Below are 57,671 nucleotides of genomic sequence, written 5' to 3' on the forward strand. Positions count from 1 at the left end.
TCGGCGACCTCGCGCCGTTCGGTCAGGCGGTCGATGACGAAGGCGTACACGCCGTCCACGTCGGGGACGGCCACGTGGATGAGGAAGTCGTGGGCTCCCGAGGTGACGAACAGGCCGATCACCTCGGGCAGCCGTGCCGCCCACTCCCGGAACCCCTCGATGACGGGGCGGGCCGGTGGCCGGATCCGCACCGAGATGAGCGCCTGGACGGGGCGGCCGACGGCGTCGAGGTCCACGGCGGCGTGATAGCCGGTGACCACACCGGCCTGGCGCAGCAGCCGGACCCGTTCCAGCGAAGTGGAGGGTGAGACGCCGGTCCTGGCCGCCAGAGCGCGGTTGGTCTGCCGTGCGTCGTTCTGCAGCTCCCGCAGGAGGGCCAGGTCCAGCGCATCAAGTTCCATGAAGCGCACTGTAGGCCAAATGAAGTGCGGCCAACGGTGAGCTGAGCCGGAGTTCTGCCTGGACTCGCCGGTCATGGAGATACGAACGAGCAGTCCGGACTTCGGCGCGGGACTGGTACTGGCGGCGACGATCCTGTGGGGCACGGTCGGCCCCGCCCAAGTGCTGGCGTCCAGCGCCATGGCACCGACGGCCCTCGGCGCCTTGCGGCTGCTCGCGGGCGGCCTGATCCTCGTGGTGCTCACCGTCCGCCTCAGGACCGTGCGGGCCCTCGCCTCGCGCACGTCCTGCGCTCGCCGCTGTGCTGCGCGTTCACGACCGGGCTCTTCCAGGGCATGCTCCTGCTGGACGAACACCTGTCGCCGTCGGCATGGGCCGGCTGCGCCCTCATGCTCGCCGGAATGGTCGCCACGTGCCTGCTTCCGTCGGCGCCCGACGCGTCCTCCGTACAAGTGACGGATGCTTCGCGACCGCACCGCAGGACGTTCGTCGAGCGCCCCGAACCGAGCCCCTCCGGCGCACGAAGTACGCGGACCCCGATGCGGTAGGGCACATCTGCCTAACCTTTTGCCCTCCATCCGAACGAATGCAGGAGAGCGCATGTCCGTGGTGAACGTCCCCAGTGAGACGACGGTGGGATTCGCCCCCGAAGAAATCGATTTCAGCCTGTCCACCCGTCAGGCACGCTTGAAGTGGGTCGTGGTGGTCGACGCCGAGCTGCCTCCCGGCCGAGCCGCCAACGCCGCCGTCTGCGCCGCCGCACCCACGGTGACCGCGGTACCCGGCCTGCTGGGCGCCGCCGCGACCGACCAGGAAGGCGCCGTGCACCCAGGACTGCCCTGGGCGGGCTGCTCGGTGCTCGCCGCCGACTCCGCCACGCTGCGTACGATCCGGGCCAAGGCGGCGGCCCGCCCCGACGTCTTCGTGGCCGACGTACCGGCCGCGGCCCAGAGCACCCGCGTCTACAGCGACTTCATCGCCGCCGTGGGCGACACCAGGACCGAGGACATCGACTACTGCGCGCTCAGCATCGTCGGTCCGCGCAACCCCGTCGACAAGATCGTCGGCAAGCTCCCCCTCATGTCCTGAGCCTCGGCCTGATCCAAACGAAAGGCCCTAGCGTTCCGCCCGCTCCGGGGCGGTCGGCTGCCGGGTCGTGCCGCTCGACGCCACCACCCGGCCCGCGCGCGGGCCCGCGAGCGCCGCGACGGCGACCGCGGCGAGCGCGAGCGCCACGCCCGCGACCGTCGCCGCCGTGACCTCCGTGTCGCCGTGCGGCAGCAGCAGGTCGAGGGCGAGGGAGCCGACCAACTGGCCGGTGATCGTGCACAGTCCGAGCACGAGGACGCCGAGCTTCTGCACCGCGGCGACCGCGATGGTGATGAAGGAGATGCCGACCAGACCGCCGAGATAGACGTACGGCTCGGTCGGCAGCCGGTCGGGAAGTCCCTTCGCCGCCGCGTGCACGAGGAAGATCACGGTCAGCGCGGCGGTACCGGCGACGAAGTTGAAGAACGTGCCCGCGTACGCGGATCCCGCGGCGTTCTTCACATGGCCGTTGACCGCCTGCTGCCAGCTCACGCAGACGCCCGCCACCAGCGGGAGCAGCAGCATCGCGTACGGGAATCCGCCGCCCAGCTTGTCCGCCATCGACAGGCCCACGGCCACGAGGACGAGCGCGGCGCCGACGACCCGGCGCCGCGAGGGCCGCTGCGGTCCCGCGGGCCCGAGCCCCATCCGGTCGAAGAGCAGCCCGCCGCTGACCTGGCCCGCGACGATCGCGACGGTGAACAGCGCGACCCCGAGCGCCCCCACGGTCAGCCCCTGCGCGAGCAGGAAGGCCGCGCCCCCGAAACCGCCGAGCACCTGCCACCACTTGAGCCGCCCGCCGCGTACGTCCGCGAGCACCCGACCCGCACCGCGGCGCGGCCCGCGCAGGACGAGGAGCCCGAGCGTCAGCAGTACGAACCCCGAGCCGAACGAGATCACGGCGGCCGCGAACCCGTCCCCGCCGAGGCCCGCGGCCAGCTCGCCGGTGATGCGGGCCTGGAGGGATATCAGGGTGCCGGAGAAGACGGCGAGGAGCAGCCAGGGTGCTGCGGCGGCAGGCATGTGCGGTCGACCTCTGTACGTGGGGGTGGCGGGCGTGTGGCGGCGGCGCGGGGTCGCCTATCTCCACCTTTCTAACTGATCGGGGTCCGCGCCGTCTTCCTCCTCGTGGGAGTACCGCTTGCCGGACCGGACGTCGCCGACGCGGTGGTAGCCGCGCTCCTCCCAGAAGCCGGGCCGGTCCTCGGTCAGGTACTCGATGCTTCTGAGCCACTTGGGGCCCTTGTAGCCGTACAGGTGGGGGACCACGAGGCGGAGCGGGAAGCCGTGTTCGGCGGTGAGCGGCTCGCCGTTGTGGTGGGTGGCGAGGATCGTCGTGTCGGCGGTGAGGTCGGCCATCCGGAGGTTCGCGCCGTAGCCGTACTCGGCCCAGGCCATCGCGTGGGTGGCCTCGGGTGCCGGGGGAGCGAGGGCCAGGAGCGCGGCCGCGGGAACGCCGAACCACTCGTGGCCCGTCGACGTGGTGCCCGTCGCGCAGTGCAGGTCGGCGACGACCGTCGTACGGGGCAGGTCGCCCAGCTCGTCGTAGGTCCAGGCGTAGGACCCGGCCGTCCCGGTGGCGCCGAATATCCGCAGGTCCCAGCGTTCGGGCCGGAACCGGGGGACGGGCCCGTAGTGCGAGACCGGCCAGCCCGCCACACGGCGCTGTCCCGGCGGCAGGCCGTCGGATTCCCGGCCGGTTCCGTCCTCGGCGCTCACGGCCACAGCAGATGCCCCTCTCCCCGTCCCGCCCCTGTCGGTCACGACCCTACTGACCGGCCCATCGTCGGTGCGTCCCGTGGTGCCGGAGTCCCGTGATGCGGATGTCGCATTCTCACTCTTGGGGGAAGTCTGAAGAACGTGGAGAATTCGTGACCGTCATGGCACGTCACTCATGCAACTCCCGTGAGGAGAAGCCTTGCGCCCGATCAAGTTGGGTCTGTCACTCGGTGCCGCCGCGCTGCTGCTGGCCGCCGGCGCCGTGGGCCCCGCCGCAGCCGCGCCGGACGCCCCGGCCAACAACGGAAAGGCGATGACCTGGACGCTGCTCGCCGACGGCCCGGCCGGCACGGTCCGGGTGGGCGGTGGCCCGCTGAGCAACGCGTACACCGGGGACACGGACACCACGTCGATCCTTCCCGTGCTGTGCCTGAAGGTCGACAACAGCCCGGTGCCCGCGGGCATCACCCCTGATTTCTACGCCGGCTGGGCCCGCGGCACCGTCGCGGCCAGCAACCCGATCCGCGGCAACCGCCTGACCAGCCGCGCCGCCGCCGACGGCGTCTGCGCCAACACCTTCGGCGCGGGCTGGCGGATGGCCGAGTTCCACGACGGGCGGTACGGCCCGAACCTGGAGAGCTCGGGCGGCTGGAGCTACTGGGCCAAGGGCGACGTGCCGGTGGGCACCCGCTTCTGGACGGCGATCAACGACCAGCCCGCCAACCCCTGGAACTGACCGCTCTCTGAGGCCTCTTCGGCCCCTCGCACCCCCCTCCGGGAAAGCTCCGGCCCGCCGCCCCCAGTAGCGGGCCGGAGCACTCCGTTCGCTGGCCCGTGTCCCTCTGTGTGCACCGAGCCGGGCGAACGCCGGAAGTCCGGCGAAGAGCTGCCCTACGCTCGGCACATGGAACTGGCAGGCATCGGCCTACGGGTCGCGTCGAGCGCCGTGGCGCCGCTGGTGCGCAAGCTGTTTCGGCAGGACGATCCCGGCGCCGGCCTCGTGGACGAACCGGTCAGGCTCTCCGCGCTCGTCTCGTTCAGAGGCGAGCGGCGCACCCTCACCGAACAGGAACTGCGCAAGCTGGCCCGCGAGTTGGTGCGCAGGGCGGTGCGGTCGGCCGGACCGCACGACTCCCTGCCCGAAGACGAACAGGCCGCCGTCGCCGCGGAACTCGCGCGCAGCCTGCACGGACTCGGCGACCTGGACATGGATGACGCACAGGCGGTGCGCCTCGGGCACGAGGGGCTGGCGGACGCACTCCCTCGGTGCGACCAAGGGCTTTCCCAGGACGCCCAGTTGCTCCACGAGCGGCTTGTGCTGCTCGCCTGCCTGCACATCGTGGAGTTCTTCACCAAGAGATCCTCCTTCGTCGCCCGCACCCTGCTGGAGCAGACGCGGCAGATCGACCGGATCGTGACCACGCTCGACCTCCTGGTGGAGCGCGTGCCCGCACAGTCCGTCGAGGACGCGGGATTCGAGGAGCGATACCGGCAGTACCTCGTCCGCCGCCACGGGCAACTCACCATCTACGGAGCCGACTTCGACGACGAGTGGCCGCTCGACGTCGCCTACTTCAGCCTGGAGATCACGGAGCGGGCGGAGCGACGCACGGAGAACGGGGAGCAGCCGCTGCCCTCCCCGCCCCGGCGGGCCGAACGCGTGCTGGCCGAGTGCAGGCGGGTGCTGCTGCGCGGAGGAACGGGGGCGGGCAAGACGACACTGGTGCAGTGGCTCGCCGTCGCCTCGGAGCAGCAGGTCAGCGAGGGGCCCGCCTATCTGATCGGGCTGGTGCCGTTCGTGCTGCGCGTGCGGCATCTGCTGGCCGGAGAAGGCAGGTTGCCCGGCCCCGAGCGCTTCCTGGAACTGGCCGACTGCCCGTACGCGCCACCGCCAGGCTGGGCCGAGCGTGTGCTCGAAGCGGGTCGCGGACTGCTCCTCATCGACGACGTGGACGAGGTGCCGCAGGCGGACCGGGAGCAGGTCCGCCGGTGGATCCGGCAGCTGCTCGCCGCCTTTCCGGGCAACCGCTGGCTGGTCACCACTCGCCCTTCGGCCGTGCCTCTGGACTGGCTCGCCGCCGAGGGCTTCACCGAGTTCCGGCTGGAGCCGATGCGGGAGGACGACATCGAGCTCTTCATCGAGCGGTGGAGCCGGGCCTCGCCCCTCGGTGAGTTCTCCGGCGGGGAACTGCGCTCGTTCCTCTCGGAGATGCGCCGTCGAGAGGATTTCGGCAAGCTCGCCACGAATCCCCTGCTGTGCACGCTCCTGTGCACCCTGCACCGCGACCGTCGCGGCTATCTGCCGGGTGGCGGCCGTACGCAGCTGTACGTCGCGGCCCTGCAGATGATGCTGACGCGCCGGGACCGGGAGCGCGGCGTCTTTCGAAGCTCGTTGCAGTACGGGCTGGACCCCGACGCGCAGCTCGCCCTGCTCGGTGAGCTCGCCTACTGGATGATCCGCAACGACTGCCGGGAGATGAGGCGTTCCGACGCCATCTGGCTGATCGGCCGGTCCCTCACGGCGATGGCGCGCGAGTTCGCGGGCGTAGGCAGTACTGAAAGCGGAGCGGATGTCTACCGCACTCTGCTGGAAGGCAGCGGACTCCTGCGCGAACAGGCCGACGGCGTCGTCGACTTCGCGCACCCCACCTTCCAGGACTACCTCGGCGCACGCGCCGCCCTGGCAGCCCGTGATCTCCCGCTGCTCGTGTCCAATGCCCACAAGGAGCAATGGGCCGACGTCGTCAGGATGGCCGTAGCCCAGGGCGATCCCGAAGACCGGGCACGGCTCCTGAACGAGCTGGTGTCCCGAGGTGACGAGGAAGAAGAACACCGGGTGCGGCTGCACCTGTTGGCCCTGTCCTGCGAGGAAGAAGCCGTGCGGGTCGACCCAGAGGTCCGACACCTGGTGGAGCAGCGGGCGGCGGCGCTGCTCCCGCCTCGCTCGTGGCAGGAGTCCGTCACACTCGCCGCCATCGGGCGTCCCGTGCTGCGACTGCTCCCCGCGCCCGCGGGGCTGACCGCGGAAGAGACGGTGGCCTGCGTGGAGACCGCTGTCCGGATCGGTGGCGCGCATGCCTGCGACTGGCTGTCGGGAGCGTTGCGTGACGGCCTCGACGGCGGCGCGAGCACGGAGGTCCACCGAGTCCTCGGCGCTGCCTGGGAACACTTCGGCACCGCCCAGTACGCGGCGAAGGTGCTCGCGCAACTGCCGCCCGACACCCCCATCACCGTCACGTCGTACGCGCAGCTCCGGCGTCTCGACGGTCCCCGTCATCTGCGGGTCGGCCACGGAGTGCCTCTGGAGGACGTGGTCGCTCATGTCGACAGGACACGGCTGCGGGTGCTGGAGGCCGCGGTCCTGGAGGACGCGGCGGCGCTGCGTGAGCTGAGTGCGCTGGAGCGGCTGAGCACCGGACGGCCGTCCACGGAGGTGCTGCGGTCCCTGTCAGCGCTCCCTTCCCTGAACGAGTGCGGCCTGACCCTCGCCGACCCCTCGCGAGAACTTCCTGAGGTGCCTTCCGGCACACGTGTGACCGCGCTGACGCTGCCCTCCGGCGCCCGTGGACTCGCCGAACTGCCCCGGTTCCCCCGGCTGGAGACGCTGACGCTCCAGGGGCCCGACACGGCCCTGACCCCCGAGGACTGGCGTCACCTCGCGGCCGCCCCGGGACTGCGGCACCTCGTCATGCCCGTGGCCGCCGTGGCTCCGCTGCACACCCACGCCGGGGTTCGCGCGCACATCAGCTCCGTGACCCTGACCGGTCAGGTGGCTCCGGCGGACCTGGAGCTCGTCGCCGCAGCGTTCCCGGGCCTGCGTACGCTCCGGTTGCGGGGGAGCGGCGCGCCGCTGGACGTGGACCTGCTGCCCCTGGCACGGCTGGCGCACCTGGCAGCGGTGCACCTGGAGAGCCCCGGGCAGGTGTTGAACGCCGAGGGGCTGCCCGGAGCCGAGGTGACCGTCGCACCTCAGCCCCGGTACTGAGCGGTGAAGAGGGGGCCGGGGCGCCCGCAGCTGCCCCGGCCCCCGGCTGTGGGGCTCCCGGTCAGGAAGCGGGCAGTTCCCCGCGCACCGTCCGGGCCGCGGTGACCAGGTTTTCCAGGGAGGCGCGGGTCTCGGGCCAGCCGCGGGTCTTCAGGCCGCAGTCCGGGTTGACCCACAGGCGCTGGGGCGGGAGGGCCTCAAGTCCCTTGCGGAGCAGGGCGGCTGCCTCGGCGGCGTCGGGGACGCGGGGCGAGTGGATGTCGTAGACGCCGGGTCCGGCCTCGCGCGGGTAGCCGTGTTCGGCCAGTTCGCCGGCGACCTGCATGTGGGAGCGGGCGGCCTCCAGGCTGATGACGTCCGCGTCGAGGTCGTCGATGGCCTGCACGATGTCGCCGAACTCGGCGTAGCACATGTGCGTGTGGATCTGGGTGTCCGGGCGGACGCCGCTGGTGGTCAGGCGGAAGGACTCCGTGGCCCAGGCCAGATAGCCGGGGTGGTCGGCGGCGCGCAGCGGCAGGGTCTCGCGCAGCGCGGGTTCGTCGACCTGGATGACCGAAGTGCCCGCCGCCTCAAGGTCGTTGACCTCGTCGCGCAGGGCGAGGGCGACCTGACGCGCGGTGTCGCCGAGGGGCTGGTCGTCGCGGACGAAGGACCAGGCGAGCATCGTGACGGGGCCGGTGAGCATGCCCTTGACGGGGCGGTCGGTGAGGGAGTTGGCGTAGGACGTCCAGCGGACCGTCATGGGCTCGGGCCGCGAGATGTCGCCCGCGAGAACCGGCGGGCGCACGTAGCGGGTGCCGTAGGACTGGACCCAGCCGTGCTGGGTGGCGAGGTAGCCGGTGAGCTGCTCGGCGAAGTACTGCACCATGTCGTTGCGTTCGGGCTCGCCGTGCACCAGGACGTCGATGCCGGTCTTCTCCTGGAAGGAGATGACCTCGCGGATCTCGTCCTTGATGCGCTCCTCGTAGCCCGCCGTGTCGAGGCGGCCCGCGCGCAGGTCGGCGCGGGCGGTGCGCAGCTCGGTGGTCTGCGGGAAGGAGCCGATCGTGGTGGTCGGCAACAGCGGCAGCTTGAGGTGCGAGCGCTGGGCGGCGGTCCGCTCGGTGTAGGGCTGCGAGCGGCGTCCGTCGGCGTCGGTGACGGCTGCGGCACGGGCCCGTACGGCCGGGTCGTGGGTGATCGACGAGCCGGTGCGCGAGGCCAGGTCGGCCCGGTTGGCGGCGAGTTCGGCGGCGATGGTGTCGGTGCCCTGGGCCAGCCCCTTGGCCAGGGCGACGATCTCGGTGGTCTTCTGCCGGGCGAAGGCGAGCCAGCGCAGGATCTGCGGGTCGATGTCGCGCTCGGCGGCGGCGTCGATCGGGACGTGCAGGAGCGAGCAGGACGCGGCGACGTCGACGCGGTCGGCCAGGCCGAGCAGGGTGCCGAGCGTGGCCAGGGACTTCTCGAGGTCGTTGATCCAGATGTTGCGGCCGTTGACCACGCCGGCGACCAGGCGCTTGCCGGGGAGTCCGCCGACGGCGGCGAGCGCGTCGAGGTTGGCGGCAGCCGCGTCGGTGAAGTCGAGGGCGAGACCGTCGACGGGAGCCTTGGCCAGGACGGGCAGGGCGTCGCCGAGGCGGTCGAAGTAGGACGCGACGAGGAGCTTGGGCCGGTCGGTGAGGGTGCCGAGCTCCCGGTAGGCGCGGGCGGCGGCGTTGAGCTCGGCCGGGGTGCGGTCCTGCACCAGGGCGGGCTCGTCGAGCTGCACCCACTCGGCACCGGCCGCACGCAGGTCCGCGAGCACCTCCGCGTAGACGGGAAGCAGCCGGTCGAGCAGGGTGAGCGGCTCGAAGTCGGCGGCGACGCCCGGCGCGGGCTTGGCGAGCAGCAGATACGTGACGGGGCCGACGAGGACCGGGCGGGCCGGGAGGCCGAGCGCGAGGGCCTCCTTGAGCTCGGCGACCTGCTTGGCGGAGTCGGTGGCGAAGACGGTGTCGGGGCCCAACTCCGGAACCAGGTAGTGGTAGTTGGTGTCGAACCACTTGGTCATCTCAAGGGGTGCCACGTCCTGCGTGCCGCGGGCCATCGCGAAGTACCCGTCCAGGGCGTCGGCCTCGACGGCCGCGCGGTGCCGTGCGGGGACGGCACCGACCATGACGCTGGTGTCCAGGACGTGGTCGTAGTACGAGAAGTCGCCGGTCGGCACCTCGTGGACGCCGGCATCCGCCAGCTGCCGCCAGGTGGTGCGGCGCAGCTCCGCGGCGGTCTCCCGGAGGGCGTCGGCGGTGACGCGGCCCTTCCAGTACCCCTCGACGGCCTTCTTCAGTTCACGGTTCGCGCCCTGGCGGGGGTAGCCGTACACGGTGGCCCGTGCTGCCGCGGCTGCGGACTTCGCTGTCACGGAAATCTCCTTCGCGAGATGACTCCTGAGCACCCCGGGGACGGGACGCGGACGCGAAGGGATGACGGACCGCCCGGACCGGACGGCGTCGATGACGCGGTCCTCCGAACGGTATGCACGCCGACCCGCCCACGAGGTCACCGGGATGTCCGCACGCGATCGGTCACGTGCGGGCAACGGGCAGGTCTTCGGACTCGCGGGCACATCCGCCGAGGCGGACTCCTACTGGCCGTCGCTTCCCGGATCCACCGGATCCAGTGCGTATGACGGCGGTCGTTCCCACTCACCGCTGCGGGGCAGTCCCGGATTCCCACCGGGTTCCCTCTTGCGACGCGCCTGCCTGGCGGACAGGGCGAACCAGCTGCACGGGTCACCTTAGAGGGTGCGGGCCGTCTTGGGCAGCACTGATCGCATCTCGGACGAATCCAAGCCATGGCTATGGGTTCGATGAGGAAACCCGAGGATTGACTTGGTTGTCGGGGGAGCGGGAGGATTCATCCGGGCCCAGGGCGGCAACCCGGCCGGGCCCCGACACCGATCCGGACGGTGCCGGGGCCCGCCCGGGTGCCGACCCCCTTGTCGTCGTATGTCGTCGTGCTCGGCGTTGCGCTTCTTGACGTACCGGTCGCCCGGTTCGGCCGGAATTCGTTCCACGCTGGCCGGAAAGGGGCCGATCCCATGGACATGGCCGCGGAACCCGACCGAGCCGCTCACCGGTTCCTGCGCGACCTCGGCGCCGCTACCGTCGAACACCCCGGCGGCACCCTCCTCGACCACCTCGAACGCGTACGGCAACGGCTCGCCGACTGGGACGCGCGCCCCGCGCTCCGGCTGGCCGGGCTCTGTCACGCGCTCTACGGCACCGACGGTTTCGCCCCCGTCCTGCTGCCGCTCGACCGGCGCGAGCGCGCCACCGCCGTGATCGGCGGCGAGGCCGAGTCGCTCGTGTACCTCTATGCGAGCTGCGACCGCGCGGTGGGCCATCCGGCGCTCACGGGCCGGACCGGCGACGGGACTCCCGTCCGGCGGGATCGGAGTCCGCTGTTCCGTGACCGGTTCACCGGCCGCGCCTTCGCGCCGACGCGCCGTCAGCAGGCGGACTTCGCCGAGCTCACGGTGGCCAACGAGCTCGACATCGCGGGCGTCGACGGCGAGTTCCTCGCCCGCTGCGGTCCTGGCCTCGCGGAGCTGTTCGCCGGGCTGCGCCCCCTGCTGACCCCCGGTGCCCGGCGGGCCTGCGCGATCCTGCCGGGGTGGACTTACTAGGACGTCCAACTATATGGTCCTCGACAAGGCCCGCGGTGTCAGGGAAGCCGGTGTGAATCCGGCGCGGTCCCGCCACTGTGACCGGGGAGTGCGTTCTCGCAACACAACGCGCCACCGAGGGACGTCGTGTCCGTCGGGAAGGCGGGGGAGCGTGCGCTGATCCGGGAGTCAGGATACCGGCCGCGGGGTGTTCCGTGTTGTCCACGAGGATGGAGCAGACACGCATGGCACCGGTCCGTACCCATGACCCAGGTGATCCGGCGGAGCAGTCGAGAGAGCGCGCGGATCTGTAGCGCACAGACGGTGCGCACGGATCTCTGACGCGCCGACGGTGCGCACGGATCCGCGACGCGCCGAAGGCGTACGCCGATCTCCAACGCGCCGACGGTGCGCGCGGATCTCTGGTGCGCCGACGGTGTGCGTCGACTTCCCGCGCTTCGACGGTGTGCGTCGCGATCCCGCGCACCGATGGCATACGCCGACCCCGGTACGACGACGGCGTACGTCAACTCGCAGTCCACCGAAGGATCTTCCGCCCACGCGTCCCGCGGCCCCGGCCCGAGCGCGCCCCACAGGGTGCCGTTCGCCGGTGTGCCGTGCCATCCCCGGATCCCCACCTGACGAGAGCAGGCTCACCGTGGTCCGTGAACTCACCCATTTCATCGGCGGCAAGCACACCGCCGGCACGTCGGGCCTCTTCGGCGACGTGTACGACCCCAACACCGGTTCCGTGCAGGCCCGCGTGCCGCTCGCGGGGCGGGCCGACACCGAGGCGGCGATCGCCGACGCGGCCGCCGCCCAGCGCGTGTGGGGCGAGTGGAACCCGCAGCGCAGGGCCCGCGTCCTGCTGCGGTTCCTCCAACTCGTTGAGCAGGACCGTGAATCGCTGGCCCGGCTGCTCTCCTCGGAGCACGGCAAGACCGTCGCCGACGCGCACGGCGACATCCAACGCGGCCTGGAGGTCGTCGAGTTCGCCGCCGGGATCCCGCACCTGCTCAAGGGCGAGTTCACGGACAACGCGGGCACCGGCATCGATGTGCACTCGCTGCGCTCCCCGATCGGTGTGGTCGCCGGGATCACCCCGTTCAACTTCCCCGCGATGATCCCGCTGTGGAAGGCCGCACCCGCCCTCGCCTGTGGCAACGCGTTCATCCTGAAGCCCTCCGAGCGCGACCCCTCCGTACCGCTGCGCCTTGCCGAACTCTTCCTTGAGGCCGGGCTTCCGCCGGGCGTCCTGAACGTCGTCAACGGCGGCAAGGAAGCGGTCGACACCCTCCTGGAGGACTCGCGCGTCGGCGCGCTCGGCTTCGTCGGCTCGACGCCGATCGCCGCGCACATCTACGCCACCGCCGCCGCCCACGGCAAGCGCGCCCAGTGCTTCGGCGGCGCCAAGAACCACATGATCGTGATGCCGGACGCGGATCTCGACCAGGTCGTCGACGCGCTCATCGGCGCCGGTTACGGCTCGGCGGGCGAGCGCTGCATGGCGATCTCGGTGGCCGTGCCGGTCGGCGAGGAGACCGCCGACCGGCTCGTCGCCGCCCTCAAGGAGCGCATCGGCGCCCTGCGGATCGGCCGCTCCGACGACGCGGAGGCCGACTTCGGCCCCCTGGTCAGTCAGGACGCGCTCGACCGGGTCCGCAGGTACGTGGACATCGGCGTCAACGAGGGAGCCGAACTCGTCGTGGACGGGCGGAACTTCACTCTGGAGGGACACGAGAACGGCTTCTTCGCCGGAGCCACCCTCTTCGACCGGGTGAGCCCCCGGATGCGCGTCTACCGCGAGGAGATCTTCGGCCCCGTCCTGTGCGTCGTACGGGCCGCCGACTACGAGCAGGCCCTGCGCCTGCCCAGCGAGCACCCCTACGGCAACGGCGTCGCCATCTTCACCAGGGACGGCGACACCGCGCGCGACTTCACCCGCCGCGTCAACACCGGCATGGTCGGCGTGAACGTGCCCATCCCGGTCCCGGTGGCCTACCACACCTTCGGCGGCTGGAAGAGGTCCGGCTTCGGCGACCTGAACCAGCACGGCCCGGACGCGATCCGCTTCTACACCCGTACGAAGACCGTCACTTCGCGCTGGCCCTCGGGGGCCAGGGAAGGCGCGAACTTCTCCATCCCCACCATGGGATGAGCGCGATGACGACCACCACGCTCACCGAGGACCAGCAGGCGATCGTCGAGACCACCCTCGACTTCGCCGAGGACCACCTGGCCCCGCACGCGGTGCGCTGGGACCAGGACAAGCACTTCCCGCTCGACGTGCTGCGCAAGGCCGCCGGGCTGGGGCTCGGCGGAATCTACGTACGCGAGGACGCGGGCGGCAGCGGTCTGACCCGTGCCGACGGGGTCCTCGTCTTCGAGGCCCTCGCCTCCGGCTGTCCCTCCATCGCGGGCTACCTCTCCATCCACAACATGGTCGCCTGGATGATCGACACCTACGGCGACGGGCGGCAGCGCTCCCGGTGGCTGCCCCGGCTCTGCGCCATGGAGGACCTCGGCAGCTACTGCCTGACCGAGCCCGGAGCCGGATCGGACGCCGGGGCGCTGCGCACCGCCGCGGTCCGCGACGGCGACCACTACGTCCTCACCGGCGTCAAGCAGTTCATCTCCGGCGCGGGCGCCGCGCAGGTGTACGTCGTCATGGCGCGCACCGACGGCGAAGGGCCCCAGGGCGTCTCCGCGTTCCTCGTCGAACGGGACGACCCCGGGGTCTCGTTCGGGCCCAACGAGAAGAAGATGGGCTGGAACGCCCAGCCCACCCGCCAGGTGGTGCTCGACGGGGTCAGGCTGCCCGCCGACCGGCTGCTCGGCCGCCCCGGCGACGGCTTCCGCATCGCCATGAACGGCCTGAACGGCGGCCGGCTCGGCATCGCCGCCTGCTCGCTCGGTGGCGCCCGCAGCGCCCTCGACCGGAGCCTGGCCTACCTCGCCGACCGGGAGGCGTTCGGCGCCCGGCTGCTCGACTCGCAGGCCCTGCAGTTCCGTCTCGCCGACATGGCGACGGAACTCGCCGCGGCGCGCGCCCTGGTCCACCAGGCCGCGCAGGCGCTCGACCGGCGCGACCCCGGGGCGCCGCAACTGTGCGCGATGGCCAAGCGGTTCGCCACCGACACCGGTTACTCGGTCGCCGACCGGGCGCTCCAACTGCACGGAGGGTACGGCTACTTGAACGAGTACGGCATCGAGAAGATCGTCCGCGACCTGCGCGTCCACCAGATCCTGGAAGGAACCAACGAGATCATGCGTGTCATCGTGGCCCGCGGGCTGACGGAGGCGCTCCGATGACGGGCGGGACCGGCACGGGCGCCGGTACCGGCACCGGCGCCGGTACCGGCACCGGCGCGGACTCCGGCTCGCGCTCCGACTCCGGCTCCGGCGCCGACGAGCAGGTGCTGCTCAGGACCGAGGGGCACGCGGCGTACCTGACCCTCAACCGCCCTCGGGCGCTCAACGCCCTCACGCATGCCATGGTGCGGCGGATCGACGAGGCGCTGACCGCCTGGGAGCACGATCCGGCGGTGCGGACCGTGGTCATCGCGGGCGCCGGGGAGCGGGGCCTGTGCGCGGGCGGCGACATCCGCGCCATCTACGAGGACGCACGGGTGGGGAGCGAGGGCCGTGCCCCCGGGAGCGATTCGGCTGCGGCCGCGGACAATCCCTCCGCTTCCGCCTCCGCCGACTTCTGGCGGGACGAGTACCGCCTCAACGCCCGGATCGCCAACTACCCCAAGCCGTACGTCGCCGTGATGGACGGCATCGTCATGGGCGGCGGCGTCGGCGTCTCCGCGCACGGCGACGTCCGCATCGTCACCGAACGCTCCCGGATCGCCATGCCGGAGACCGGCATCGGCTTCGTACCGGACGTGGGCGGCACCTATCTGCTCGCGCTCGCCCCCGGCGAACTGGGCACGCACCTAGCGCTGACGGGCACTCAAATCGGCGCGGCCGACGCCCTGTTGTGCGGCCTCGCCGACCACTTCGTACCGCACGACGACCTGCCCCGGCTGCTCGACGATCTCGCCACCCGGCCGGTCTGGGACGTTCTCAAGGACCACGTGGAGCAGCCGCCGCCCGGTGACCTCGCGGGCCAGCGACCCTGGATCGACGCCTGCTACGGCGCCGACACGGTGGAGGAGATCGTCGACCGGCTTCGCGGCCATGGTGCGGCCGGGGCCGACGCGGCGGCCGACACCCTCGGCGCCAAGTCGCCCACCGCTCTGAAGGTCACGCTCGCCGCACTGCGCGCGGCCCCGGCGCTCGGCCCGCTGGAGCGTGTCCTGGAACAGGAGTACCGGATCTCCTGCGCCGCGCTCGACTCGTACGACCTGGTCGAGGGGATCCGCGCGCAGGTGATCGACAAGGACCGCAGCCCCCGCTGGAAACCGGCCACCCTGGCCGAGGTCACCGGCGCGGACGTGGCACGCCACATCGGCGCGCCGCCCGCCGGAGGCGAGCTCCACCTGGCGACGACCCCACAGGAGGTGGCGTGGTGAACGGCACGCGCACGATCGGCTTCATCGGCCTCGGCCACATGGGCGGACCCATGGCCGCCAACCTGGTCAAGGCCGGGCATCAGGTCCTCGGGTACGACCTCATGCCCGAGCTGCTCGACCAGGCGGTGGGGAACGGCGTGACGGCCGCCGGATCGGCGGCGCAGGCGGTCGCGACGGCGGACGTGGTGATCACCATGCTGCCCGCGGGGCGGCACGTCCTCGGCCTCTACCGGGACGAGGGCCTGCTGGCCGCGGCCCGCCCCGGCACCTTGTTCGTCGACTGCTCGACCATCGACGTGGCCGACGCCCGCGCCGCTCACGAGGCCGCGGTGGCCGCGGGGATGCGGGCCCTGGACGCCCCGGTGTCCGGGGGAGTGGTCGGCGCCGAGGCCGGCACGCTCACCTTCATGGCAGGCGGTGGCGGCACCGAGTTCGACGAGGCGGACGCGCTCCTCGCGGTCATGGGCAAGAAGGCGGTGCACTGCGGCGGGCCCGGCGCGGGGCAGGCCGCGAAGATCTGCAACAACATGATCCTCGGCATCTCGATGATCGCGGTGAGCGAGGCGTTCGTGCTCGGCGAGAGCCTGGGCCTGTCCCACCAGGCTCTGTTCGACGTGGCTTCCACCGCGTCGGGGCAGTGCTGGGCGCTCACTGTCAACTGTCCGGTGCCGGGTCCCGTTCCCGCGAGCCCGGCCAACCGCGACTACCGCCCCGGCTTCGCGGCCCCGCTCATGGCCAAGGACCTCGGCCTCGCGGCGAGCGCCGCGAGGGCCGGGGGCGTCCCCACGGAACTCGGCCTGAAGGCCGCCGAGTTGTACGCGGCGTACGCGGAAGCGGACGGCACGGACCAGGACTTCTCGGGGATCGTCACGACGATGAGGCAGCGGACGGCGGAAGGCGGCGGCGAGGCATGACCACGGACACGAGCGAGGGTGCGGACACGGGGGCGGACACGGGGCCGGGCACCGGGTCGTACGAAACGATCCGCGTGGAGCGCAAGGGCCGTACCGCGCTGCTCACCCTCGACCGCCCCCAGGCGCTCAACGCGCTCAACCTCCAGGTGATGAACGAGGTCGTCGCGGCCACGGCGGAGCTCGACCGGGATCCGGACGTCGGCTGCATCGTCCTCACCGGATCCCCGAAGGCGTTCGCCGCCGGGGCCGACATCAAGGAGATGCGGCCGCGGAGCTACATGGACATGTATCTCAGTGACTGGTTCGCGGCCTGGGACCGGCTCGGCGAGCTGCGGACGCCGACGGTCGCGGCCGTCTCCGGGTACGCGCTCGGCGGCGGCTGCGAACTGGCCATGCTGTGCGACATCCTGCTGGCCGCGGACACCGCAGTGTTCGGTCAGCCCGAGATCAAACTCGGGGTCATCCCCGGCATCGGCGGCTCCCAGCGGCTGACCCGCGCGGTGGGCAAGGCCAAGGCCATGGAGATGTGTCTGACCGGCCGCACCATGGACGCCGCGGAGGCGGAACGGGCCGGTCTGGTCTCGCGCGTGGTACCCGCCGACGACCTCCTCGCCGAGGCGCTCGCCGTCGCCGAGACGGTCGCGGGCATGTCCCTGCCCGTCGCGATGATGGCGAAGGAAGCGGTGTCCCGCGCCTTCGAGACGACCCTCGCGGAGGGCGTCCGCTTCGAACGCCGCCTGTTCCACGCGGTGTTCGCGACGCAGGACCAGAAGGAGGGCATGGCGGCGTTCGTGGAGAAGCGGGCGCCGGGGTTCACGCATTCCTGAGGCCGCGCGACGGTGCGCGCCCCGGTTCACCGCCGGGGCGCGTGGCCTCGCCTTCAACAGCTTCAACAGCCCCACGGCGGAGCAGAGCGCTCGGGGCGGTATTCCTGGGAACTTTCGAAGCGTGACGCCAGAGGTGAAGTGCCCAGGCGTCCGGCCGACATCGTGCCACCGCAGCTTCGAGGAGAGGACCCAGCATGCCCCGATCCGACCATGGCGTAGCCGCAAGGGAGCCGACCTGCCTTCGTGTATCGGAGGAAGCCGCTGAACTGAATACGATCGATCTCGGAGCAGGGGTGTTCGGGACGGGTTCCGGTGGAGTGCCCGACGTTCCTCACGAAAAGGTCCTGCTCTGCCAGGACGAGGCGACGGGCCTGGAAGCCATCGTGTCCCTGCATTCCACGGCGCTGGGACCCGCTCTCGGCGGCACCCGTTTCCAGTCCTACGGAACCGTCGCCGACGCCGTCCTCGACTCCTTGCACCTCTCGCGCGGCATGACGTACAAGAACGCCCTCGCGGGAATTCCCTACGGCGGCGGCAAAGCGGTCGTCGTCGGCGACCCTTCGGTACGCAGGACGCGTGGGCTCCTGAAGGCCTTCGGGCGCTTCGTCGATTCCCTGCACGGCAGGTACGTGACCTCCTGTGACGTGGGCACCAACTCCGCGGACATGGACGTCATCAGCGAGGTGACGCGCCACGTCGTCGGATGCTCGCTCAAGAACGGTGGCGGCGGCGACCCTTCCGTACTCACCGCCTACGGAGTGCTGCAGGGCATGCGTGCCTGTGCCGCCGTCCGCTGGGGCTCGCCCGAACTGCGCGGGCGGCGCGTGGGCGTGAGCGGGGTGGGGAAGGTGGGACGCCATCTCGTGGACCTGCTGGTACGGGAAGGAGCGATCGTGCTCGCGGCCGATCCGCGGCCCGGCGCACTCGCCCGAACCCGCGCGGAACACCCCGACGTCTCCACCACCTCGCCCCAGGCACTCCTCCACGCCGAACTGGACGTCTTCGCCCCCTGCGCACTCGGCGGAGTCCTCGACCAGGTGACCGTGGAGCGGCTCCGTGCCGACATCGTCTGCGGCGCCGCGAACAACCAACTCGGATACGCGGGCGCCGAGGAGCGGCTGCGGCGGCGGGACATCGTGTACGCACCCGACTACGTCGTGAACGCGGGCGGCGTCATCCACGCGGCACAGGAACATCGCGGGATCTCCGCCGAACTCGGTGCCACGCGTGCGCGTGAGCAGGCCGAGGGCATCTACGACACCACGCTGTCGATCCTCACGCAGGCCGAGACGACCGGCGCGACTCCCTCCGCCGTGGCGGACGAGCTGGCGGAGCGGCGCATGGCGTCCGCGCCGCACGACGCATCCCGCACTCCCGCGGCCGATCAGCGAAGCAGGTGACCGTGACCACCGTCAGGCAGATCACCCAGGAACTCCTCCGACACCACGACATGCGCGTCATCTTCGGCAACCCGGGCAGCACCGAACTGCCCTTCCTCGCCGAGCTGCCCGAGGACTTCACCTACGTCCTCGCCCTCAACGAGGCGACCGCGACGGCGATGGCCGACGGGTACGCCCAGGCGACCGGGCGCCCCGCCCTGGTCAACCTCCACACCGCCGTGGGCCTCGGCAACGCCATGGGCTCCCTGGTCAACGCCGCCGGCGCCCGGAGCCCCGTGGTGGCCCTGGCCGGACAGCAGGTCAGGGCCGCGCTGCCGACCCCCGCCCTGCTCGTCAACCGTCACCCGGCGGCCCTGGCCCAGGGAGCCGTCAAGCACACCGCGGAGCCCGCGAGGCCCGAAGACACCCCGGAGGTGTTCGGGCAGGCGATCCTGCGGGCTGGGCAGGCCCCGGCCGGACCCGTGTGCGTATCGGTCCCGATGGACGACTGGGAGCGGCCCGTCGACGCGACAGCCGACGGGTTCCCGCTCAAGCCGCGCACCGGCGCCGCCGTGCCGGACCCGGCGGCGCTCGCCGCGCTGGCGGCCGAGCTCGCCGAAGCCGGGGCGCCCGCCCTCATCGCGGGCCCGGAAATGGACACGCAGGCGGGATACGACGCGACGGTGGCCCTCGCCGAGCGGCTGAACGCCCCCGTGTGGCTGCCCGCCTTCACGTCCCGGGCGGGTTTCCCCAGCACGCACATCGCGGCCCGCGGTCCTCTGCCCTCGTCCGCCGCAGGGGTGCGGGAGGCGCTGGCCGGGCACGATCTGGTCCTCGCGCTCGGCGCCCCCGTCTTCACCTACTACCAGTGGACGGGCGGCCCCGGCACGGCACCGGGCACGCGCCTCGCGCACATCACGTCGGACCCCGAGGAAGCGGCCCGCGCGGTCACCGGCACCTCCTGGCTCGGCTCTCCGGTCGCCGCCGCGCAGACGCTCGACCGCCTGCTGGCCGGCGCCGGAACCCGGCCGCGCGCCGTGACCGCATCGCGACCGCTCGCCGACGGGGCGAAGGAGCCGGGCTCCGACGGCGGGCGGTCCGAGGAGGCGAGCCGCGCGGCCACGAGCCCCGCCGCGGACGGCGGCCTGACGGACACCGAGATCTTCACGGTACTCGCGAAGGTGCTCGCCGAGGAGGCGATCATCGTCAACGAGACGCCCCATCAACTGCCCGCGTACTGGCAGTCGGCGGCGGGATCGCGGCCCGGCAGCTTCTACTTCACGGGAGGCGGCGGTCTCGGCTTCGGGCTCGCCGGTGCCGTCGGTGTCCAACTGGCCAGGCCGCAGCGCCCGGTGGTCGCCGTCGTCGGCGACGGATCCGTCCAGTACACGCTCCAGGCGCTGTGGACCGCCGCACGCTACCGGGTGCCGCTGACCGTCCTCGTACTGGACAACGGCGGGTACGAGATCCTCAAGAGCTGGGGCCGCACGCTGGGCGCGGGACCGCTGCCCGGAGTCGACCTGCCGGGCATCGACATCATGGGCCTGGCCACCGGATACGGCGTCACCGCCCGTCGGGCACGGACCACCGACGAGCTGACGGCGCTCCTGAGCGACGCGGTCGCCTCGCCGGAGCCGCGGCTCATCCATGTCCCGCTGGCGTCCTAGGGCGCCGGGCGCGGCCGTGTCGCAGGACTGAACTCCGGTCAGCCACCGGCCAGTTCCGTGACCGGGCCGCGGCGAGCAGGGCCGGGTCGGGCTCGAAGGCCAGCGAGGTGCCCGCCATGTCGAGCACCTCGATGTCCGAGGCGGAGTCACCGATGGCGAACGACCCGGCCCGGTCCACCGACAGGTGGGAGGTGGTCTCCAGCAGGGTGGAGCGCTTCCCTCCCGGCCGCGCGGGGGCCCGCAGGACGCGGCCGGTGCGGCGTCCTGCGGCGGAGGCCAGCCGCATCCCCCGCACATGGTCCATGGCCGGCTCCTCGGCCGCGCACACCACGGCCTCTTCCGCGCTCCCCGACAGGAGGCACGGCGAGAATCCGCGCCGCCTCAACTCGCCGGTCAGCGCGGCCGAGAAGGGGAAGGGCCGCTCGCGCGACCGCTGCCAGGCCCGGCTCCCGACGCGGCGAAGGACCACGGTCGGCAGACCACGCACGGCCCGCGCGTACGAAGGATGTGTTGAACGTGAGCTCCCCGTTCCTGTCAGGCGTCCGGGGCGCTCAGGACGGCCTTCACCGTGGCCTGTGAGCGGTAGGGCAGGAACGCCCGACGCAGCGAGCGCCCCGCACGATTGACCCTGGCGGACTGGAGCCCGGCACCGATGCGCGTGAAGGACTTCCAGTTCGCACTGGCCTCCTCGACGTGCCCGGCATGCAGGAGCAGCTGTACGCGGAGGGCACAGGTCAGGGCTTGGCCCCTGCGGTCGTCGGGGCTGCGGTGCGCCAGGGAGGCCTCCACCGCCTTGGCCGCCCCCGTCAGGTCGCCGAGGCCCCTCAGCGTCTGGGCCCGTTGGAACTCCAGGGCCGCCCGGGGGTACGTCGTGAAGGGAGAGGGGGCGTCGTCCGTGTGATCGGCGGCCTGCTCCGCGTCGTCCAGTGCGGCCAGGGCGCCGCTGCGGTCGTCGGTCCTCGCCCGCACCACCGCGAGTTGGGCGGCGACGAAGGAACGCACGGCCTGCGGCGCCTCGGGCGGCAGCGCCGCGAAGGCCCGCTCACCCTGGGACAGCGCGACGTCGTGATGGTTGAGGGTGAGCGACTGGCTGCTCAGCGCGCGCAGGGCCATGGCCCAGGTGACGGGGTCCCCTGCCTCGTTGGCGAGGAGCAGCGTGTTGGCGAAATAGCGCTGGGCCACGCCCTGCATGTCGCTGTCCTCGTACTGCCGGGCCAGCACGAAGGCCAGATGAGCGGACTCCCTGCGCAACTGTTGGCCCACCGTGCTGTTGCCCGCGTGGCGGAGCCAGGGGACCACGTCGTCGGCAAGATACGCGCACAGGGCGGAACGGGCATGGCCACCGCCGTGCCGGTCGAGGCTGGACGCGAAGGCCCGGACTGCGCTGTGCAGGGTGGCCACTTCGGTCCTGCCCACGCTCGCCGCGCGCGGCGAGGGGCGGCCCGCGCGGCGAGCGGCCGGAGCCCTCCGGGTGGGCCGCCACGACGGCAGGGAGGGATCGGCCTCGTACGGAGTCCGTTGAAGGACGGCGCGGCGCAGCGGGTCGGTGTCGGACCCGACCAGGGCCGTGAGCTGGTGGATCGCGCTCGCGCCGGCCGGAGCGACCTGGTCCTTCGCGGGGGCGGCGCCGTCCGGCGTCCTGAAGCCCGCGGACGCGGCCGTCACGGCCCGGTCGAGACGCCGGGAGAGCACTTCGGCCACGAGCTGGGGCACTTGGCGTCGGGGCTGTGTGCCGGAGAGCCAGTGGGAGACCGAGGTCCGGTCGTAGGAGAGCCGCAGTCCGATCTCGGCGCCTGCCATGTTCACCGCGCGGGCCAGTGCCGCCGAGGTCCACTCCGCCTCACCGAGCAGAGCACGCAGCCGGTCGTTGGGGTCGTGCCGGTCCGTCATCACGCTCCTGGGGTCGCGCCGGTGCCACCACTGCCTGGTGGCACCGGACTACTGAGAGCCTTCCCACGGGGGCGTGTTCATGGGAGGCGCGCGGTAGTGAGAGGGAACGCGGCGTGCTTCCGACAGCCGATTCCTCGCCCCCTCTGATGGCGGATGGCGTCCACTACGGAGTCGTGCGGGTCTCCACCGGTTCGGTGGCTACGGCGGGTGCTGCGGCGTCGGTGGCAACGGGTTGTGGGGCAGGGGGAGTCAGGGCTGACGGCGCGGTTACGGGGGAGGGTAACGGGGACTGGGCGAAGGGATCGTTCATGTGGCACATGCCTGCCCCCGGTGCCGTCGCCACGAGCGGCAAGGGCGCCGAATCACTCCGTTGGGCGGTGGTACGCGGGGGCGGTACGGGCCCGCGTCCGCCGGATGCCCCGACGCGCTTTCAACATGCTCAACAGGACCGATGAGGGCGCGGCGTTGACCGCGCGGCGCAGGTGGTCGACACACAGGGGGACCGCAGCACCGATCCGCAAGGAGGCCTCGACGTTGTCCTCATCCCGTACCCGCCGCCAGCAGAACGCGCCGCACGGCGACACCCGCGACGGCGCCGCGACGCCGACCCCGTCGGTGGCGCGCCCCGTCCGCACCTGCCCCGACTGCAGTTGCTGCGTGGACGGGCTGTGCATCCCGGGCCCCGGCTCGGGATGCCCCGACGCCCTCGAAAGCCGGTGGCCCTATCCGTGCCCCTGCACCTCCAACACGATGGACGCGCCACACCCTTGATCCGGCGCCACGCACGCTCACCCGGCCGGGACGTCCGCCATGCGGGAGGGAACGATCAAGGCGCCCTTCTCGCGGGGGACTGGGTGACCAGGTGCGCCAACTCCTCGGGCGTGCGCGGCCCTTCGTCCGTGGCGGGCAGCAGGCCCTGGCCGTGCAGCAGTTCGCGGACGGCGATGCCCCAGGGCAGCTGGAGGCCCGCCCCGGCGAGGAGTTCACGGTCGGCGAGCTGCTCGGCGACGGGTCCCGTGCGCACGCCCGACGGGGTCAGCAGCGCCGCGTCGTCGGCCCAGCGCAGCGCCAGGTCCACGTCGTGCGTCGCCATGACCACCGTCGTGCCCGCGCCGCGCAGCCGCCCGAGCGTGTCGAGGAGGCGTTCCTGACCGTCGGGATCCAGGCCCGCGGTCGGCTCGTCCAGGATCAGCACGCGGGGGCGCATCGCGACGGCGCCCGCGATGGCCGTGCGCTTGCGCTGACCGTAGGAGAGCAGATGGGTGGGGCGGTCGGCGAGGTCCGTGATGTCGAGCGCGGCGAGCGCCTCGGCGACGCGCGCGCGGACCTCCGTATCGGGCAGCCCCAGGTTCAACGGGCCGAAGGACACGTCCTGTTCGACCGAGGCGGCGAAGAGCTGGTCGTCCGGGTCCTGCACCACCAGCTGGACCGTGGTGCGCAGCCGGGTCAGGCCCTTGCGGTCGTACGACACGGGGGAGCCCTGGAGCGTCAGGCCGCCCGACGCCGGGCGCAGTCCGCCGCTGAGCAGCCGCATCAGGGTGGTCTTGCCGCTGCCGTTGCGGCCGAGCAGCGCGAGCGCGCGGCCCTCGACGACGTCGAAGTCCAGACCGCTGAGGACGGTCGGGCCCTCTTCGTAGGCGTAGGAGACGCCGCGCAGCGCGACCAGGGACGCGCCGCCCGGGTCGCGGGGAGCGCCGGGCTCGCTCATGGCAGGAACCTTTCCAGTACGAGGGTGAGGGCCGTCAGGGCCACCAGCAGGGCCGCGCTCGCCGTCACGAAGCGGTGCGAGACCCGGGCCTCGGGCACCAGGACGCGCAGGGTGCCGTCGTAGCCGCGCCCGGCGAGCCCGGCTTGGAGACGCCCCGCACGGTCGAAGGCCCGCACGAACGCGGTGGCGCCGAGACCGCCGAGCGAGCGCCAGGTGGCGGCCCGCGTGGTGTGGCCGAGGCGGGCCGCCTGCGCCTGCCGGATCCGGCCCATCGAGTCCAGGAGCAGGAAACTCATCCGGTACGTCACGAGCGCCACGTCGACGACCGGCGCGGGCACCCCGGCCTTGACGAGCCGGGGCAGCAGGTCCGACATCGGCGTCGTGAAGGCGAACAGGAGTACCCCGAGCGAGGCCGCCGACGTCCGCAGGAGCAGACCGCCCGCGCGCGCCGGGCCGCCGTCGGCGAGCGTGAGGAAACCGTCGGGCCCGCCGACCTGCACCAGCAGGGTCAGGGCCCCGGTCACGCAGAAGCCGAGCGGCACCCGGTAGGCGCGCCACAGTTTGCGCGGCGGCACACCGGCCGGTCCGAGCAGTACCGCGAGCGCGGCGGTGAGCACCAGGGCGGCGCCGGGCCAGGGCGGAAGGGAGATGGCGAGCACGGTGAGGCCGAGCCCGAGCACGGCCTTGTCCACGGGATGGCGGCGGCGCCAGCGACTGCTGTGCGCCGCCGCGTCGATGGGCAGCACGCGGGGTCAGACCTCTTCGGTCCCGGGGCGCACGCCCTGCGCCTCGCCTTGCGTGTTCGTACGCTCCGCACCCTGACGGCGCCCCTTGCGCAGCCCGAAGTAGTACGCGAGCACGCCCGCGCCGAGGGCCGCCTGCAAGGCGAAGAGCGCCGACTCGACCTCGCCCGAAGGCGGCTCGTACAGGGGCGAGAACCAGGGCTTGTAGTCCGGCTTGATCTCCGTGATCGCGGTCTCGGCCTGGGCGTCGGCCCCCGCGAACGGCTCTTCCTTGTCGTCGCCGAGCCCGAGCACCAGGGGCAGCACCGCGAGCGCGGCCACGATGACGAGCAGCAGTGTGTTGATCTTCGCGTTCCGGCTCATCAGGCGTTGGCCTCCGTCTCGGCCTTGGCGGCCGCGGCCGGCTTCTTGGGGGACAGCAGGACACCGAGCCGGGTCAGCTCGCCCTTGCTGGACTGCACGAGCAGGCGCATCACCACGACGGTGAGCAGGCCCTCGCTGACGGCCAGCGGGATCTGGGTGACCGCGAAGATGCCGCCGAACTTGCCGAGCGCGCCGATGAACCCGCTGCTGGGGTCGGGGAAGGCCAGGGCCAGCTGGACGCTGGTGACGCAGTACGTGGAGAGGTCGGCGACGAAGGCGCCGAAGAACACGGCGACCATCAGCGGCACGTCGTACCGCTTGAGGAGCCGGTAGACGGCATATCCGGCCCAGGGCCCGACGATTGCCATCGAGAAGACGTTGGCACCGAGCGTGGTGAGGCCGCCGTGGGCGAGCAGCAGGGCCTGGAACAGGAGCGTGATGGTGCCGAGCACCGTCATGATCGGCGGCCGGAACAGGATGGCGCCGAGCCCCGTCCCCGTGGGGTGCGAGCAACTGCCCGTCACCGAGGGGATCTTCAGGGCGGATAGGACAAAGGTGAAGGCTCCGGAGGCGCCGAGGAGCAGGGTGCTCTCCGGGTGCTCCTTGACTTCACGGGTCAGGGAGCGGACTCCGTGGACGACGAACGGCGCGGACGCTACGCCCCAGGCGATCGCGTGCGCCGGTGGGAGGAAACCCTCGGCTATGTGCATGGCTCGGCAGACCCTCTCCAGCACCTCGTGGATGGACAACGCGCCCTGGCCGGTCTCCTGGCTGACGGGTCGTACCGACCTGACTCCGCCTTCCCGGGCGCGTGCGCGCCCAGTGGCTGCCGCGAGGGCTGGAGCCGGACTTCCCGATCACAGTGGCGAGGGCCGCACCGGCATCACACCGGATTTCCCGTTCACCAAGGCGTCGTGACAGTAGTCCGCAACTGATCAAACTGACAACCTGCGCACGGGGGAGCCGTGGGGGCGCACGCAAGCGCACACTCCCATGGCGTACGCCCCGCGCTCACCCCTGCTCGTACACGTGGAACCCGCGGCCCGACTTCCGGCCGAGCAGCCCCGCCTCGACCATCCGCTGGAGCAGCGGAGGCGGTGCGTAGAGCGGTTCCTTGAACTCGTCGTAGAGCGATTCGGCGATGGACGCGACGGTGTCGAGCCCGATCAGATCGGCGAGCCTGAGCGGGCCCATCGGGTGGGCGCAGCCCAGCTCCATCCCGGCGTCCACGTCCGTGGCGGTGGCGAATCCCGACTCCGCGAGACGGATCGCGGACAGCAGGTACGGGACGAGGAGCGCGTTGACGACGAAGCCCGCGCGGTCCTGGGAGCGCACCACGGTCTTGCCGAGGACATCGGTGACGAACTCCTCCGCCGCGGCCACCACCCGGGACGAGGTGTGCAGGGAGGCGATCACCTCGACGAGCGGCAGCACGGGCACCGGGTTGAAGAAGTGCAGACCCAGGACGCGGTCCGCGCGGTGGGTGGCCATGCCCAGGCGCATCACGGGCACCGACGAGGTGTTGGTGGCCAGGATGGCGTCCGGATCCTCGACGATCTTGTCGAGCGCGGCGAACACCTCCGTCTTGACCGAGGTGCTCTCCACGACCGCCTCGACCACGAGTTGACGGTCCGCCAGCTCGTCGAGACCGCCCGTGAAGACGATCCGGGCCAGGGCGTCCTCGGCCGAGAGGCGGTCCAACTTGCCGCGCTGTACGGCACGTTCGAGCGAGACGGCGACCCGCTCACGGGCCGCGCCCGCCGCGACGGCGTCCGCCTCGCAGACGACGGTGTCGAGCCCGGCCCGCGCGCAGACCTCCGCGATGCCGGCCCCCATCTGACCGCCGCCCACGACGCCGACGCGGGTGATGCGGGGACGTGTGGCGCTCATGCGAGGGCCTCCGCCTTGAAGGTCAGGTGCCGGGCGTACGCGTCGGTGGTGAAGAAGGCGGGCAACTCCCGCTCCAGCGCCGTGCGTTCGAAGAGGGCGACGACCTCGTCGACCCGCGCCCAGGGGTACTCCTTGCCGAGAGCCGCGGCCTCGTCCGCGACGATCTCGCGCACCGTCTCCCCGCTGACCAGACCGTGCCGCAGCCACTGCCAGATCTGCACGCGGGCGATCTCGGCGGTCGCCGCGTCCTCCATCAGGCCGCCCAGCGCCACGGCGCCCTGCCCGCGCAGCCACGCGTCGAAGTAGCGCAGCGCGACGGCGACGTTGGCGCGCACGCCCTCCTGGGTGGGCCGCCCGCTCGTACGGCGTACGGAGAGGAGCTCCGCGGCCGTGACCTCGACGTCGTCGCGGGTGCGTTCGAGCTGATGGGGACGGTCGCCGAGCACCTCGTCGAAGACCGCACGGCAGACGGGGACCAGGCCGGGATGGGCGACCCACGAGCCGTCGAAGCCGTCCTCGGCCTCGCGCTCCTTGTCGAGCCCGACCTTGCTGCGCGCGGCCTCGTCGGCCGCCGCGTCCCTGCCCGGCACCTGGGCCGCCATGCCGCCGATCGCGTGGGCGCCGCGCCGGTGGCAGGTGCGCACCAGGAGTTCGGTGTAGGCCCGCATGAAGGGGGCGGTCATGGTGACCTTGGCGCGGTCGGGGAGCACGAAGTCGGGCCGGTGGCCGAGGTTCTTGATCAGGCTGAACAGATAGTCCCAGCGGCCCGCGTTCAACCCGGCCGAGTGCGCGCGCAGTTCGTAGAGGATCTCCTCCATCTCGAAGGCCGCAGTGAGCGTCTCGATCAGGACGGTGGCACGGACCGTGCCGCGCGGAATGCCCAGCAGGTCCTGGGCGAGCACGAAGACGTCGTTCCAGAGCCTGGCCTCGTAGCGGTTCTCCAGCTTGGGCAGATAGAAGTACGGGCCGCGCCCGGCCTCGATCTGCCGCCGCGCGCAGTGGAAGAAGTACAGGCCGAAGTCGACCAGGGCGGCGGGGACCGGCCGCTCGTCGACGACCAGGTGCTTCTCGACGAGGTGCCAGCCGCGCGGCCGTACGACGACGGTGGCGAGCTCGTCGTCCTCGCGCAGCCGGTACTCCTTGCCCTCGGGCGTCGTGAAGTCGATGCGCCGCTCGACGGCGTCCAGCAGGGTCAGCTGCCCGCCGATCACGTTCTCCCAGGTGGGCGACGTGGCGTCCTCGAAGTCGGCCATCCACACGCGGGCACCGGAGTTGAGCGCGTTGACGGCCATCCGGCGCTCCGGAGGCCCGGTGATCTCCACCCGGCGGTCGGTGAGCCCCGGCCCCGGCGCCGCCACGCGCCAGTCGGGATCGGCGCGGACCGCGGCGGTCGCCCGGGGGAAGTCGAGGGGCACACCGGACGCGATCCGCTCGGCGCAGCGGCGCCGCTCGGCGAGCAGCTCGAACCGCCGGGCGGAGAACGCGGCGTCGAGCCGCCCGATGAAGTCGAGGGCCTCCGGGGTCAGGATCTCGTCGTACCGGTCACCGGGTTCGCCGAGAACCCGGACGGTGCCGGTCAAAGTGGAGGTAGGCATGGGGATCTCCTCGGTGGGAGCGGTCCGGTCGGGGAGCGGGCGCGGCGGGGGCGCCCCGTAAGGGGCGCGGAGAATTGCGCGCTCAGCCCCCACCGCCCGCAGGTGTGAACGCGCCGATCCAGCGGAGCGCCTAGTGGAACTGCTCCGACTCCGTGGAACCGGCGAGGGCAGTCGTGGAGGACGCCGGATTCACCGCGGTCGACACGAGGTCGAAGTACCCGGTCCCGACCTCCCGCTGATGCCGAACGGCAGTGAAGCCGTGCTCCTGCGCGGCGAACTCCCGCTCCTGGAGGTCGACATAGGCGGTCATGCCGTGCTCCGCGTAACCGCGCGCCAGGTCGAACATGCCGTGGTTGAGGGAGTGGAAGCCCGCCAGGGTGATGAACTGGAAGCGGTAGCCCATCGCGGCCAGCTCCCGCTGGAACTTGGCGATCTGGTCGTCGTCCAGGGCCGCCTTCCAGTTGAAGGACGGCGAGCAGTTGTAGGCGAGCATCTGGTCCGGGTGCTCCGCGTGCATCGCCTCGGCGAACTCGCGGGCCTGGGCGAGGTCGGGCGTGCCGGTCTCGACCCAGATCAGATCGGCGTACGGGGCGTACGCGAGGCCGCGCGCGATGACCGGCGCCATGCCGTTCTCGACCCGGTAGAAGCCCTCCGCGGTGCGCTCACCCGTGACGAACCGCGCGTCGCGCTCGTCGACGTCGCTGGTGAGCAGGTTGGCGGCGAGCGCGTCCGTGCGGGCCACGATCAGCGTGGGCACATCGGCGATGTCGGCCGCCAGACGCGCGGCGTTGAGGGTGCGGATGTGCTGGGCGGTGGGCACCAGGACCTTGCCGCCGAGGTGGCCGCACTTCTTCTCGGAGGCGAGCTGGTCCTCGTAGTGGATGCCCGCGGCACCCGCCGCGATCATCGCCTTGGTCAGCTCGAACGCGTTGAGCGGACCGCCGAACCCGGCCTCCGCGTCGGCGACGACCGGCGCGAGCCAGTCCGTGCTCGCGTCGCCCTCGCTGGTGGCGATCTGGTCGGCGCGAAGGAGCGCGTTGTTGATCCGACGCACCACCTGCGGAACGGAGTTGGCGGGGTACAGCGACTGGTCGGGGTAGGTGTGCCCGGCCTGGTTGGCGTCGGCGGCCACCTGCCAGCCGGACAGGTAGATCGCCTGGAGCCCGGCCTTGACCTGCTGCACGGCCTGCCCGCCGGTCAGCGCGCCGAGCGCGTGGACGTAGTCGAGCTCGTGCAGCTGCCGCCACAGCCGCTCGGCGCCGCGCCGGGCGAGGGTGTGCTCCTCGCGCACGCTGCCGGAGAGCCGGACGACCTCGTCGGCGCTGTAGGTGCGCTCGATGCCCTTCCAGCGCGGGTCGGTCGCCCACCGCCTGGCCAGCACATCGGCGGCGGGCGTGGTGCTCGCCGTGGTCGCCGTGGTGGTGTCCGTCTGTGCCATGACTGTCTCCCGGGTCCGTGTGGTGAAGTCTGCCAACTGCTGATGCCTACTGGCACTGAGTGCCGGAGTGAAGTGAAGGGTGCGGCCCGCCCGGCCCGGTCGTGCAGCCGTGAGCAATGGTGCGTGGATGCCGGACGGAGGCGCCGGGATCACCGACGTCAGGGCGTGAATCGAGCCCCGGTCTCCGTTCCGGCCGCCGGGGTCCGGCGGGCCGCGGTACGACTCTGGCAGTGGCACCCAGTGCCCTCAAGGGTGGACCTGTGCCAACTTCTGCGAATCTTCCCGGACCGGTTTGCCAAGGTTGCGAAGGCCCACAGCCGCCCGGATTCCCCTAGGGTTGGCCCGATGCGGGAGACCTGGGCGAGACGTACGCGGGGGAGCGATGAGCAAGACGTACGCGGGCGCGCGACTGCGGCGGCTGCGCGAGGAACGGCGCATGAGCCAGGCCGAGTTGGCCAGGACCCTCGCCATCTCGCCCAGCTACCTCAACCAGATGGAGCACGACTCCAGGCCGCTCACCGTCCCCGTGCTGCTGCGCATCACCGAGACGTTCGGCGTGGACGCGGCCTTCTTCTCCGAGCGGGACACCAGCAGGCTGGTCGCCGATCTGCGCGAGACGCTCGCAGGCGAGGTCTCCGCCGCCCGTGTCTCCCCCGCCGACCTGGGCGAACTCGCCGCCAGGATGCCGGCCGTCGCCGAGGTCCTGCTCGACCTCGGACGGCGGGCCCAGTCGCTGACCGAACGCCTCGCGGAGGTCGCCGACGGGCGGGGCGGCGACGTCACCGCGCCGCGCTCACCGCGTTCGGCGCACGAGGAGATCCGCGAGTTCTTCTACCGGCGGCAGAACTATCTGCACGAGACCGACCTCGCCGCCGAGGACCTGGCCCGCCGCATCGGCATCCGCCCCGGCGAGGTCCTGCGCGCCCTGTCCGCGCGCCTCACCGAGCACCACGGGGTGCGTCTGGTCACCGAGACCGACCGGCCCCAGCAACTGCACCACTACGACACCGAGGCGCGGGTGCTGCACCTCTCGGGACGGCTGCGCCCCGGCCAGCAGGCCTTCCGCATGGCCACCCAGCTCGCCCTGCTCGAATACGACGACGATCTCGACCGGCTGGCCGAGGAGGACTTCCCCGCGGGCGGCCGCACCCACGCCCTGGCCCGCATCGGCATCGCCAACTACTTCGCCGCCGCGCTCGTCCTGCCGTACACCGCGTTCCACGCCGCCGCCGAAGAGGTCCGCTACGACATCGAGCGGCTCACCGACCGCTTCGGCCTCGGCTACGAGACCGTCTGCCACCGCCTGAGCACCCTCCAGCGGCCCAGGCTGCGCGGCGTGCCCTTCTCCTTCGTCCGCGTCGACCGCGCGGGCAACATGTCCAAGCGCCAGTCGGCCACCGGCTTCCACTTCTCCAGGGCCGGCGGCACCTGCCCGCTGTGGAACGTGTACGAGGCGTTCGCCGCGCCTGGGCGCATCCACGTCCAGGTCGCCTCGATGCCGGATGGGCGGCGTTATCTGTGGACGGCGCGCGCTGTCACCCGGCACCGGGGCGGCTGGGGCGAGCCCGGCAAGACCTTCGCGATCGGTCTCGGCTGCGAACTGCGCCACGCCGCACGGCTCGTCTACTCCGACGGACTCGACCTCGACAACACCTCGGCCGCCACCCCCATCGGCATGGGCTGCCGCGTCTGCGAGCGCCTGGACTGCCCGCAGCGCGCCGTGCCGCCGCTCGGCAGGCCGCTCGCCGTCGACGAGCGCAGCAGCACCTTCGTGCCCTATCCCGTCGCGGACCTTCCGGCGGAGCCGTAGCTCTCGCATGCTGAGGACATGCGTCAGGGTGCGGCGGCCGTCGGCAGCGTGGTCTTCTTCGTGGTGGCACCGGGGGTGGTGACCGGCGTGGTGCCGTGGTGGCTCTCGGACGGCTGGTCGGCCGGCGGCTCCTGGAGCTGGGCGGTGGGCGCGCTCGGCTGGGCCGTCCTGATCGGCTCGGCGGCGCTGCTCGTGCACTCCTTCGGCCGTTTCGTGGCGCAGGGCCTCGGTACGCCCGCACCCGTGGCGCCCACCGAACACCTGGTGATCACCGGCGCCTACCGCTACGTGCGCAATCCGATGTACGTGGCGGTCGTCGCGCTCATCCTGGCCCAGGGCCTGGTGCTCGCGCGGCCCCTGCTGCTCGGCTACGGACTGCTGGCGTGGGCGGTGATGGCCGCTTTCGTACGCGCCTATGAAGAGCCCACGCTGCGGCGGCAGTTCGGCCCCGAGTACGAGCTGTACCGGGGTGTCGTGCGGGCGTGGATCCCCGTCCTGCGGGCGTACGATCCGGCGGCGCGGCCCGCGGACGGGGCCTAGGCCCGAGCAGCGAGGTGGTAGCGCACGTCGACCTCGGCGAAGGGCTCCGAGCCCTGGGCGTGCCGCAGCCGGACCGGACGCCCGCCGGGGTTGTCGAAGAGCCGGATGCCGTCACCGAGCAGGACCGGCGCGATGTGGAGGTCGATCTCGTCGATCAGCCCGTGTTCGAGCAGTTGGCGGCCGACGGTCGGAGAGAGGATCTCATGGTTCTTGCCGTCGGCGGGGCGTGGCGTCCTCGGGGCGGTGGGTGAGGACGAAGATCTGGCCCTTCCAGTCGTCGCTGTAGGGGCGGGCGGGCGGGTCGCGGTCCCAGCCGTTCCGCCCGCCCAGGACCGCACCGGTGGTCTCGACGTACTCCCGCACCAGGCCGTCGCGGCCGGTGACCCCGGCCGGCCAGTCCATGGAGTGGTTCGGGCCCGCCACGAACCCGTCGAGCGACATGCTGAAGTGGAAGAGGACCTTGCCGACGGCCTGCTGCGGTTCGAGGTCGAGCACGTCGAACATGTGGGGCTCCTTCGCTCGTCGCGCCGGTGCGAGAGCACCCGCTACACAGGGAGACCGGACGGACGCCTCGAACTCATCGCCGCGTCCAGGCCCGTGTCGAGGTCGGTGCCGACGCCCGTGTCGATATCCGTTTCGACGCCCGTTTCGACGCCGAGGACGGAGAGGAACGCGGCGGCCGCCGGGGACGGCGAGGAGCGGCTCCAGATGAGGTGCTCCACCCGGACGGGACCGTTGGTGAGGGGCACGCCGTGCAGGCCGTGGAGTTCGGCGGCGAACAGCGCGGGCAGCAGGGCGATGCCGAGGCCGTTGCGGACCATCCGGGCCATCAGTTCCACGCCGGACACCTCGAAGGCCACCTCGCGGCGCAGGCCCGCAGCCGCGAACGCCGCGTCCGACTGGGCGCGTGCCGCGCTGCCGTCGGCGAAGTCCACGAACAGCTCGTCGGCGAGCGCGCCGAGGTCCACCTCGTCCCGCGCGGCCAGCGGATGGCCGGGCGCGAGCACGGCGACGTGCTGCCCGTGGGCGAGTTCCCTGTTCCGTACGCCCTGCGGACGGAACCCGGGCGGCACGCCGAGGAACGCCGCGTCCAGGGTGCCGTCACGCACTTGCTCGACGAGCCGTTCGCTGGCGCCCGCCCGCAGGCTGATCCGCACCTGGGGGTAGCGCAGGCGGAAGTCCCCGAGGACCGCGGGGAGATCGACGGCCGTCACGGTGGGGATCGCCCCGACGGTCAGCCTGCCGCGTATCTGGCCGGAGGCCGCGGCGACCTCGGCGCGGGCCCGCTCGGCCGCGTCGAGGGCCTGGCGGGCGGCGGGCAGGAAGGCCTCTCCCGCGGCGGTGAGCCGCACCCGGCGGCTGGTCCGCTCGAACAGCCGGGCGCCCAGCTCCTTTTCGAGGCGGGCCACCTGATGGCTGAGCGCGGACTGCACGACATGGCACCGCTCGGCGGCCCGGGTGAAGCCGCCGGTCTCTGCCACCGCGACGACGTAGCGCATCTGCTGGAGATCCATGGATCCATCGTGAATCACGATGGATCCCGATGACAAACATGTGTTGGACCGATGGATGCGTGCTCGGCGATGCTGAACTCGACAACGAGCCGCTGCCGAACCCGGCGGCACCACCGCCCGTACGACCTACCTCGCGGAGACACCCCATGCGCGTGATCGCCTTCGACCACCTCGTCCTGAACGTCGCCGACATCGAGCGTTCGCTCGACTTCTACACGGGCCCGCTCGGCCTGGAGCCGGTGCGGGTCGACGAGTGGCGGGACGGCAAGGTCCCCTTCCCGTCCGTGCGCATCAGCCCGACGACCATCATCGACCTCGTCGTGGGCCCCGACGGGGAGAAGCAGGGCACCAACGTCGACCACATCTGCCTGGTCGTCGAGCCGCTCGACTGGCAGGAGGTCATCGACTCCGGCGTCTTCACCGTCCTGGACGGCCCCGGCAAGCGCTTCGGCGCCAGGGGCACCGCGCTCTCCCTCTACGTACAGGACCCGGACGGCAACACCGTGGAGCTGCGCTGGTACCCGGCGCAGGGCTGAGCGTCCCGGCGCGGCTCAGCGTTCGACCACCGGATACGGCACCAGCGTCCTGCGGTCGGGATCGACCGCGAGCTGCCCGCCGGCCGGCGGCCTGGCCCGCTGCGCGCAGTCGCGCCGCTCGCAGATCCGGCAGCCGAGCCCGATCGGCGTCGCCGCGCGCGGATCGTCCAGGGCGATGCCGCCCGCGTAGACGAGCCGGTGGGCGTGGCGCAGCTCGCAGCCGAGCGCCACGGCGAACTCCGCACGGGGCGCGTGATGCCCGTACCCGCCCCGCGTGACCGTCCGCGCCACCCAGAAGTACCGCTTGCCGTCCGGCATTTCGGCGACCTGCGTCAGGATGCGTCCCGGCGCGGAGAACGCCTCGTACACCGTCCACAGCGGGCAGGTGCCGCCGAGCCGGGAGAAGTGGAAGTCGGTGGCCGACTGCCGCTTGGAGATGTTGCCCGCCCGGTCGGCCCGCAGGAACGAGAAGGGGATGCCGCGGCGCCCGGTGCGCTGGAGCGTGCTGAGCCGGTGGCAGACGGTCTCGAAGCCGATGCCGAAGCGGGCACCGAGCAGCTCGATGTCGTAGCGCAGTTCCTCGGCCGCCGTGTGGAACGCGGTGTACGGCATGAGCAGCGCGCCCGCGAAGTAGTTGGCGAGCCCGATGCGGGCGAGATCCGCCGACGGCCGCGAGGTCAGTTCGGCGCTGTCCACCAGGGTGTCGAGCAGCGGCCCCTGTTCGAGGAGGGCCAGCTGGGTGGCGAGCTGGAAGGCGCGCTGCCCCTCGCTCAGCCAGGGTGAGAGGAAGAGCAGCCCCGAGGACTCGTCGAACCTGCGGGCGTCCGTGACGCGTTCCGCGGCGGCCTCCACGACCCGCACCCGGTGCCGCTCCGCGAGCCGCCCGGCCAGCGCCGTCGCCCGGCCCGCCGCGCCCGCCGTTCCCGTCGCGAGGTCGGCCGCGGTGCGTTCGGCCGCGGCGTCCAGGGACGGGAAGTGGTTGTGGTGGGCGTAGAAGAAGTCGCGTACGTCGTCGTGGGGTTCGGCGGGCGGCAGTACGGAGGTGTCGCCCGCGGGGGCGAGCGCGGCGGCCCGCTCGGCGGCGTCCCGGTAGCGGTGGTGCAGGGCGACCAGCGCGCGCGCCACCTCGGGGTGGTCGCGGGCCACATCGGCGATCTCGTCGGCGGGCACGTCGGCCCCGCACGCCTCGTCACCGAGCGCCGCCCGCAGGTCGGTCGCCACCCGTTCCTCGGCCGCCTCCGAGAAGAACTCCGCTTCCACGCCGAGGACTTCGGCGATGCGCAGCAGCACGGGAGCGGTCAGCGGGCGCTGGCTGTGCTCGATCTGGTTGAGATAGCTCGTGGAGAGACCGAGCGCGCGGGCCAGCTCCACCTGGTTCATGCCGCGTTCACGGCGCAGCCTGCGGAGCTTGGCGTGCGCGTAGATCTTCCGCCCGGCCGTCCGTGCCATTCCCGACTCCGTTCCTCCCGGTGCCATGTGTTGCGAAGGTAGCATCCGCAGATTTCGCAGGATTCGCAGATTCGCCGGGCGGGACGGGAGTTAATCCGCAGGGTGGAGCCCTCGCGCGGACGGGGTGTGACGGGAAGGCTCATCGGTGAACACGTCGTACGCACCGGAGACGACATACGTGCCGAACACGTCGCGCACACCGGGCAAGACGTACGCACCGAACACCGCGAGGAGCCCGCCCCGTGATCGACCATCAGGTACGCGTCCGTCCCAGTGCCGACCGGCTGCCCCGTGAGGAGCAGCTCGCCTGGAAGCTGGCGGCCGTCGCCACCGGCACACAGGAGGCGGCCGGACTCGATCCGGCGGCCGCCGAGATGACGGTCAACCGCGTCATCGACAACGCCGCGGTCGCCGTCGCCTCCCTGCTCCGCCGCCCCGTCGCCGTCGCCCGCACCCAGGCCCTGCCGCACCCGGTGGCTCCTGGTGCCGCCTCCTCCGGGGCGTCCGTCCTCGGCGCCTCCGTCTTCGGCGCACCGCCCGGGACGCGCGTCTCACCGGAATGGGCGGCCTGGGCCAACGGCACCGCCGTGCGCGAACTGGACTTCCACGACACGTTCCTCGCCGCCGACTACTCCCACCCGGGCGACAACATCCCGCCGCTGCTCGCCGTCGCCCAGCACACCGGGCGCACCGGCGCCGACCTGCTGCGCGGCATCGTCGCCGCGTACGAGATCCACGTCGCCCTGGTCAAGGGCATCTGCCTGCACGAGCACCGCATCGACCACGTCGCGCACCTCAGCGCCGCCACCGCCTGCGGCATCGGCGCGCTCCTCGGCCTGGACACCGGGACGGTCTACCAGGCCGTCCAGCAGGCCGTGCACACCACGACGGCCACCCGGCAGTCGCGCAAGGGCGAGATCTCCAGCTGGAAGGCGTACGCGCCGGCCTTCGCCGGGAAGGCGGCAATCGAGGCCGTGGACCGGGCGATGCGCGGCGAGGGCTCGCCGTCGCCGGTCTACGAGGGCGAGGACGGCTTCCTGGCCTGGCTGCTCGACGGCCCGGACGCCGCGTACACCGTGGCGCTGCCGGAGTAGGACGAGCCGCGCCGCGCCATCCTGGACACGTACACCAAGGAGCACTCCGCCGAGTACCAGGCGCAGGCCGTGATCGACCTGGCCCGGCGGCTGCGGGGCAGGGCCGGGCCCCTGGAGCGGGTGAAGTCCGTGGTGCTGCACACCAGTCACCACACCCACCACGTCATCGGCTCGGGCGCCAACGACCCGCAGAAGTACGACCCGCACGCCAGCCGGGAGACCCTCGACCACTCGGTGCCCTACATCCTCGCCGTCGCCCTGGAGGACGGCGGCTGGCACCACGAGCACTCCTACGCGCCCGACCGCGCACGGCGTCCGGAGACGGTGGCGCTGTGGCGGAAGATCTCCACCGTCGAGGACGCGGAGTGGACGCGTCGCTACCACCATCCGGACCCGGCGCGCCGCGCGTTCGGCGGCCGTGCCGTCATCACCCTCGACGACGGCACGGTCATCGAGGACGAGCTCGCCGTCGCCGACGCCCACCCGGCGGGCGCCAGGCCGTTCGGGCGCCCCGGCTACACCGGCAAGTTCCGCACCCTCACCGACGGCGTCGTCACCGCCGACGACCAGGACCGCTTCCTGGCCGCGGCGGAACGGCTCGGCACGCTCGACGCGGCAGGCCTCGCCGGGCTCTTCCCCGCCGTCGACACCGCCGCCGTCTCGGCGTACGACGCGACGCTCCCGAAGGGCCTGTTCTGATGCTGCACACCCGCACCACACCTGCCGGGCGCCGGGCCGCGCTGCGCGAACAGCTTTCGTCCGGGCGGCTGTTGAGGATGCCGGGCGCGGTCAATCCGTACTCGGCCCGGCTCATCCAGGAGCACGGCTTCGACGCCGTGTACCTGTCCGGCGCGGTACTCGCCGCCGAGCTCGCGCTGCCCGACATCGGCCTCACCACGTCGACGGAGATCGCCGCGCGCGCCGCGCAGTTCACCCGCGTCACCGACCTGCCCGCGCTCATCGACGCGGACACCGGCTTCGGCGAGCCCCTGAACGCCGCACGGACCGTGCAGCTGATGGAGGACGCCGGGCTCGCGGGGCTGCACCTGGAGGACCAGGTCAACCCCAAGCGCTGCGGCCATCTCGACGGCAAGAGCGTGGTGCCGCGCGAGGAGATGACACGCCGCCTGCGGGCCGCAGTCGAGGCCCGGCGCGACCCCGCCTTCCTGCTGATGGCCCGCACCGACGCCCGCACCGTCGAAGGGCTCGACGCGGCGATCGACCGCGCGAAGGCGTACGTCGACGCGGGCGCCGACGCCGTCTTTCCCGAAGCACTCGCCGACGAGGCCGAGTTCGAGGCGTTCCGCGCCGCCGTGGACGTGCCGCTGCTCGCCAACATGACCGAGTTCGGCAAGAGCCCGCTGCTCGGCGCGCGGACGCTGGAGAACCTCGGCTACAACATCGCCCTCTACCCCGTCACCCTCTTCCGCCTGGCGATGGGCGCCGTCGAGGACGGCCTGCGCACGCTCGCCGCCGAGGGCACCCAGGAGTCCCTGCTGCCGCGCATGCAGACCCGCTCCCGGCTGTACGACGTCCTCGGCTACGAGCGGTACGCCGCGTCCGACCGGGCCGTCTTCGACTTCACCCTGCCCCCGGGCGCCTGACCCCGGCGGAGTACGCCATGACCCCGGCGGAGTACGCCATGACCTCAGCGGAGTACGCCATGAACCAGCACCCCACGCCCACGCCCGCCCCCGCCGCCCCGGACGTCCGGCGCGGCCTCGCCGGCGTCGTCGTCGACACCACCGAGATCTCCACCGTCATCGAGGAGACCAACTCCCTTACGTACCGCGGCTATCCGGTGCAGGAGCTCGCCGCGCACCGCTCCTTCGAGGAGGTGGCCCACCTGCTGTGGCACGGCGAACTCCCCGACGAGCGCAGCCTCGCCGAGTTCCGGGCCCGCGAGCGCGCCCTGCGGCCCCTGGACCGCTCCACCAACGAGTTCGTCGCGCGGCTGCCCGAGACCTGCCATCCGATGGACGTCCTGCGCACCGCGGTGAGCTTCCTCGGAGCGGAGGACCCCACCGAGGACGACGGCTCACGCGGCGCCGGCCTCACCAAGTCCCTGACGCTCCTGGCCCGCCTTCCTGTCGTGGTCGCCGCCGACCAGCGCCGTCGGCGCGGCCTCGCACCGATCCCGCCCGACCCGTCGCTCGGCTACGCGGAGAACTTCTTCCACATGTGCTTCGGACGCGTCCCCGACCCCGAGGTCGTCCGCTGCTTCGAGATCTCGCTCATCCTCTACGCCGAACACAGCTTCAACGCCTCGACGTTCACCGCGCGCGTGGTCACCTCCACGCTCTCCGACCTCTACAGCGCGGTCACCGCCGCCATCGGCGCGCTCAAGGGCCCGCTGCACGGCGGCGCCAACGAGGCGGTGATGCACATGCTCGACGAGATCGGCGACCCGGCAGGGGCCGAGGCGTGGCTGGACGAGGCGCTGGCGTCGAAGCGGAAGATCATGGGCTTCGGGCACCGCGTCTACCGGCACGGCGACTCCCGCGTCCCGATCATGCAGGAGGCCACGGACCGCCTCGTCGCGCGCGCCGCGGACCCCGGTACGGCCCGCCTCGCCGCCCTGCACACCGCACTGCGCGAGGCGATGCTCCGGCGCAAGGACATCCACCCGAACCTCGACTATCCGGCGGGCCTCGCCTACCACCTGATGGGCTTCGACACCCCGGCCTTCACCCCGATCTTCGTGATGAGCAGGATCACCGGCTGGAGCGCCCACATCACCGAGCAACTGGGCAGGAACGCCCTCATCCGTCCGTTGGGGGCGTACACGGGGCGGGCCCAGCGGCCGGTCCCTGCCGCTTGAGCTGCGGCGCGGCGAACCGGATCGGGGCCTGGAAGCGGGCCTTGCGCGCGGCCCGCCGGAACACGGTGAGCACCGCGGGGCCCGCCAGCGTGACGCAGACGAAGTTGGTGACCGCGCGGCCGGTGTCCCAGCCCAGCGAGGTCGCCAGGTCGAAGGCGATGTACCGCTGCCACTGCTCGGTGAACGGCAGCCCCGGCAGATAGGCGATGGAACTGTTCGGGTCCAGCGAGAAGGGCCAGAAGGAGAGGTTGAGCAGGAAGCCGAAGAGATAGCCGGACAGCGACCCGTACACCGCGAGCAGCAGCACCTCGCGCCGCCCCGTGGCGCGCGGCAGCAGCCCGGCCAGCATGCCCACGAAGGCGCAGCCGAACATCTGGTACGGCATCCAGGGCCCGACGCCGCCCGTGATGAGGGCGGAGGCGAACAGGGACGTACAGCCGAGGGTGAAGCCGAAGCCGGGGCCGAAGACGCGGCCCGCGAGGACGAGGATGAAGAAGACGGTCTCGATGCCCGCGGTGCCCGCGCCGAGCGGGCGGACGGCCGCGTTGACGGCGGAGAGCACGCCGAGCATGGCGAGCGCCTTGGAGTTGATGCCGCCCTCGGCGATCTCCGAGATCACCACGCACAGCACGAGGACGAGCAGCGCGCCGAAGATGAGCGGGGGAGCGTAGGACGAGCCGAACTTCCCGGGCGCGACGACGAACGGCCAGAAGAACGCCACCACGCCGACGAACGCCGCGAGCGTGATGACCACGGAGGCGCGGAACGTGAGACGGATGGCGGTGGCGCGCAGCCGCACCGGGACCTCGCTCACCGCGCTGCCTCCTGCTCGGCCGCTGTCAGCGCTTCCGCCGCCTGATTCACCGTCAAGTAGGGCAAAGGTGCCAGGACTTTGGCCACCTGTGGGGCGAACACCGGTGAGGAGACGATCACTTCGGCGGCCGGGCCGTCCGCGACCGTCTCGCCCTCCGCGAGCACCACCACCCGGTCGGCGGTCCGTGCGACGAACTCCACGTCGTGCGTGGAGACCACGACGGCCCTGCCCTCCTCGGCCAGCGTGTCGAGGATGTCGCCGAGCCGGGTCTTGGCGCGGTAGTCCAGGCCGCGCGTCGGCTCGTCGAGGAGGACGACGCCCGGGGCCGCGGACAGCTGGATCGCCAGGACCAGGGCGAGCTTCTGGCCCTCGGACAGATCGCGCGGATGCGTGGCGTCCGCGATACCCGGCGCGAGCCGGTCCAGGATGTCGCGGGCACCGGGACCGCCGCCGCCCTCGGTGGCGGACTCGGCGTCGGCCTGGTCGAGCTCCTGCCGCACGCTCTCCAGATAGAGCAGGTCGGTCGGGGTCTGCGGGACCAGGCCGACCAGGCGCCTGGCCCGGGTGGGCGAGACGGCGCCCGGATCGTGGGCGCGGGCGGGGCGCCCGTCGTCGGCCGTGCCCCACGGCGTCACGCGCACGGTGCCGTCGGTGCGGTGCCCGGAGCCCTGGAGCGCCCACAGCAGCGACGACTTGCCCGAACCGTTGCGCCCCATCAGCGCGACCGTCTCGCCGCCGCGCAGTTCCAGATCGACCTCGCGCACGGCGGGCAGGGCCTGGCCCCGGTACAGGACGCTGACCCCGCGCGCGTCGAGCAGCCGCGGGCGCGCGTCCGGTGCGGCGGGGGCCGGTGGCCGCGCGGGCGGCACCGGCGCGTCGGCAAGCAGGGCGCGCAGCGGTGCCGCGGCGCGCCGCGCGTCACGGACCGAGAGGGGCAGCGGGTCCCAGCCGGCCCTGCGGCCGAGTTCGACGACCGGGGGAGCGACCCGCGCGGTGCGGAACATCGATGCGGGCGGGCCCGCTTCGACCCGCCCGTCGCCCGCGAGGTGCAGGACCCGGTCCGCGTACTGCACGACCCGCTCCAGACGGTGCTCGGCGAGCAGCACGGTGACGCCGAGGTCGTGGACGAGACGGGTGATCGCGGCGAGCACCTCCTCGGCGGCCGTCGGGTCGAGCGCCGAGGTCGGCTCGTCCAGGACCAGGACGCGCGGGTGGGTGGTGAGCACGGACCCGATGGCGACGCGCTGCTGCTGCCCGCCGGACAGCTCGTGCAGGGCCCGGTGGCGCAGCTCGGCCAGGCCCAGCAGATCGAGGGTCTCCTCGACGCGCTTGCGCATGGTCTCCGGCGGCACCGCCAACTGCTCCATCGCGTAGGCGAGTTCCTCCTCCACGGTGTCGGTGACGAAACCGTCGAGGGGGTCCTGTCCCACCACGCCCACGACGTCGGCGAGCTCCCTGGGCGGATGCCCCGCGGTGTCGCGTCCGTCGACGGTCACCGTGCCGTACAGGGTGCCGCCGGTGAAGTGCGGGACCAGACCGTTGACGGTGCCGAGCAGGGTCGATTTGCCGACGCCGGTGGGGCCGACGACGAGGCAGAGCTCGCCCTCGTCGACGGTGAGGTCGACATCGCGCAGGACGGGCTCCGCCCGGTCGTCGTAGGCGACGGTGACGTGGTCGAAGGTGATCACTTGGCGGTGGCTTTCTCGGGGCGCGGGACGGTGGTGCGCGGCGCGGTGACGGGTGCGGGGACGGACAGCGGCAGCGGCGGCGGCGCGAGGAATCCGGCGGCGCCCGCGAGCAGGATCGCGGCGGCGGGGACCATCGGCAGCGTCGGCCAACTGAGCGGGTAGATCGACGGGTTGAGCTCCGCCGCGTCGAACCCGACATTGGTGAACAGGAGCACGGCCGACAGGACGCCGCAGCCCGCCACCGCCCACTCCTCGAACCGCCACGGGTCGGGCCGGTAGGTGGTCCGCGCGACCCGCCGCCCGCCGAGCCGTAGCCCGGCCACGCACAGGACGGCACCGGCCCCCAGCGCGGGGAACCCGAGCAGCCGCGGCGCGGTCGCGTCGAGCAGCCCGTACGCTCCCGCGCACAGCCCGCACATGCCCAGGAGCATCAGCGCGCCGGTCAGCCGCCGGGAACGGCGTGTCGCCGTGCCCGCACGCCCGTAGCCGCGCGAGTCCATGGCGGCGGCCAGCCGCAAGGACCGTTCGAGCGCGTCCTCAAGGACCGGCACCACGATGCCGCGCAGCGCCCGCATCCCCTTGGTGCGGCCCGCCCGCAGGCGCCGCGCCCGGTGCACCCGCTGGACGCTCTGCACCAGTTGAGGCGCGACGCTGATGGACACGGTGACGGCGACCCCGAGTTCGTGCAGCGCGCCGGGCAGCACGCGCAGCGCCCGCTTCGGGTTGGCCAGGGTGTTGGCCGCGCCGACGCAGCACAGCATGCAGGCGAGCCGCAGCCCGTCCACGGCGGCGGAGAGCACCGCCTCCAGCGAGACGGGGCCGCCCAGTTGGATGCCCGCGTACCAGTCGGGGGTGGGGATGTGCGGAAGCGCGAACAGGAAGTGGTCGTGAGGGGTGATGCCGGTGGCGAAGACCGCGCGGAACACCACCCGGATCGCGACGACGGTGAGCGCCAGATACAGGTAGTACTTGAAGCCGCGCGCCCAGGGCGCCTCGGTGCGGCGCACGCTGATCACATAGCCGAGGACCGCGAGCACGAGAAGGAGAAGCAGTGGGTTGTTGGTCCTGCTGACCGCGGTCGCCAGGGCCAGCGCCCACACCCACCACGCCAGCGGGTGCAGGGTGCGCGGCAGGCGCCGCCCGCCCGCCTCCCGCGGCGCGGCGGCGACCGCGGGGGCCGTACGCTCGCGCACCGGCTACTCCGTACGGCGGCGGCGCCTGGCCGTGTACACGGCCGCACCCCCGATGAGCAGGACGAGCGCGCCGGTCACGGCGGCCGGTGCGTACGAGCCCGCGTCGTGCGCCGCGTCGGCGGCCGGTGCCGCGTCGACGACCTCGGTGGACGGCTTCGGCGCGGCCTGCGCCCCGGCGGACGCGGAGGCCGACGGGGTGGGCGAGGCGGAGTCGGAGGGCGAGGGGGAAGGGGAGCGGGACGGCTTCGGCGGCTTGCTGCGCTCGGGGCGCGGCGGCGCGGGCTTCTCCTGGACGGGCCGTTCCGGCGCGGGTCCGGTGTCGACGTCGGGCGGCAGCGGCGCGGACGTCTTGTTCTCGTACGGGGCGCGGGCCTTGCCGCCGGTGGGCCGGGCGTTGCGGGCGCGCAGCTGGTCAGGGCTGACGGTGGGGCGGCCCTCGGTGCCCTCGATGTTCGTGCCGCCGAAGATCCACAGGTCGACGCTGCCCGGCCGAGGCTTGTAGAGCATGGCGCCCAACTGGCTGTACTCCCAGGTGTTCTCGCCCGGGTCGGCGTGCCAGTACGACCAGTACGCGGAGGCGGGCGGCGTCAGGACGCAGTCGTCCTGCGCGGCCGTCGGGAACTGCTTGCCGCCCTTGTAGCCGCTGTAGCCGATCCGGCAGATGAACGCGGGGCCGTCGTGGCCGGTGCCCGTGGTGCGCCAGCCGCCCTGGTTGAGCAGTTCGTAGCCGGTGGTCGGGGTGCTGCCGCAGGAGCGCAGGATCGGCCCGCCCCAGTCGCTGAAGTCGACCGCGAGCACGGCGCCCGAGCTGGTGGTGCACCGCCCCATGGGCTGGGGAGCGGCACCGGCGGGGGCGGCCGTCGCGGTGAGGGCCGCGGCGGTCAGGGTCAGGGCGCAGGCCGCGCTCGCGAGGGTGCGCAGGACGCGGGGGATCACTGGTGGCCTCCTGTGGTGGCGCTGCGGCGGCGGGCGACGACGACCGTGCGCCACCCGGCGAGGCACAGGGCGACGGCGGCCAGCGCGACTCCCGCCAGTTGAGCGCCGGTCGAAGCGAGCGCGCCGTCGGGCGAGGGGCCGCCGGCCGAGGGATCGCCGGGTCCGTCCTCGCCGGGCGTGACGATGTCGGGCGTCGCACCGCCGGACGGTCCGCCGGCGGAGGGGCCGCCGTCGCCGGGCGGCTGGGGCGTCGTGCCGTCCAGGTCCCTGGCGAGCGTGCCGAACGAGGTGCCGACCGCCCCGCCCAGGCCCTGGGTGGAGGCGCGCACGTCCGAGCCGCGCTGGCCGCCCGCCGCGACGTTCAGGCCGCCGTCCGCGTTCTGCTGTCCGGCGAGGAACTTGCGGGCCTTCTTGATCTCGTCGCCGTACTTCGCCGCGTCCAGGGAGAGCCCCTGCACCGCGAGGGCCGCCGAGTTGACGGAGTTGCCCGAAGCGCCGGGGAAGCCGCCGCCGGGAAGCTGCTTGGTGGCGATCCAGGCGAGCGCCTTGTCGACCGCCTTCTCGGACGCGGCGTCCTGCACCAGGTCGAGGGCCATGGCGGCCATCGCGGTGGAGTCCACCTCGGAGTCGCCGGTCGAGGGAATGAGGCTGGGCCAGGCGCCGGAGGAGTGCTGAAGACCGCGCAGATACGCGACGGGTGCGGCCGCCGACGCCTTCTCACCGGCCCGCAGTTGGGCGATGACGCCGAGGGACTGCGAGAACACCGAAGGGGCGTACGTGTACGCGCCCTTGGCGGGGCAGCTGCGGTCCGGAGCCCGGCTCGGCGCCTCGCACACCGCCTTGTCGAGCGCCGCGATCAGGTCCTGGCCCGCGAACTTCCGCGGATCGCGGCCGACGGTCTGCGCGAGCACCGCCACCTTGCCGAGCGAGCCGCCCGCGGCGTGCGAAGTGCCCACGCCCGTCCAGTCGTTGACGGAACGGCCCGGTGTCGAGCCGTCCTTGCCCCGGCCGTCGAGGAAGTCGACGATGCCGCGCAGCGCCTCGTCGTCGTGCCCTGTGGCCGCGAGGGCGTAGCCGCCGTCGATGGTCAGGCCGTAGTCGGCGAACCCGGTCCCCGCGACGTTCTCGTAGTAGTGACCCTTCTTGAGGCGGGACGCCGCGGTGAGGTACGCGGTGCCCTTCTTCAGGTCGGGGCCTTCCCCGGGCTGCCAGGGCGGGTTCGGGCCGCCGGTCGGCGGGTCGGTCGGGTCGGTCGGGTCCGTCGGGTCGGTCGTCGGCGGCCGCGTCGGGTCCTTCGCCGTGAGCGCCGCCAGGCTGGTGCGCGCTCCGGCGACGACGGCGGCCCAGGTGGGATAGAGCTCCGGATCGCTCGCGCCCTGATCGAAGCCGAAGCCGCCGGACTTCGTCTGCTGCCGGGAGAGCCAGGACACCGCGGCGTCCGCGCGCACCGTGTCGCCGAGCAGCCGCAGGGCCTGGGCGGACTTGGCGGTGGCGTTCACGTCGCCTTCGGTCACCCCCGCGTACGCGCCGAAGGCCCCGCTGGGCAGCTGGGCGGCGCGCAGGCTCTTGCGGGCCTTGGCCACCACGTCGGAGTGGCCGCCCGCCTGCTGGAGGGCGATGATCGCGTACGGGGTGGTGGCGGGGTCGCTGTAGGTGCAGGTGTCGCCGTCCCGGATCAGCGTCGGGCTGAAGCCGCCGTCCTTGCACAGGTGGGCGGCGACCCGGGTGACGGCGTCGGCGGGGATCCTGCGGCCCGCGCGGTGCAGCGCGAGCACGGCGAGGGCCTGGGTCTCCACGTCGCCCACACCGGGGAAGTCGCCCTTGCCGACGCAGTCGGAGGTGCCCCCGGAGGTGCACACGCTCTTGCCGAGGTCGCCCACGAGGTTGTGCCCGCCGAAGGAGTGCGGGTCGCCCCCGGTGCTCTCGGCGAGCAGCGCGAGCAGGGCCGCGCCCGCCGGGTCGGGGGCCTTGTCGGTGCCCCGCGGATAGGCGAACTCCTCGGTGCGCGCTGCCAGATAGGCGCGTGTCCTGTTCAGGGTGTCGCTCTTGCCGCCGGACGCGGCGAGCGCGAGTGCGGTGTGCGCCGTCTGGTACAGGTTGGCGCCCTCCGGGCCTTCCGCACCCTCGTCACGGACGTGGTCGCCGTCGGTGAGGCGGCTCCTGAGCCAGGCGTCCGCCGCCTTGAGGTCCACCTCGCCGGGCTCGACGTCGGGCGGGTTGTCGCCGGGGTCGGTCCCGCCGCCCGCCCGGACCTGGGCGGGCGTGAACGAGGGTCCTCCGCTGGTGCCGTCCGGGTCCGTCGCGCCGAACACCCAGGCCTCCACCGACCCGTTCTTCGGCCGCTGGCTCATCGCGCCGAGCGGGCTGTACGTCCAGTAGTCCTGGCCGCGCGGCGCGATCCAGTACGACCAGTAGGCGGAGGCGGGCGGCGTCAGCTTGCACGCCTCCTGGGCCGGGGCGGGGTAGCGCTTGCCGGAGTCGAAGTCCGCGTGGCCGAGGCGGCAGATGAAGGCGGGGCCGTCGTGCTCGGTCCCCGTGGTGCTGAAACCGGCCTCGTGCAGCAGGTCGTAGCCGGTGGTCGGGGTGGCGTCGCAGCCGCGGACGACACCGCCGCCCCAGTCGCCGAAGTCCACCGCGACGACCGCGCCCTTGGTGGCCGTGCACTTCGCCATCGGATCGGCGGCCGCGGGGGTGGCGCGGCCGATGAGCAGTGTCCCGCCGCCCACCGCCACGGCGGCCGCACACAGCAGCGACACGCATCTCGCGCGCACGCCCCGGCCCGGACTCCCGGCTCTCTGCCCCACCACTGCCCCCCTGGGCCTCGGCCGTGGCGGGGTTCATGTGATCAGCCGGTCCGAGGGCCGAAGCCCGCGTCGGGAACCGTCCGTACCACACCGTAGTCCGCGACGGCGTCAGTCGTTTCGTGCCTCGGTCCAGGTAATCCGGCTCGCCCGCCGGGCACTTGAGGTGCTCGGCGAACCTACGGTTGCGGGTCAGCGCCGGACTTCGACCGGCTTCCCCTGGTAACTGAGTTCAGATTCGGGCGAATTAGAGCACAGTTGCGAATGAGGTGACAAGGGTGTGCGGGACCTGTGAGGTTCGAGTAACCTCCCGTGCTGCCGAGCGGGGGAATCTGGTGGGAGTCCAGAGCTGACGCGCAGCGGTGTGGACCGGCCGGGGGGCCGGGACGAGCCCGAATGCCCGACCGGCCCTGCAATCAAGGACGTCGCATCACGCGCTCGGGCGACGGCCACGTGTCGTCCCCGCCCGCTCCCTCGTACGCCGTGCGTACGCGGGACGCGTCGGTGACGGATGTGCGGCCGACGCCCCCTCTTCCCGGGAGCACCCCGCCATGAACTCCACGCACTCCGCCCTGACTTCCGCCTGCTCCGCCGTGCCCACCGCACGCCCCGCCACGACCTCCGCGGCCCGCCGCGCCCTGCTGTCCGTGCCCGCCGCGCTCACGGCGCTCGCCCTGACGGCGGTGCCCGCCGCGGCGACGGCCTCGCCCGGCCAGATAGCCACCTCCAAGACCAACGGCGTGACCTATCTCAGATCCCTCCAGGGAGCCGACGGCTCCTACGCGGGCGCGGGCCTGTCCAACGAGTGGGCGTTCTCCGCCCTCGCCGCCGCGGGCACCGCCGCCGTCGACGTCACGCCGAACGGCGACACCACGAAGAACGCCCGTACCGTCTACCGGGCCCACCTGGCCGACCCGGCCTGGCCCGGCAGCTCGCCGGTGGTCACCGACTTCGAGCGCGGCATCATCAACGCCTACTCCGCGGGGATCGACCCGGCCCGGGTCTCCGCGAGCCGCAACCTGATCGCCGACACCTACGCGTACTGGCAGAACTCCGCGCCGGGCTACTGGGGTTCGCCCGCCAACTTCAACGGCACGGTCTTCGCGCTGCTCGCGCTCGCGGGGGCCAAGACGCCGTCCGGCGCCCAGCGCGTCCCCCAGGCCCTGCTCGACCGCTCCGTCGGTACGGTGCGGGCCAACCAGCACGATGACGGCGGGTGGAACTTCAGCAAGGCCGAGGGCGACCCCGACGCGCTGGCCAAGCCCAGCGACATCGACATGACCGGCGCCGCCATGGCCTCCCTGTGCGTGTCCGGGGTGCCCGCCACCGACCCGGCCGTCACCAAGGCCAAGGGCTTCCTCAAGTCGAAGCTCATCAACAACTCCGGTGCCTTCGACGCGATGTTCGGCGCGAACACGGACTCCAACGGCTGGGCGGTCTCCGGCCTCAACGCCTGCGGCATCAACCCGCAGACCGGAGACTTCCTCACCCGGGCGGGCAAGACCCCGGTGGACTTCCTGATCGCCCAGCAGTTCAAGCCGGGCGGCGGCTTCAAGTACCTGCCCACCGACACCGTGCCCTCCGCGTACGCCTCGATCGACGGCCTGCGCGCGGTCGCGGGCGGCGGCTTCGCGACGGCGCCGCCGACGCCGGCCACCGCGGGCGCCCCGCGCTGGACGGCCACCGACGCCTTCACCCCCGGCACCCGCACCAGCCTCGCCCTGACGGTCGACGACGGCACCGCGCTGAAGGTCTGCTCCGTCGCCTTCACGCCGGACGCCACGACCACGACGCTCGGTGCCGTCCTCGACGCGGCGGGGGCCTCCGCCACCCCCGCGGGCTGTGTCACGGGGCTCACCCCGAGCAGCGGCGCGGGCGCTGTCACATCCCTGAACGGCAAGACGAACAACGGCAGTTCGCAGTGGCGGTCGAGCGTCGACGGTGCGGCGTCCGGCGCGGCGAGCCGTGCCACGGTGATCGGCGCGGGCGACACGATCGCGCTGCGCTACGGAGGCTGACGGCCCGCGCGGTCAGGAGCCGTCCGAGAGGACCGCGAGTCCGGCGATAAGCCCGACGAAGGCGAGCACCGCCACCGCGCAGACCAGCAGCACCAGCCAGCCGGTCAGGATCCCGGCGAGGGCGAGCCCGCGGCCCTCGCCGGCGAGACGGCGGCCCCGGAAGCGGGCGACGTGGCCCGTGGGGATGGCGACGAGGGCGGACAGGGCGGCCAGGGTGAGGAAGACGCCGGGGTTGATCCAGGCGATGCCGGTGGCGAAGTTGCCGAGGAGGGCGACACCGCCGAGGGCGAAGAAGCCGCTGACCCGCGCGGTGCGGTTGCGGCCGCCGAGAGGCCGTTCGGCGGCCTGACCCGGATTGCCCTGAAGGCCTTCGCCCCGTGCCCCGTTGTCCCGTGCCCGCTCGTCCCGCGTGCGCACTGGCACACCTTTCACTGCCGCTCCTTCAGGTTCCCCAGGTAAGTTGCCCACAGCTTGCTCCTGGTGATTTTCGCCGAAGAGGGATGCTACGCGGCTCCGGATCACTTAGTTCTACAAGACTGTAGAGTTCCGGCATTCGACTCGATCGGGTGATCTGTGATGCCGTGCGACAGTCGTGTGACGGGCGAGATCTGGAGGTTCGCGGGTGGGTGGGACGGGCGCACGTAGGCGTGGTCAGGGTCGGGGCGGTACGGGGGGCGGTGCGCGGCGCGGTGCGCGCGGTGCCGCCAAAGGGCGCTCCACCCGGCTGACGCGGCGGGGACGGATCCTGTTCTGGGTCGCGGGGACCTTCTCCGTCCTGATCCTCGCGGTGGCCGGGATCGGCGCGTGGATATACACGGATCTCGACAACAACATCAACGCCGCGGACGTCGACAACAAGCTCGGCGGCGACCGTCCCGAGAACCTCAGCCCTGGTTCGAAGAACATCCTGGTCGTCGGATCGGACAGCCGTGACGGCGCCAACGCCAAGTACGGCAAGGACCTGACGACCATGCAGTCGGACACGCTGATGGTCGTGCACATCCCCGCCGACCGTGAGTGGGCCACCGTCGTCTCCTTCCCGCGCGACTCCTGGGTGCAGATCCCCACCTGTGACAAGGGCAACGGCAGCAAGGCACCCGCCCACCACTTCAAGATCAACGAGGCGTTCTCGATCGGCGGCAGCACCGGCGAGGTCGCCAGCGCGGCGGCCTGCACCATAAAGACGATCGAGGCGCGCACGGGCCTGCGCATGGACCACTTCATGTCCATCGACTTCCAAGGCTTCAAGGGCATGGTCAATGCCCTCGACGGCATCGAGGTCTGCCCCGAGCAGGCGATCCACGACAAGAAGGCGCACCTCGACATGGAGGCGGGCTGCCAGACGGTGAAGGACGAGAAGGCGCTGGGCTACGTACGCACCCGCTACAGCGTCGGCGACGGCTCCGACCTCGGCCGCATCGGCCGCCAGCAGGAGTTCATGGACGCGCTGGCCGCGAAGGCCCAGTCCAAGCTCACCAACCCCAAGGCCCTCTACGGATTCCTGCAGTCCGCCACGGACTCCCTCACCACGGACAAGTCCCTGGCCGGCATCAAGCCGCTCTACGGCCTCGCCTCCGAACTCAAGGGCATCCCCAAGGACCGGCTGACCTTCCTCACCGTGCCCAACTACCCGCGCGAGGCCGACGTGCCGTCGGACAGGGCGAACGTGAGCTGGCAGTTCCCGCAGGCCGCCGATCTGTTCACCTCCCTGGCCAAGGACAAGGAGGTCGGCAAGGACCGGAAGAAGGCGCTGGAGAAGGCAGCGAAGAAGCCGGTCTACGCCTCGACCGTGGGCGTCCGCGTCCTCAACGGAACCGGCGAGCCGGGCCGCGCGGCCGAGGTCGCCAAGCAACTGCGCGAAGCGGGCTTCACCGTCACCGCCACCGGCAACGCGCCCGCCGAGTCCCGCACCACCAAGGTCGGCTACTCCCAGGGCGCCAAGGGCAAGGCCGACGTGCTCGCCTCACGCCTGCCCGGCGTCCGTGCCGGGGCCGACGACTCCGCCGACGCCGAACCCGGCGTCGTGACGCTCACGGTGGGCAAGGAGTTCGAAGGACTGAGGTGAACAGGCGCCCCGCCTCTCCGGAACGTGCGCCGATAGGCGTCCGGCGGCACACCCACCGAGCGGTTGAAGTGGCGGCGCAGCGTCGTGGCCGTGCCCATGCCGGTGGTCTCGGCGATCATGTCGACGGTGTCGTCGGTGGTTTCGAGGAGTTGCTGGGCACGCTGGACGCGTTGGTTCAGCAGCCAGCGCAGCGGAGTCGTGCCGGTGACGTCGGAGAACACGCGCGCCAGGTGACGTGAGCTCATGTGCGCCTCGCGGGCCAGGTCCGCCACGGTGAGCGGCTGGTCGAGCCGCTCCATCGCCCAGGCGATCACCGCGCCGAGGGGATGGTCGGGGCGCTCGGGCAGCGGCGTGCTGACGAACTGGGCCTGGCCGCCCGCCCGGTGGGGCGGTACGACGAGGCGGCGCGCGACCTGATTGGCGACGGCCGAGCCGTGGTCCAGGCGGACCAGGTGCAGGCACAGGTCCATCGCGGCCGCCTTCCCCGCCGAGGTGAGAACGCTGCCGTGGTCGACGTAGAGGACGTCCGGATCGACCTCCAAGCGCGGGTACTTGGCGGCCAGCGCCGACGCGTGCCACCAGTGCGTGGTGGCACGCCGCCCGTCCAGCAGGCCCGCGGCGGCCAGGACGAACGCGCCCGTGCACAGGGACGCCACCCGGGCGCCCGCGTCGTGCGCGGCACGGACGGCGTCGACCAGGTCGGTGGGCGGATCCTCGTCCGGATCGGCGCACGCCGGGACGATCACGGTGTCCGCGTGCGCGAGGTGGTCGAGTCCGGCATCGGGTTCGAGCCGGAAGCGGCCGCCGAGCGAGACGGGGCCCGGCCCGCAGACGGTGAAGTCGTACCAGGGATCCACGAGGTCGGAGCGGTCGACGCCGAACACCTCGCAGGCCGAGGCGAGCTCGAAGTGCGGAACTCCGGGTGAGACGGCCAGGGCGACAAGGGGCATGTCCGAAAGTGTACGGGCGATGGCATTGCTGCCACTCACGGTCGTCGGCCGCCGACGACAGACTCAGGTGCATCAAGTGATCAACCGCGTACGGCCGCCGGGCATCAGCCGTCAGGGCGTACGCATCCACGAGACGGGGGAGCCCCATGGAATCGACCCGAGCGGCAGAGGCGGGACGGAGAACGGTGACGGTGTTCGGTGCCTACGGGCACACCGGACGCTTCATCGTGGCCGAACTCGTGGCACGGGGGCTCACCCCGGTCCTGGCAGGACGCGATGCCGCGAAGCTCCGCGCGCTCGGCGACGAGTTCCCCGGGCTCGACGTCCGGCCCGCCTCGGTCGACGACCCGGCCTCGCTCGACCGCGCGCTGCACGGCGCGGCGGCCGTGATCAACGCGGCGGGGCCCTTCGCCGCGACGACCGCACCCGTCATCGAGGCGGCGCTGCGCGCACGGATCCCCTACCTGGACGTCGCCGCCGAGGTGGAGGCCGTCGCCGACACGTTCGCGCGGTTCGCGGAGAAGGCCCGTGCCGCGGGGGTCCTCGTGGTGCCCGCGATGGCGTTCTACGGCGGCCTCGGCGACCTGCTCGCCACCGCCGCGCTCGGCGACGCGCCCGCGGCCGACGAGGTGCACATCGCGTACGCCCTGAGCAGCTGGCACCCCACGGCGGGCACGCGCGGCTCCAGCCGGGTCTCGCGCGGCCGCCGCGAGGGCCGACGGCTCGTCTACGCCGAAGGCCGCCTCGAACTGCGCACGGACGAGGCGCCCACCGGCGAGTGGTCCTTCCCCGAGCCGGTCGGAAACCGTTCCGTGGTCGGCGAGTTCACCACCGCGGACAGCGTGACCATCCCGCGCCACCTGAACGCCCCCGACATCCACACCTTCATGACCCTCGAAGCCGTCAAGGACGTGCTGGCCCCGGACGCCGCACCGCCGGAGCCGGTCGACGAGCGGGGGCGTTCCGCGCAGACCTTCCTGGTCGACGTCGTCGTCCGGGCGGGCGACACCCGGCGTCGCGCGGTGGTCCACGGACAGGACATCTACGCCGTCACCGCGCCTCTCGTCGTGGAGGCCGTCGATCAGATCCTCACCGGCCGGGTGAAGGGGACCGGGGTCCGCACACCGGGCGAGACGTTCGCGGCGGAAGCGTTCCTGCGCGCGCTGGCCCCGCACCACCTGGCGTACGAGCCCGGCGTGCCCGTTTCCTAGCGGGCGCCGACACAACCTCCAAACGCGACGGCGCAGATGCCCCACTCCTTGGCTGATCTGCCAAGCATCAGCCAGGCAGCTATGAGATTCCCCGTGGCAGATGCAAGATGGAAGACGTTGTTCGGGGCGCGGCTGCCGACGTCCCGGCGGGCCCACAAGGCGAGGTCTTCCATGGTGATGCGTACACACGACGGCGGTGCCGGCGACGTCGACCACGGCTCCCTCCGACCCGGTCACGCGTACCGCCGCCCCGACGAGCGCATCGCGCACGTCATCGCACGGGCGATCGGCGACGCCCGCTCCGTCCTCAACGTCGGCGCGGGCACCGGGTCGTACGAGAGCGCGGCGCACGCCGTCACCGCGGTCGAGCCCTCCCTGGCCATGCGGGTCCGGCGGCCCGCGCAGCTCACCGACGCCATCGACGCGGTCGCCGAGGACCTGCCCTTCGCCGACGGGGAGTTCGACGCGGCGATGACCCTCTTCAGCGTCCACCAGTGGTCCGACGCCGAGGCCGGGCTGCGCGAGATGCGCCGGGTGACGCGCGGCCCCGTCGTCGTACTGACCTGCGATCCCGCGCGCGTGCGCGACTTCTGGCTCTACGAGTACGCCCCGGACGTCCTGGAGACCGAGGCCCGCCGCTACCCGCCCCTGCGCCTGCTGACCGCCGCGCTCGGCGGCACCACCACGGTCGAGACCGTGCCCGTCCCGCTGGACTGCACCGACGGCTTCAACGAGGCGTACTACGGGCGGCCCGAGCTCCTCCTCGACCCCGCGGCCCGCCAGGCCTGCTCGGCCTGGAGCTTCGTCGACGACCGCGCCCGCCAGGACTTCGACACATCCCTGCGCCGCGCCCTCGGCTCGGGCGCCTGGGACGACGCCTTCGGCCACCTCCGCGGCAGGCCGACCTACGACGGATCGCTCGTCCTGCTGCGCGCCACCCCCTGACCGGCACCGGAGACCGATCCCGGCGAAAGGAGGCCGCTGATGGACCCGCTCGCGCGCCAGAAGATGATCGCCCAGGTGCAGGTCGAAAGGGAGCGCCTGATCCCGGAGCACGAGGAGGCCACCCGGACCACCATCGAGATGCTCCGCGCCAGCACGGGCCGCGCCGAGGGACCCCAGGCCGTCCCCTATCTGCATCTCGCCTATCTGCTCGGCGTCAGGAACACCCAGGGCGACGACAAGCTGATGGCCCTGGCCCTCTCGGTGGCCAACTGGGCGGCCACCGCCATCAACGACCTCGCCCACCACACCGGCCGCACCCCGCAGCAGATCATCGACCAGTACGAGACCGACATCATCGCCGACCGCGAGGACCTCGACTGACGGGGTGCGGGGCGGGCCGGAGGTCACTTGGCGAGCTTGCCGTCGGCCCGCACGGTGAACCAGGTGCCCTTCACGCCGTGGCCGTTGGTGTCGCCCGGCTTCTCGTCGCCGGTGTACCAGTACAGCGGCCAGCAGTCGATGGCGAGCTGCTTGCCGCCGTCGGGGCGGTCGTACGTGCTCAGGAGCTTGGGGTCGACACCCTTGACGTTCTTCTTGTCCACGGGCTTCGCCGGCTTCCAGAGCTTGAGGCACTCACCCTGGCAGTTGGACTTCATCGGCCAGGCGGTGTCCTTGGTGAAGCGGTAGAGCGTGCGCCCCTTGCCGTCCCTGACGATGCGGCCGCGCTCCTGGTCCTCGACCGTGGACAGCGCGGGCAGCTTCCCGGGGGCGGCCTCCTCGGCGGGCGCCTCCTCCGCCTCCTCCGCCGCCTCTGCCGCCTTCTTCGCCTTGGTGCCGTCGGGCGCGGCCGAGAACCAGGTGCCACCGACGCCCTGTCCGTTCGTCTGGCGGGGCGCCGTGTCCTGCGCGTAGCGGTACAACGGCCAACCGGCGAGCGTGAGTTGCCTGGTGCCGTCCGCCCGCTTGACCGAGCCGAGCAGCTTCGGGTCCATGCCCTTGGCGGCCTTCGCGCCCTCGGCGGGGACCGGCGGCCAGGTGGCCGCGCAGGCGTCGGTGCAGTTCGAGGCCGAGGGGCGCGCCTTGTCCTTGTCGAACCGGTAGAGCGTGAAGCCCGCGCCGTCCGTCATGACCGCGCCCAGCTTGTCGCTCTTCCACACGCTCAGACCGCCCGCCTGCGAGGGCTGCGTGCCGCTGTCCGCGGCGGTGGACCGGCTGGGGGAGTCGGCGGTGGTCGCCGCGGTCTGGGACCCTCCGCAGGCCGCCGTCATCATGACCGCGGTGACCGTCAACGCGACCGGAATGTAAGTGGTTTTGCGCATGAGGGACCTCTCTCTGATATCTGAGAACAGCTGAGATTCTTGGCAGAACGAAGGCGGCGTCACGCCGCGGAATGCCCGCCCCGGCAGCAGGGGAGGAGGCCGACCAACTGCCGGAGCGGAGTCTTTGGGGGAATCCGAATCCCGTTCTGGCCGGTCACCGAGAACACGGCTTCAGATGCGGGGCGGTTCAACCCGGGGAAAAGAATTCCCGCGACCTGTCACACGCGGCCTGTCACCCGCGACCTGTCACACACGTCCGGTGCCCGCGCCCGCCAACGTCTGCGTGGGCACGATGACTTGGAGTCCGAGCACGCCCAGGTCCACGCTGCCGTCGGACTCGGCGTACCAGCGCCAGTGCGCACCGGGCACGTCCCCGACGGTGAGGACGATCCAGCCGCCGCCCTCGGGCGCGGTGAGGTCCGCGAGCGCCCGCGCCTCCTCGGCGGTCGGCGCGTCCTGGAGCACGATGAACCCGGTCACCTCGCCCGTGCGGGCCGCGCCGCGCACCAAACCGACCCCGAGCTCCTCGGCGGTGTTGAGGACCTCCTCCGGCGCCCTGCCCTCGACCTCGGCGACGGAGCGGACGCGGACCAGCCCGTTGAGGCCGGGCAGGGCGCTCGCACCCGGGTCCACCGACACCACCACCGTGCTCTGCCGGGGGAGTTCGAGGAGGCCGCGGACGAGGGCGGCCACGGTGTCCTGGGCGACGGCGAGGTCACCGCTGACGCTCAGCGCGCCGTTGATCTGGCCGAGGTCCACCATGACCTGCGCGCCCCGCTCGCCGATCCCGATCCTGGCCAGGTGCGGCAGCGCGAGGATCCGGTCACCCGAGGGGTCGCCCTCCACGAAGGCGGGCAGCCCGGTGCGCTCCCAGCGGTTCGGTTCGAGGGCGGTCCACGGCGTGGGGGCCGTCCGCGCGCCCGACACCGAGGCGAGCAGCTTGGTGGGCTCGGCGAGCACGCTGTAGACCCGGACCGGGCGCTCCGACTTCGACGGATCGGCGGGGATCAGTTCGCGCAGCGCCTGCCGGACCACCACCGGCGTACGGGTGTCCGCCGCGAGCCGCTTCGCCAGCGCGCCGCGCCGACGGCGGCGCAGCGCGAGCGCCAGACCGCGCGGCAGCCGCGGCCGCAGCACCCGGGCCACGCGCATCACCCCGGAGCCGGTGGCCCGCGCGGCCCGCCCGAGCGGTCGCCGCGCGACGATCACCACGGTCAGCGTGGTGACCCCGGCCACCCCGCCGATCAACAGGGGGAGCGAGACCCGGTCGCCGATCGAGCCGAACGGGTTCGACGCCCGGCCGGCCGCGGTGCGGGGCGCGGGAGACCGCGCCGCACCCTGCCCCGCGCTCGCGCTCGCGCCCGCATCGCCGTCCTGCCCCGACGCCGCCTTCGTCCCCGGCAGGACGCCGAACTCGACGCCGGGTCCGTCCGCGTCCTCCGGCAGGATCAGCGGGAAGCCGGGCACCAGCTGGTCGGGGCTCACGAACGCCGAGCCGTCGGGCAGCGGGCGGCCGCTGTTGAGGACCAGGATCTCCTCGAACCGTTCGCCGTCGCCGAGCGTGCGCTCCGCGATCGAGACGAGCGTCTCCTGCTGACCGCCGTTGCCCTTGGGGGACTTGAGCACGTAGTACTTCGTCAGCTCCTCGGCCTGGAAGAGCCGGGCGGCCCGCGTCTGGGGCGGCGCCGCGCTGACGGCGTGGGCCGGTCCCGGCACCGCGAGCCAGGTGACGGCCGCCAGGCCGCACACCGCCGTCACCCGGGCCGTGCCGCGCCACGGAGCCGTCCGCCGCGCCTCGTTCGTCGTCCTTGGGGCGTCACGCATCTTTCTCGTCCTCCTCCGTCAGGGCCTTGTGACGCGCACTCCTGGGGGCGTCGGCGGTCACACGCGTACGACCGCCGATCGGTTCAAAGCGCGATGCGACGCGCTGAACCGAATCGGCTGCCGCCCCGTGAACAGGTGCCGAACGGGCGTGCAGCCGGGAGGAGTTGGAGATGCCACGACGGCACACCACGGGCTGGGAGATCCTGGGCTTCGGTGCGGACCCCACACCGGGGGACCCCGAGGCCATCAGGACACTGGCCAAGACCTATCAGGAGCTCGGGGACGGGGCAGGTGAAGCCGTCGAGCTGCTCCGCGACGACGGGGCGATCCGCCGTGGCAAGGGCCAGGCGATGGAGGCCCTGAAGACGCGGATCAAGAAGGACCTGCCGGGG

At 72.5% G+C, this 57,671-nt stretch carries 47 protein-coding genes, 2 pseudogenes and 4 riboswitches (2 of these 53 running past the window's edge); of the genes and pseudogenes, 23 read left to right on the plus strand and 26 right to left on the minus strand.

Annotated features, from left to right (window positions below; genetic code table 11):
* Positions 1–401 carry the 5' portion of an Lrp/AsnC family transcriptional regulator gene (locus ACIO9J_RS22075; protein WP_402002021.1) on the minus strand. The gene continues 94 nt to the left of window position 1, outside the view, so only the first 401 of its 495 coding nucleotides appear in the window; its start codon is at positions 399–401; its stop codon lies beyond the left edge, outside the window.
* Positions 402–999: 598 nt separating this feature from the next.
* Between ACIO9J_RS22075 and ACIO9J_RS22080 the strand changes: the two genes are divergently transcribed.
* On the plus strand, positions 1,000–1,488 hold the full coding sequence (locus ACIO9J_RS22080) for a DUF2000 domain-containing protein (protein WP_402002024.1): 489 nt from the start codon (positions 1,000–1,002) through the stop codon (positions 1,486–1,488).
* 27 nt (positions 1,489–1,515) lie between these two features.
* On the opposite strand, the gene ACIO9J_RS22085 is transcribed toward ACIO9J_RS22080, so the two are convergent.
* Both ACIO9J_RS22085 and ACIO9J_RS22090 read right to left on the minus strand, forming a co-directional pair.
* On the minus strand, positions 1,516–2,511 hold the full coding sequence (locus tag ACIO9J_RS22085; RefSeq protein ID WP_402002027.1) for a DMT family transporter: 996 nt from the start codon (positions 2,509–2,511) through the stop codon (positions 1,516–1,518).
* Between the two features lie 57 nt (positions 2,512–2,568).
* Complete coding sequence (locus ACIO9J_RS22090) at positions 2,569–3,207, minus strand: molybdopterin-dependent oxidoreductase (protein WP_402002030.1); 639 nt, start codon at positions 3,205–3,207, stop codon at positions 2,569–2,571.
* Between the two features lie 199 nt (positions 3,208–3,406).
* On the opposite strand from ACIO9J_RS22090, the gene ACIO9J_RS22095 reads away from it, so the two are divergent.
* On the plus strand, positions 3,407–3,943 hold the full coding sequence (locus ACIO9J_RS22095; RefSeq protein ID WP_402002033.1) for a hypothetical protein: 537 nt from the start codon (positions 3,407–3,409) through the stop codon (positions 3,941–3,943).
* A gap of 168 nt (positions 3,944–4,111) precedes the next feature.
* Positions 4,112–7,192, plus strand: a complete 3,081-nt coding sequence (locus ACIO9J_RS22100; protein WP_402002036.1) for an NACHT domain-containing protein — start codon at positions 4,112–4,114, stop codon at positions 7,190–7,192.
* A gap of 61 nt (positions 7,193–7,253) precedes the next feature.
* Here the strand turns inward: ACIO9J_RS22100 and metE are convergent, their stop codons facing one another.
* A complete protein-coding gene (metE, locus tag ACIO9J_RS22105; RefSeq protein WP_402002038.1) occupies positions 7,254–9,572 on the minus strand; it encodes a 5-methyltetrahydropteroyltriglutamate--homocysteine S-methyltransferase in 2,319 nt (772 codons plus the stop codon).
* A 161-nt stretch (positions 9,573–9,733) separates the two neighbouring features.
* Positions 9,734–9,949, minus strand: a riboswitch (cobalamin riboswitch).
* Between the two features lie 301 nt (positions 9,950–10,250).
* Between metE and ACIO9J_RS22110 the strand changes: the two genes are divergently transcribed.
* The 8 genes from ACIO9J_RS22110 to mdlC all read left to right on the plus strand — a co-directional run bounded on the left by ACIO9J_RS22110 (position 10,251) and on the right by mdlC (position 20,124).
* On the plus strand, positions 10,251–10,838 hold the full coding sequence (locus tag ACIO9J_RS22110; protein ID WP_402002041.1) for a DUF6817 domain-containing protein: 588 nt from the start codon (positions 10,251–10,253) through the stop codon (positions 10,836–10,838).
* A riboswitch (cobalamin riboswitch) is annotated at positions 10,836–11,038 on the plus strand. It overlaps the preceding gene by 3 nt.
* 437 nt (positions 11,039–11,475) lie before the next feature.
* Positions 11,476–12,975: a CoA-acylating methylmalonate-semialdehyde dehydrogenase gene (locus ACIO9J_RS22115; protein WP_402002044.1), complete on the plus strand. Its 1,500-nt coding sequence runs from the start codon at positions 11,476–11,478 to the stop codon at positions 12,973–12,975.
* Between the two features lie 5 nt (positions 12,976–12,980).
* Entirely contained in the window at positions 12,981–14,129 is a 1,149-nt protein-coding gene (locus ACIO9J_RS22120; RefSeq protein ID WP_402002047.1) for an acyl-CoA dehydrogenase family protein, read from the plus strand.
* On the plus strand, positions 14,126–15,337 hold the full coding sequence (locus ACIO9J_RS22125) for an enoyl-CoA hydratase/isomerase family protein (protein ID WP_402002050.1): 1,212 nt from the start codon (positions 14,126–14,128) through the stop codon (positions 15,335–15,337). Before ACIO9J_RS22120 ends, ACIO9J_RS22125 begins: the two co-directional genes overlap by 4 nt.
* Positions 15,334–16,251, plus strand: coding sequence for a 3-hydroxyisobutyrate dehydrogenase (gene mmsB, locus ACIO9J_RS22130; protein WP_402003542.1), 918 nt, complete (start codon positions 15,334–15,336; stop codon positions 16,249–16,251). Before ACIO9J_RS22125 ends, mmsB begins: the two co-directional genes overlap by 4 nt.
* Positions 16,248–17,078 carry an enoyl-CoA hydratase gene (locus ACIO9J_RS22135; protein ID WP_402002052.1) on the plus strand — a complete coding sequence of 277 codons (831 nt, stop codon included), beginning with the start codon at positions 16,248–16,250 and terminating at the stop codon, positions 17,076–17,078. Before mmsB ends, ACIO9J_RS22135 begins: the two co-directional genes overlap by 4 nt.
* A 317-nt stretch (positions 17,079–17,395) precedes the next feature.
* A complete protein-coding gene (locus tag ACIO9J_RS22140) occupies positions 17,396–18,478 on the plus strand; it encodes a Glu/Leu/Phe/Val dehydrogenase (protein ID WP_402002055.1) in 1,083 nt (360 codons plus the stop codon).
* Positions 18,479–18,480: 2 nt separating this feature from the next.
* Entirely contained in the window at positions 18,481–20,124 is a 1,644-nt protein-coding gene (mdlC, locus tag ACIO9J_RS22145; protein ID WP_402002058.1) for a benzoylformate decarboxylase, read from the plus strand.
* Here the strand turns inward: mdlC and ACIO9J_RS22150 are convergent.
* The 9 genes from ACIO9J_RS22150 to aceA form a co-directional block, all read right to left on the minus strand.
* Positions 20,099–20,662, minus strand: a complete 564-nt coding sequence (locus ACIO9J_RS22150) for an HAD family hydrolase (RefSeq protein ID WP_402003545.1) — start codon at positions 20,660–20,662, stop codon at positions 20,099–20,101. The genes mdlC and ACIO9J_RS22150 overlap by 26 nt on opposite strands.
* Positions 20,659–22,014, minus strand: a complete 1,356-nt coding sequence (locus ACIO9J_RS22155) for a hypothetical protein (RefSeq protein ID WP_402002061.1) — start codon at positions 22,012–22,014, stop codon at positions 20,659–20,661. Before ACIO9J_RS22155 ends, ACIO9J_RS22150 begins: the two co-directional genes overlap by 4 nt.
* 826 nt (positions 22,015–22,840) lie before the next feature.
* Positions 22,841–23,722: an energy-coupling factor ABC transporter ATP-binding protein gene (locus ACIO9J_RS22160; RefSeq protein WP_402002064.1), complete on the minus strand. Its 882-nt coding sequence runs from the start codon at positions 23,720–23,722 to the stop codon at positions 22,841–22,843.
* A complete protein-coding gene (gene cbiQ, locus ACIO9J_RS22165) occupies positions 23,719–24,468 on the minus strand; it encodes a cobalt ECF transporter T component CbiQ (protein ID WP_402002067.1) in 750 nt (249 codons plus the stop codon). The genes ACIO9J_RS22160 and cbiQ overlap by 4 nt, the downstream gene beginning before the upstream one ends.
* A gap of 6 nt (positions 24,469–24,474) precedes the next feature.
* Positions 24,475–24,828 (minus strand): energy-coupling factor ABC transporter substrate-binding protein, encoded by a 354-nt coding sequence (locus ACIO9J_RS22170; RefSeq protein ID WP_402002070.1) that lies wholly within the window; start codon positions 24,826–24,828, stop codon positions 24,475–24,477.
* Positions 24,828–25,538 (minus strand): energy-coupling factor ABC transporter permease, encoded by a 711-nt coding sequence (locus tag ACIO9J_RS22175; protein ID WP_402002073.1) that lies wholly within the window; start codon positions 25,536–25,538, stop codon positions 24,828–24,830. Before ACIO9J_RS22175 ends, ACIO9J_RS22170 begins: the two co-directional genes overlap by 1 nt.
* 29 nt (positions 25,539–25,567) lie before the next feature.
* A riboswitch (cobalamin riboswitch) is annotated at positions 25,568–25,752 on the minus strand.
* Between the two features lie 87 nt (positions 25,753–25,839).
* Positions 25,840–26,718, minus strand: a complete 879-nt coding sequence (locus ACIO9J_RS22180; RefSeq protein ID WP_402002076.1) for a 3-hydroxybutyryl-CoA dehydrogenase — start codon at positions 26,716–26,718, stop codon at positions 25,840–25,842.
* Entirely contained in the window at positions 26,715–28,313 is a 1,599-nt protein-coding gene (gene aceB / locus ACIO9J_RS22185; protein ID WP_402002077.1) for a malate synthase A, read from the minus strand. Before aceB ends, ACIO9J_RS22180 begins: the two co-directional genes overlap by 4 nt.
* 130 nt (positions 28,314–28,443) lie before the next feature.
* Positions 28,444–29,751, minus strand: a complete 1,308-nt coding sequence (gene aceA / locus ACIO9J_RS22190) for an isocitrate lyase (RefSeq protein WP_402002080.1) — start codon at positions 29,749–29,751, stop codon at positions 28,444–28,446.
* A gap of 382 nt (positions 29,752–30,133) precedes the next feature.
* Here aceA and ACIO9J_RS22195 point away from each other — a divergent pair, with 382 nt between their 5' ends.
* Together ACIO9J_RS22195 and ACIO9J_RS22200 are read left to right on the plus strand one after the other, a co-directional pair.
* Entirely contained in the window at positions 30,134–31,561 is a 1,428-nt protein-coding gene (locus ACIO9J_RS22195) for a short-chain fatty acyl-CoA regulator family protein (protein ID WP_402002083.1), read from the plus strand.
* Between the two features lie 18 nt (positions 31,562–31,579).
* Positions 31,580–32,101, plus strand: a complete 522-nt coding sequence (locus ACIO9J_RS22200) for a methyltransferase family protein (RefSeq protein WP_402002086.1) — start codon at positions 31,580–31,582, stop codon at positions 32,099–32,101.
* On the opposite strand, the gene ACIO9J_RS22205 is transcribed toward ACIO9J_RS22200, so the two are convergent.
* From ACIO9J_RS22205 to ACIO9J_RS22215, 3 genes are read right to left on the minus strand one after another with little or no spacing between them, the layout of a single operon-like run.
* A complete protein-coding gene (locus ACIO9J_RS22205; protein WP_402003548.1) occupies positions 32,098–32,301 on the minus strand; it encodes a dihydrofolate reductase family protein in 204 nt (67 codons plus the stop codon). The genes ACIO9J_RS22200 and ACIO9J_RS22205 overlap by 4 nt on opposite strands.
* Position 32,302: 1 nt before the next feature.
* The gene (locus ACIO9J_RS22210; RefSeq protein WP_402002089.1) at positions 32,303–32,605 is read right to left on the minus strand and encodes a hypothetical protein; all 303 of its coding nucleotides are present in this window, start codon (positions 32,603–32,605) and stop codon (positions 32,303–32,305) included.
* 41 nt (positions 32,606–32,646) lie between these two features.
* Entirely contained in the window at positions 32,647–33,615 is a 969-nt protein-coding gene (locus tag ACIO9J_RS22215) for a LysR family transcriptional regulator (RefSeq protein ID WP_402002092.1), read from the minus strand.
* A 146-nt stretch (positions 33,616–33,761) separates the two neighbouring features.
* Here ACIO9J_RS22215 and ACIO9J_RS22220 point away from each other — a divergent pair, with 146 nt between their 5' ends.
* Positions 33,762–34,151, plus strand: a complete 390-nt coding sequence (locus ACIO9J_RS22220; protein WP_402002095.1) for a VOC family protein — start codon at positions 33,762–33,764, stop codon at positions 34,149–34,151.
* Between the two features lie 15 nt (positions 34,152–34,166).
* On the opposite strand, the gene ACIO9J_RS22225 is transcribed toward ACIO9J_RS22220, so the two are convergent.
* Positions 34,167–35,600, minus strand: coding sequence for a short-chain fatty acyl-CoA regulator family protein (locus ACIO9J_RS22225; RefSeq protein WP_402002098.1), 1,434 nt, complete (start codon positions 35,598–35,600; stop codon positions 34,167–34,169).
* 242 nt (positions 35,601–35,842) lie between these two features.
* On the opposite strand from ACIO9J_RS22225, the pseudogene ACIO9J_RS22230 reads away from it, so the two are divergent.
* The 3 genes and pseudogenes from ACIO9J_RS22230 (at position 35,843) to ACIO9J_RS22240 (ending at position 39,515) form a co-directional block, all read left to right on the plus strand.
* Positions 35,843–37,393, plus strand: a pseudogene (locus ACIO9J_RS22230) (MmgE/PrpD family protein).
* The gene (gene prpB, locus ACIO9J_RS22235; protein ID WP_402002101.1) at positions 37,393–38,298 is read left to right on the plus strand and encodes a methylisocitrate lyase; all 906 of its coding nucleotides are present in this window, start codon (positions 37,393–37,395) and stop codon (positions 38,296–38,298) included. The pseudogene ACIO9J_RS22230 and the gene prpB overlap by 1 nt, the downstream one beginning before the upstream one ends.
* A 59-nt stretch (positions 38,299–38,357) precedes the next feature.
* A complete protein-coding gene (locus ACIO9J_RS22240) occupies positions 38,358–39,515 on the plus strand; it encodes a bifunctional 2-methylcitrate synthase/citrate synthase (protein ID WP_402003551.1) in 1,158 nt (385 codons plus the stop codon).
* Here the strand turns inward: ACIO9J_RS22240 and ACIO9J_RS22245 are convergent.
* Genes ACIO9J_RS22245 through ACIO9J_RS22265 form a run of 5 tightly spaced genes read right to left on the minus strand, consistent with a single transcriptional unit; the run spans position 39,457 to position 46,818 of the window.
* Entirely contained in the window at positions 39,457–40,329 is an 873-nt protein-coding gene (locus ACIO9J_RS22245) for an ECF transporter S component (protein ID WP_402002104.1), read from the minus strand. The genes ACIO9J_RS22240 and ACIO9J_RS22245 overlap by 59 nt on opposite strands.
* Positions 40,326–42,017: an ABC transporter ATP-binding protein gene (locus ACIO9J_RS22250; RefSeq protein WP_402002107.1), complete on the minus strand. Its 1,692-nt coding sequence runs from the start codon at positions 42,015–42,017 to the stop codon at positions 40,326–40,328. The genes ACIO9J_RS22245 and ACIO9J_RS22250 overlap by 4 nt, the downstream gene beginning before the upstream one ends.
* Complete coding sequence (locus ACIO9J_RS22255; protein WP_402002110.1) at positions 42,014–43,210, minus strand: energy-coupling factor transporter transmembrane component T; 1,197 nt, start codon at positions 43,208–43,210, stop codon at positions 42,014–42,016. The genes ACIO9J_RS22250 and ACIO9J_RS22255 overlap by 4 nt, the downstream gene beginning before the upstream one ends.
* A gap of 3 nt (positions 43,211–43,213) precedes the next feature.
* On the minus strand, positions 43,214–44,146 hold the full coding sequence (locus ACIO9J_RS22260) for a hypothetical protein (protein WP_402002113.1): 933 nt from the start codon (positions 44,144–44,146) through the stop codon (positions 43,214–43,216).
* Positions 44,143–46,818 carry a prenyltransferase/squalene oxidase repeat-containing protein gene (locus ACIO9J_RS22265; RefSeq protein ID WP_402003553.1) on the minus strand — a complete coding sequence of 892 codons (2,676 nt, stop codon included), beginning with the start codon at positions 46,816–46,818 and terminating at the stop codon, positions 44,143–44,145. The genes ACIO9J_RS22260 and ACIO9J_RS22265 overlap by 4 nt, the downstream gene beginning before the upstream one ends.
* Before the next feature lie 242 nt (positions 46,819–47,060).
* Positions 47,061–47,217: riboswitch (cobalamin riboswitch) on the minus strand.
* Positions 47,218–47,498: 281 nt separating this feature from the next.
* Between ACIO9J_RS22265 and ACIO9J_RS22270 the strand changes: the two genes are divergently transcribed.
* Positions 47,499–48,965, plus strand: coding sequence for a hypothetical protein (locus ACIO9J_RS22270; protein ID WP_402002116.1), 1,467 nt, complete (start codon positions 47,499–47,501; stop codon positions 48,963–48,965).
* A 12-nt stretch (positions 48,966–48,977) separates the two neighbouring features.
* On the opposite strand, the gene ACIO9J_RS22275 is transcribed toward ACIO9J_RS22270, so the two are convergent.
* Positions 48,978–49,397 (minus strand): DUF4190 domain-containing protein, encoded by a 420-nt coding sequence (locus tag ACIO9J_RS22275; protein WP_402002119.1) that lies wholly within the window; start codon positions 49,395–49,397, stop codon positions 48,978–48,980.
* Between the two features lie 313 nt (positions 49,398–49,710).
* Between ACIO9J_RS22275 and ACIO9J_RS22280 the strand changes: the two genes are divergently transcribed.
* Complete coding sequence (locus ACIO9J_RS22280) at positions 49,711–51,030, plus strand: LCP family protein (protein ID WP_402003556.1); 1,320 nt, start codon at positions 49,711–49,713, stop codon at positions 51,028–51,030.
* A 38-nt stretch (positions 51,031–51,068) separates the two neighbouring features.
* On the opposite strand, the pseudogene ACIO9J_RS22285 reads toward ACIO9J_RS22280, so the two are convergent.
* A pseudogene (locus tag ACIO9J_RS22285) lies at positions 51,069–51,980 on the minus strand (helix-turn-helix domain-containing protein); the annotation flags it as partial.
* Between the two features lie 146 nt (positions 51,981–52,126).
* Here ACIO9J_RS22285 and ACIO9J_RS22290 point away from each other — a divergent pair.
* The 3 genes from ACIO9J_RS22290 to ACIO9J_RS22300 all read left to right on the plus strand — a co-directional run bounded on the left by ACIO9J_RS22290 (position 52,127) and on the right by ACIO9J_RS22300 (position 54,517).
* Positions 52,127–53,191: a saccharopine dehydrogenase family protein gene (locus ACIO9J_RS22290; protein ID WP_402002122.1), complete on the plus strand. Its 1,065-nt coding sequence runs from the start codon at positions 52,127–52,129 to the stop codon at positions 53,189–53,191.
* Positions 53,192–53,362: 171 nt separating this feature from the next.
* A complete protein-coding gene (locus ACIO9J_RS22295) occupies positions 53,363–54,136 on the plus strand; it encodes a class I SAM-dependent methyltransferase (protein WP_402002125.1) in 774 nt (257 codons plus the stop codon).
* Positions 54,137–54,175: 39 nt separating this feature from the next.
* Positions 54,176–54,517 carry a hypothetical protein gene (locus ACIO9J_RS22300; RefSeq protein WP_402002128.1) on the plus strand — a complete coding sequence of 114 codons (342 nt, stop codon included), beginning with the start codon at positions 54,176–54,178 and terminating at the stop codon, positions 54,515–54,517.
* 23 nt (positions 54,518–54,540) lie between these two features.
* Here ACIO9J_RS22300 and ACIO9J_RS22305 read toward each other — a convergent pair whose 3' ends face one another.
* Entirely contained in the window at positions 54,541–55,455 is a 915-nt protein-coding gene (locus tag ACIO9J_RS22305) for an SCO0930 family lipoprotein (protein ID WP_402002130.1), read from the minus strand.
* A gap of 246 nt (positions 55,456–55,701) precedes the next feature.
* Positions 55,702–57,279 carry a hypothetical protein gene (locus ACIO9J_RS22310; RefSeq protein ID WP_402002133.1) on the minus strand — a complete coding sequence of 526 codons (1,578 nt, stop codon included), beginning with the start codon at positions 57,277–57,279 and terminating at the stop codon, positions 55,702–55,704.
* Between the two features lie 170 nt (positions 57,280–57,449).
* On the opposite strand from ACIO9J_RS22310, the gene ACIO9J_RS22315 reads away from it, so the two are divergent.
* Positions 57,450–57,671, plus strand: the beginning of a protein-coding gene (locus ACIO9J_RS22315) for a hypothetical protein (protein WP_402002136.1). Its footprint extends 5,865 nt past the window's final position; the window shows 222 of its 6,087 coding nt (coding positions 1–222); the start codon lies at positions 57,450–57,452; its stop codon lies off the right edge, out of view.

Source organism: Streptomyces sp. NPDC087300 (assembly GCF_044744425.1).
Classification (GTDB): Bacteria; Actinomycetota; Actinomycetes; order Streptomycetales; family Streptomycetaceae; genus Streptomyces.

Coding starts and splice junctions, on each gene's coding strand:
- ACIO9J_RS22080 (WP_402002024.1), top strand. CDS start 1,000: ATGTCCGTGGTGAACGTCCCCAGTGAGACGACGGTGGGATTCGCCCCC.
- ACIO9J_RS22085 (WP_402002027.1), bottom strand. CDS start 2,511: ATGCCTGCCGCCGCAGCACCCTGGCTGCTCCTCGCCGTCTTCTCCGGC.
- ACIO9J_RS22100 (WP_402002036.1), top strand. CDS start 4,112: ATGGAACTGGCAGGCATCGGCCTACGGGTCGCGTCGAGCGCCGTGGCG.
- ACIO9J_RS22110 (WP_402002041.1), top strand. CDS start 10,251: ATGGACATGGCCGCGGAACCCGACCGAGCCGCTCACCGGTTCCTGCGC.
- ACIO9J_RS22120 (WP_402002047.1), top strand. CDS start 12,981: ATGACGACCACCACGCTCACCGAGGACCAGCAGGCGATCGTCGAGACC.
- ACIO9J_RS22125 (WP_402002050.1), top strand. CDS start 14,126: ATGACGGGCGGGACCGGCACGGGCGCCGGTACCGGCACCGGCGCCGGT.
- ACIO9J_RS22135 (WP_402002052.1), top strand. CDS start 16,248: ATGACCACGGACACGAGCGAGGGTGCGGACACGGGGGCGGACACGGGG.
- ACIO9J_RS22155 (WP_402002061.1), bottom strand. CDS start 22,014: ATGACGGACCGGCACGACCCCAACGACCGGCTGCGTGCTCTGCTCGGT.
- ACIO9J_RS22160 (WP_402002064.1), bottom strand. CDS start 23,722: ATGAGCGAGCCCGGCGCTCCCCGCGACCCGGGCGGCGCGTCCCTGGTC.
- ACIO9J_RS22170 (WP_402002070.1), bottom strand. CDS start 24,828: ATGAGCCGGAACGCGAAGATCAACACACTGCTGCTCGTCATCGTGGCC.
- ACIO9J_RS22175 (WP_402002073.1), bottom strand. CDS start 25,538: ATGCACATAGCCGAGGGTTTCCTCCCACCGGCGCACGCGATCGCCTGG.
- ACIO9J_RS22180 (WP_402002076.1), bottom strand. CDS start 26,718: ATGAGCGCCACACGTCCCCGCATCACCCGCGTCGGCGTCGTGGGCGGC.
- aceB (WP_402002077.1), bottom strand. CDS start 28,313: ATGCCTACCTCCACTTTGACCGGCACCGTCCGGGTTCTCGGCGAACCC.
- aceA (WP_402002080.1), bottom strand. CDS start 29,751: ATGGCACAGACGGACACCACCACGGCGACCACGGCGAGCACCACGCCC.
- ACIO9J_RS22195 (WP_402002083.1), top strand. CDS start 30,134: ATGAGCAAGACGTACGCGGGCGCGCGACTGCGGCGGCTGCGCGAGGAA.
- ACIO9J_RS22200 (WP_402002086.1), top strand. CDS start 31,580: ATGCGTCAGGGTGCGGCGGCCGTCGGCAGCGTGGTCTTCTTCGTGGTG.
- ACIO9J_RS22210 (WP_402002089.1), bottom strand. CDS start 32,605: ATGTTCGACGTGCTCGACCTCGAACCGCAGCAGGCCGTCGGCAAGGTC.
- ACIO9J_RS22215 (WP_402002092.1), bottom strand. CDS start 33,615: ATGGATCTCCAGCAGATGCGCTACGTCGTCGCGGTGGCAGAGACCGGC.
- ACIO9J_RS22220 (WP_402002095.1), top strand. CDS start 33,762: ATGCGCGTGATCGCCTTCGACCACCTCGTCCTGAACGTCGCCGACATC.
- ACIO9J_RS22225 (WP_402002098.1), bottom strand. CDS start 35,600: ATGGCACGGACGGCCGGGCGGAAGATCTACGCGCACGCCAAGCTCCGC.
- prpB (WP_402002101.1), top strand. CDS start 37,393: ATGCTGCACACCCGCACCACACCTGCCGGGCGCCGGGCCGCGCTGCGC.
- ACIO9J_RS22240 (WP_402003551.1), top strand. CDS start 38,358: ATGAACCAGCACCCCACGCCCACGCCCGCCCCCGCCGCCCCGGACGTC.
- ACIO9J_RS22265 (WP_402003553.1), bottom strand. CDS start 46,818: ATGGCGAAGTGCACGGCCACCAAGGGCGCGGTCGTCGCGGTGGACTTC.
- ACIO9J_RS22270 (WP_402002116.1), top strand. CDS start 47,499: ATGAACTCCACGCACTCCGCCCTGACTTCCGCCTGCTCCGCCGTGCCC.
- ACIO9J_RS22290 (WP_402002122.1), top strand. CDS start 52,127: ATGGAATCGACCCGAGCGGCAGAGGCGGGACGGAGAACGGTGACGGTG.
- ACIO9J_RS22295 (WP_402002125.1), top strand. CDS start 53,363: ATGGTGATGCGTACACACGACGGCGGTGCCGGCGACGTCGACCACGGC.
- ACIO9J_RS22300 (WP_402002128.1), top strand. CDS start 54,176: ATGGACCCGCTCGCGCGCCAGAAGATGATCGCCCAGGTGCAGGTCGAA.
- ACIO9J_RS22305 (WP_402002130.1), bottom strand. CDS start 55,455: ATGCGCAAAACCACTTACATTCCGGTCGCGTTGACGGTCACCGCGGTC.
- ACIO9J_RS22310 (WP_402002133.1), bottom strand. CDS start 57,279: ATGCGTGACGCCCCAAGGACGACGAACGAGGCGCGGCGGACGGCTCCG.